Source organism: Fictibacillus nanhaiensis (genome assembly GCF_036213205.1).
In the GTDB taxonomy this organism is placed as follows: Bacteria; Bacillota; Bacilli; order Bacillales; family Fictibacillaceae; genus Fictibacillus; species Fictibacillus nanhaiensis_E.
In genome coordinates, this window is record NZ_JARMFC010000014.1 from 115,343 (window position 1) to 173,013 (window position 57,671).

The 57,671-nt window shown below is 41.1% G+C and carries 56 protein-coding genes (1 of these 56 cut by a window edge); 49 read left to right on the forward strand and 7 right to left on the reverse strand.

Annotated elements, in window-relative coordinates; all coding sequences use genetic code 11:
* Positions 1 to 122: 122 nt before the first annotated feature.
* From P4V41_RS14645 to P4V41_RS14685, 9 genes are all read left to right on the forward strand, one after another.
* Positions 123 to 2,351, forward strand: a complete 2,229-nt coding sequence (locus P4V41_RS14645; RefSeq protein WP_328085799.1) for a PBP1A family penicillin-binding protein — start codon at positions 123 to 125, stop codon at positions 2,349 to 2,351.
* A gap of 466 nt (positions 2,352 to 2,817) precedes the next feature.
* Positions 2,818 to 3,846 (forward strand): uroporphyrinogen decarboxylase, encoded by a 1,029-nt coding sequence (gene hemE, locus P4V41_RS14650; protein ID WP_137790805.1) that lies wholly within the window; start codon positions 2,818 to 2,820, stop codon positions 3,844 to 3,846.
* 6 nt (positions 3,847 to 3,852) lie between these two features.
* Positions 3,853 to 4,794 (forward strand): ferrochelatase, encoded by a 942-nt coding sequence (gene hemH / locus P4V41_RS14655; RefSeq protein ID WP_328085800.1) that lies wholly within the window; start codon positions 3,853 to 3,855, stop codon positions 4,792 to 4,794.
* Between the two features lie 5 nt (positions 4,795 to 4,799).
* Entirely contained in the window at positions 4,800 to 6,200 is a 1,401-nt protein-coding gene (hemY, locus tag P4V41_RS14660) for a protoporphyrinogen oxidase (RefSeq protein WP_328085801.1), read from the forward strand.
* Between the two features lie 710 nt (positions 6,201 to 6,910).
* On the forward strand, positions 6,911 to 8,188 hold the full coding sequence (locus P4V41_RS14665) for an ATP-binding protein (RefSeq protein WP_328085803.1): 1,278 nt from the start codon (positions 6,911 to 6,913) through the stop codon (positions 8,186 to 8,188).
* A complete protein-coding gene (locus P4V41_RS14670) occupies positions 8,185 to 8,757 on the forward strand; it encodes a TetR/AcrR family transcriptional regulator (RefSeq protein WP_328085805.1) in 573 nt (190 codons plus the stop codon). The genes P4V41_RS14665 and P4V41_RS14670 overlap by 4 nt, the downstream gene beginning before the upstream one ends.
* 154 nt (positions 8,758 to 8,911) lie before the next feature.
* A complete protein-coding gene (locus P4V41_RS14675) occupies positions 8,912 to 11,050 on the forward strand; it encodes a YhgE/Pip domain-containing protein (RefSeq protein WP_328085806.1) in 2,139 nt (712 codons plus the stop codon).
* A gap of 190 nt (positions 11,051 to 11,240) precedes the next feature.
* Complete coding sequence (locus tag P4V41_RS14680) at positions 11,241 to 12,395, forward strand: ABC transporter ATP-binding protein (protein WP_328085807.1); 1,155 nt, start codon at positions 11,241 to 11,243, stop codon at positions 12,393 to 12,395.
* Positions 12,379 to 13,941 (forward strand): glycine betaine ABC transporter substrate-binding protein, encoded by a 1,563-nt coding sequence (locus tag P4V41_RS14685; protein ID WP_419181321.1) that lies wholly within the window; start codon positions 12,379 to 12,381, stop codon positions 13,939 to 13,941. Before P4V41_RS14680 ends, P4V41_RS14685 begins: the two co-directional genes overlap by 17 nt.
* Positions 13,942 to 14,195: 254 nt before the next feature.
* Here the strand turns inward: P4V41_RS14685 and P4V41_RS14690 are convergent, their stop codons facing one another.
* Positions 14,196 to 14,918 carry an amino acid ABC transporter ATP-binding protein gene (locus tag P4V41_RS14690; RefSeq protein ID WP_328085809.1) on the reverse strand — a complete coding sequence of 241 codons (723 nt, stop codon included), beginning with the start codon at positions 14,916 to 14,918 and terminating at the stop codon, positions 14,196 to 14,198.
* A gap of 212 nt (positions 14,919 to 15,130) precedes the next feature.
* Here P4V41_RS14690 and P4V41_RS14695 point away from each other — a divergent pair, with 212 nt between their 5' ends.
* From P4V41_RS14695 to paaX, 22 genes are all read left to right on the forward strand, one after another.
* On the forward strand, positions 15,131 to 16,117 hold the full coding sequence (locus P4V41_RS14695) for a LacI family DNA-binding transcriptional regulator (protein ID WP_328085810.1): 987 nt from the start codon (positions 15,131 to 15,133) through the stop codon (positions 16,115 to 16,117).
* Positions 16,118 to 16,172: 55 nt separating this feature from the next.
* Complete coding sequence (locus P4V41_RS14700) at positions 16,173 to 17,480, forward strand: ABC transporter substrate-binding protein (protein ID WP_328085811.1); 1,308 nt, start codon at positions 16,173 to 16,175, stop codon at positions 17,478 to 17,480.
* Between the two features lie 159 nt (positions 17,481 to 17,639).
* Complete coding sequence (locus P4V41_RS14705) at positions 17,640 to 18,968, forward strand: ABC transporter permease subunit (protein WP_328085914.1); 1,329 nt, start codon at positions 17,640 to 17,642, stop codon at positions 18,966 to 18,968.
* A gap of 30 nt (positions 18,969 to 18,998) precedes the next feature.
* Positions 18,999 to 19,826, forward strand: coding sequence for a carbohydrate ABC transporter permease (locus P4V41_RS14710; protein WP_066391426.1), 828 nt, complete (start codon positions 18,999 to 19,001; stop codon positions 19,824 to 19,826).
* A 186-nt stretch (positions 19,827 to 20,012) separates the two neighbouring features.
* Complete coding sequence (locus P4V41_RS14715) at positions 20,013 to 20,675, forward strand: type 1 glutamine amidotransferase domain-containing protein (protein ID WP_328085812.1); 663 nt, start codon at positions 20,013 to 20,015, stop codon at positions 20,673 to 20,675.
* A gap of 138 nt (positions 20,676 to 20,813) precedes the next feature.
* Positions 20,814 to 21,104 carry a putative quinol monooxygenase gene (locus tag P4V41_RS14720; RefSeq protein ID WP_328085813.1) on the forward strand — a complete coding sequence of 97 codons (291 nt, stop codon included), beginning with the start codon at positions 20,814 to 20,816 and terminating at the stop codon, positions 21,102 to 21,104.
* Positions 21,105 to 21,178: 74 nt separating this feature from the next.
* A complete protein-coding gene (locus tag P4V41_RS14725) occupies positions 21,179 to 22,054 on the forward strand; it encodes a LysR family transcriptional regulator (RefSeq protein ID WP_328085814.1) in 876 nt (291 codons plus the stop codon).
* Positions 22,055 to 22,109: 55 nt separating this feature from the next.
* Positions 22,110 to 22,844, forward strand: coding sequence for an MBL fold metallo-hydrolase (locus P4V41_RS14730; RefSeq protein WP_328085816.1), 735 nt, complete (start codon positions 22,110 to 22,112; stop codon positions 22,842 to 22,844).
* Between the two features lie 27 nt (positions 22,845 to 22,871).
* Positions 22,872 to 23,861, forward strand: a complete 990-nt coding sequence (locus P4V41_RS14735; protein WP_328085817.1) for a lipoate--protein ligase — start codon at positions 22,872 to 22,874, stop codon at positions 23,859 to 23,861.
* Between the two features lie 629 nt (positions 23,862 to 24,490).
* The gene (locus P4V41_RS14740; RefSeq protein ID WP_328085818.1) at positions 24,491 to 25,819 is read left to right on the forward strand and encodes a phenylacetate--CoA ligase family protein; all 1,329 of its coding nucleotides are present in this window, start codon (positions 24,491 to 24,493) and stop codon (positions 25,817 to 25,819) included.
* Between the two features lie 71 nt (positions 25,820 to 25,890).
* Entirely contained in the window at positions 25,891 to 26,856 is a 966-nt protein-coding gene (gene paaA / locus P4V41_RS14745; protein WP_328085819.1) for a 1,2-phenylacetyl-CoA epoxidase subunit PaaA, read from the forward strand.
* Positions 26,857 to 26,879: 23 nt separating this feature from the next.
* Positions 26,880 to 27,227: a 1,2-phenylacetyl-CoA epoxidase subunit PaaB gene (paaB, locus tag P4V41_RS14750; RefSeq protein ID WP_198766247.1), complete on the forward strand. Its 348-nt coding sequence runs from the start codon at positions 26,880 to 26,882 to the stop codon at positions 27,225 to 27,227.
* A complete protein-coding gene (gene paaC / locus P4V41_RS14755; protein ID WP_328085822.1) occupies positions 27,224 to 28,030 on the forward strand; it encodes a 1,2-phenylacetyl-CoA epoxidase subunit PaaC in 807 nt (268 codons plus the stop codon). Before paaB ends, paaC begins: the two co-directional genes overlap by 4 nt.
* 26 nt (positions 28,031 to 28,056) lie before the next feature.
* Positions 28,057 to 28,557 carry a 1,2-phenylacetyl-CoA epoxidase subunit PaaD gene (gene paaD, locus P4V41_RS14760; protein WP_419181322.1) on the forward strand — a complete coding sequence of 167 codons (501 nt, stop codon included), beginning with the start codon at positions 28,057 to 28,059 and terminating at the stop codon, positions 28,555 to 28,557.
* 37 nt (positions 28,558 to 28,594) lie between these two features.
* Complete coding sequence (locus P4V41_RS14765; RefSeq protein ID WP_137790505.1) at positions 28,595 to 28,900, forward strand: EthD family reductase; 306 nt, start codon at positions 28,595 to 28,597, stop codon at positions 28,898 to 28,900.
* Positions 28,893 to 29,669 (forward strand): enoyl-CoA hydratase/isomerase family protein, encoded by a 777-nt coding sequence (locus tag P4V41_RS14770; RefSeq protein WP_197222055.1) that lies wholly within the window; start codon positions 28,893 to 28,895, stop codon positions 29,667 to 29,669. The genes P4V41_RS14765 and P4V41_RS14770 overlap by 8 nt, the downstream gene beginning before the upstream one ends.
* A 10-nt stretch (positions 29,670 to 29,679) precedes the next feature.
* Positions 29,680 to 30,453, forward strand: a complete 774-nt coding sequence (locus P4V41_RS14775) for an enoyl-CoA hydratase-related protein (RefSeq protein ID WP_066391448.1) — start codon at positions 29,680 to 29,682, stop codon at positions 30,451 to 30,453.
* Positions 30,454 to 30,480: 27 nt separating this feature from the next.
* Positions 30,481 to 31,986, forward strand: a complete 1,506-nt coding sequence (locus P4V41_RS14780; RefSeq protein ID WP_328085824.1) for an aldehyde dehydrogenase family protein — start codon at positions 30,481 to 30,483, stop codon at positions 31,984 to 31,986.
* 376 nt (positions 31,987 to 32,362) lie between these two features.
* Positions 32,363 to 33,235 carry a 3-hydroxyacyl-CoA dehydrogenase gene (locus P4V41_RS14785; RefSeq protein WP_328085825.1) on the forward strand — a complete coding sequence of 291 codons (873 nt, stop codon included), beginning with the start codon at positions 32,363 to 32,365 and terminating at the stop codon, positions 33,233 to 33,235.
* Positions 33,235 to 34,440 carry an acetyl-CoA C-acyltransferase gene (locus P4V41_RS14790; RefSeq protein WP_328085826.1) on the forward strand — a complete coding sequence of 402 codons (1,206 nt, stop codon included), beginning with the start codon at positions 33,235 to 33,237 and terminating at the stop codon, positions 34,438 to 34,440. Before P4V41_RS14785 ends, P4V41_RS14790 begins: the two co-directional genes overlap by 1 nt.
* A gap of 14 nt (positions 34,441 to 34,454) precedes the next feature.
* Complete coding sequence (locus P4V41_RS14795) at positions 34,455 to 35,231, forward strand: enoyl-CoA hydratase-related protein (RefSeq protein ID WP_328085827.1); 777 nt, start codon at positions 34,455 to 34,457, stop codon at positions 35,229 to 35,231.
* A gap of 188 nt (positions 35,232 to 35,419) precedes the next feature.
* The gene (gene paaX, locus P4V41_RS14800) at positions 35,420 to 36,313 is read left to right on the forward strand and encodes a phenylacetic acid degradation operon negative regulatory protein PaaX (RefSeq protein WP_328085828.1); all 894 of its coding nucleotides are present in this window, start codon (positions 35,420 to 35,422) and stop codon (positions 36,311 to 36,313) included.
* A 69-nt stretch (positions 36,314 to 36,382) separates the two neighbouring features.
* Here paaX and P4V41_RS14805 read toward each other — a convergent pair whose 3' ends face one another.
* Positions 36,383 to 36,898 (reverse strand): gamma carbonic anhydrase family protein, encoded by a 516-nt coding sequence (locus P4V41_RS14805; RefSeq protein ID WP_328085829.1) that lies wholly within the window; start codon positions 36,896 to 36,898, stop codon positions 36,383 to 36,385.
* 66 nt (positions 36,899 to 36,964) lie between these two features.
* On the opposite strand from P4V41_RS14805, the gene P4V41_RS14810 reads away from it, so the two are divergent.
* From P4V41_RS14810 to P4V41_RS14825, 4 genes are all read left to right on the forward strand, one after another.
* The gene (locus P4V41_RS14810) at positions 36,965 to 37,915 is read left to right on the forward strand and encodes an NAD(P)H-dependent flavin oxidoreductase (protein ID WP_328085830.1); all 951 of its coding nucleotides are present in this window, start codon (positions 36,965 to 36,967) and stop codon (positions 37,913 to 37,915) included.
* A 36-nt stretch (positions 37,916 to 37,951) separates the two neighbouring features.
* Positions 37,952 to 39,286: a sodium-dependent transporter gene (locus P4V41_RS14815; protein ID WP_328085831.1), complete on the forward strand. Its 1,335-nt coding sequence runs from the start codon at positions 37,952 to 37,954 to the stop codon at positions 39,284 to 39,286.
* 311 nt (positions 39,287 to 39,597) lie between these two features.
* The gene (locus P4V41_RS14820) at positions 39,598 to 40,317 is read left to right on the forward strand and encodes an SDR family oxidoreductase (RefSeq protein ID WP_328085832.1); all 720 of its coding nucleotides are present in this window, start codon (positions 39,598 to 39,600) and stop codon (positions 40,315 to 40,317) included.
* A 156-nt stretch (positions 40,318 to 40,473) separates the two neighbouring features.
* A complete protein-coding gene (locus tag P4V41_RS14825; protein WP_328085834.1) occupies positions 40,474 to 40,893 on the forward strand; it encodes an AhpC/TSA family protein in 420 nt (139 codons plus the stop codon).
* A 121-nt stretch (positions 40,894 to 41,014) separates the two neighbouring features.
* Here the strand turns inward: P4V41_RS14825 and P4V41_RS14830 are convergent, their stop codons facing one another.
* The gene (locus P4V41_RS14830; protein WP_328085835.1) at positions 41,015 to 41,422 is read right to left on the reverse strand and encodes an HIT family protein; all 408 of its coding nucleotides are present in this window, start codon (positions 41,420 to 41,422) and stop codon (positions 41,015 to 41,017) included.
* A 154-nt stretch (positions 41,423 to 41,576) separates the two neighbouring features.
* On the opposite strand from P4V41_RS14830, the gene P4V41_RS14835 reads away from it, so the two are divergent.
* The 12 genes from P4V41_RS14835 (at position 41,577) to P4V41_RS14890 (ending at position 52,824) form a co-directional block, all read left to right on the forward strand.
* Positions 41,577 to 41,972: a thioesterase family protein gene (locus P4V41_RS14835; protein WP_328085837.1), complete on the forward strand. Its 396-nt coding sequence runs from the start codon at positions 41,577 to 41,579 to the stop codon at positions 41,970 to 41,972.
* A gap of 93 nt (positions 41,973 to 42,065) precedes the next feature.
* Positions 42,066 to 43,166, forward strand: coding sequence for a Glu/Leu/Phe/Val dehydrogenase (locus P4V41_RS14840; protein WP_328085839.1), 1,101 nt, complete (start codon positions 42,066 to 42,068; stop codon positions 43,164 to 43,166).
* Between the two features lie 15 nt (positions 43,167 to 43,181).
* Positions 43,182 to 44,246, forward strand: coding sequence for a pyruvate dehydrogenase (acetyl-transferring) E1 component subunit alpha (gene pdhA / locus P4V41_RS14845; protein ID WP_328085840.1), 1,065 nt, complete (start codon positions 43,182 to 43,184; stop codon positions 44,244 to 44,246).
* Complete coding sequence (locus P4V41_RS14850) at positions 44,246 to 45,241, forward strand: alpha-ketoacid dehydrogenase subunit beta (RefSeq protein WP_328085841.1); 996 nt, start codon at positions 44,246 to 44,248, stop codon at positions 45,239 to 45,241. Before pdhA ends, P4V41_RS14850 begins: the two co-directional genes overlap by 1 nt.
* Positions 45,242 to 45,254: 13 nt before the next feature.
* Positions 45,255 to 46,523 carry a dihydrolipoamide acetyltransferase family protein gene (locus tag P4V41_RS14855; protein WP_328085843.1) on the forward strand — a complete coding sequence of 423 codons (1,269 nt, stop codon included), beginning with the start codon at positions 45,255 to 45,257 and terminating at the stop codon, positions 46,521 to 46,523.
* Entirely contained in the window at positions 46,524 to 47,957 is a 1,434-nt protein-coding gene (lpdA, locus tag P4V41_RS14860; RefSeq protein ID WP_328085844.1) for a dihydrolipoyl dehydrogenase, read from the forward strand.
* 470 nt (positions 47,958 to 48,427) lie between these two features.
* Complete coding sequence (locus P4V41_RS14865; RefSeq protein ID WP_328085846.1) at positions 48,428 to 49,492, forward strand: undecaprenyldiphospho-muramoylpentapeptide beta-N-acetylglucosaminyltransferase; 1,065 nt, start codon at positions 48,428 to 48,430, stop codon at positions 49,490 to 49,492.
* Positions 49,493 to 49,576: 84 nt separating this feature from the next.
* Complete coding sequence (locus P4V41_RS14870) at positions 49,577 to 50,299, forward strand: AzlC family ABC transporter permease (protein ID WP_328085916.1); 723 nt, start codon at positions 49,577 to 49,579, stop codon at positions 50,297 to 50,299.
* Positions 50,292 to 50,597 (forward strand): AzlD domain-containing protein, encoded by a 306-nt coding sequence (locus tag P4V41_RS14875; protein WP_328085847.1) that lies wholly within the window; start codon positions 50,292 to 50,294, stop codon positions 50,595 to 50,597. The genes P4V41_RS14870 and P4V41_RS14875 overlap by 8 nt, the downstream gene beginning before the upstream one ends.
* A gap of 96 nt (positions 50,598 to 50,693) precedes the next feature.
* Positions 50,694 to 50,825, forward strand: coding sequence for a hypothetical protein (locus P4V41_RS14880; RefSeq protein ID WP_255520061.1), 132 nt, complete (start codon positions 50,694 to 50,696; stop codon positions 50,823 to 50,825).
* 128 nt (positions 50,826 to 50,953) lie between these two features.
* Positions 50,954 to 51,814: a Cof-type HAD-IIB family hydrolase gene (locus tag P4V41_RS14885; protein ID WP_328085848.1), complete on the forward strand. Its 861-nt coding sequence runs from the start codon at positions 50,954 to 50,956 to the stop codon at positions 51,812 to 51,814.
* A gap of 206 nt (positions 51,815 to 52,020) precedes the next feature.
* A complete protein-coding gene (locus P4V41_RS14890) occupies positions 52,021 to 52,824 on the forward strand; it encodes a glycerophosphodiester phosphodiesterase (RefSeq protein ID WP_328085917.1) in 804 nt (267 codons plus the stop codon).
* 27 nt (positions 52,825 to 52,851) lie between these two features.
* Here P4V41_RS14890 and P4V41_RS14895 read toward each other — a convergent pair whose 3' ends face one another.
* From P4V41_RS14895 to P4V41_RS14910, 4 genes are all read right to left on the reverse strand, one after another.
* On the reverse strand, positions 52,852 to 53,544 hold the full coding sequence (locus P4V41_RS14895) for a DUF421 domain-containing protein (protein WP_328085849.1): 693 nt from the start codon (positions 53,542 to 53,544) through the stop codon (positions 52,852 to 52,854).
* A 91-nt stretch (positions 53,545 to 53,635) separates the two neighbouring features.
* Positions 53,636 to 54,685: an ABC transporter permease subunit gene (locus tag P4V41_RS14900; protein WP_328085850.1), complete on the reverse strand. Its 1,050-nt coding sequence runs from the start codon at positions 54,683 to 54,685 to the stop codon at positions 53,636 to 53,638.
* Entirely contained in the window at positions 54,675 to 55,559 is an 885-nt protein-coding gene (locus tag P4V41_RS14905) for an ABC transporter ATP-binding protein (RefSeq protein ID WP_328085852.1), read from the reverse strand. Before P4V41_RS14905 ends, P4V41_RS14900 begins: the two co-directional genes overlap by 11 nt.
* Positions 55,543 to 55,947 (reverse strand): GntR family transcriptional regulator, encoded by a 405-nt coding sequence (locus P4V41_RS14910; protein ID WP_328085853.1) that lies wholly within the window; start codon positions 55,945 to 55,947, stop codon positions 55,543 to 55,545. The genes P4V41_RS14905 and P4V41_RS14910 overlap by 17 nt, the downstream gene beginning before the upstream one ends.
* Before the next feature lie 145 nt (positions 55,948 to 56,092).
* Between P4V41_RS14910 and P4V41_RS14915 the strand changes: the two genes are divergently transcribed.
* On the forward strand, positions 56,093 to 56,920 hold the full coding sequence (locus P4V41_RS14915) for an HAD family hydrolase (RefSeq protein ID WP_328085855.1): 828 nt from the start codon (positions 56,093 to 56,095) through the stop codon (positions 56,918 to 56,920).
* A gap of 88 nt (positions 56,921 to 57,008) precedes the next feature.
* On the forward strand, positions 57,009 to 57,671 hold the 5' portion of the coding sequence (locus P4V41_RS14920) for a M48 family metallopeptidase (protein WP_328085856.1). The gene runs 603 nt beyond the window's last position; only the first 663 of its 1,266 coding nucleotides appear in the window; it begins with the start codon at positions 57,009 to 57,011; its stop codon lies off the right edge, out of view.

Sequence of the window (57,671 nt, forward strand, 5' to 3'; positions counted from 1 at the left end):
TTTTACCCAACCATTCAGCACATTAAACAGTGTAAGAAGTTGGGTAGTTGTAATATACTTTCCAACTAAGGGAAAATTATATAAAATGTACTTTTCGACCTTGAATGAAATGAGGGTTGGTTATGGTAAAAAGAAGTCTCGTCGCACTCAGTATATTAGTGGGTTCACTTATAATAGGTTTTTTTGCCTATCTTTTTATAATTTTAGCTGGAGATTATGTAATCGATGAAAAGGATCTAGTTATGGATTCAGCTACTGTCCTTGTTGCCGAGAACGGGGATAAAATTACAAAAATCTATGATGAAAATAGAGAGATCGTCGACATTGAGGACATTCCGAAACATGTGCAGGAAGCGTTTGTAGCTGTTGAAGACAGCCGTTTCTATAAACACAATGGAATTGATGTAAAAGCGATCTCACGTGCAATCTATAAGGACATTCTTGCTGGAGGTAAAGTCGAAGGCGGCAGTACGATCACTCAGCAGTTAGCAAAGAATGTTTTTTTGTCTCATGAGAAGTCGTGGCTAAGAAAAACAAAAGAAGCTGTCATTGCTATCAACCTAGAAAGAAGATACCCAAAAGATAAAATTTTGGAGATGTATTTGAATCAAATCTACTTCGGACATGGTGCGTACGGCATTCAGCTTGCTGCTAAAACATATTTTAATAAAGATGTCAGTGATTTAACGGTAGCAGAGGGTGCGGTGCTTGCCGGACTTCCGAAGGCACCTAACTATTATTCTCCACTAAAAAATTCAAAGGAAGCAAAAGAGCGGCGTGATCTCGTTCTTACACTTATGGAGAAGCAAGATTATCTGACACCTTCTGAAACGGTCAGGGCACAAGGAAAAACGATCGCTCTAGATTTTCAGCAAGAGAAACGAAACCCGGCTTATACAACATACATTGATATGGTGATAAAAGAAGCGAAAGAAAAGTATCAACTTTCAAGGGAAGAATTGCGACAAGGCGGTTATAAAATCGTTGTACCTATGAATTTAGCAGCACAAGATTCTGTATATAAAAGCTTTCAGGACGGTCGTTATTTTGTAGGTACGGGTCAGGAAAAACCTGAGGGCGCAATGGTTTTAATGGATGGGAAAACAGGTGGTTTGCTCGCTGTTCAAGGGGGGCGGAACTATGTGACAGAGGGACTTAATCGGGTAGAGGTCAATCGTCAGCCTGGTTCAACGTTCAAGCCTTTATCCGTGTATGGTCCCGCTCTTGAATCCGAAAAATACAAACCTTATTCTATGCTGCGTGATGAAGAACTAAGCTATGACGGTTATGAACCAAAGAATTATAACGGCAGATACGAAGGTAAAGTGTCCATGGTAGACGCCATTTCTCACTCTGTAAATTCATCTGCAGTATGGCTGTTGAACAAGAACGGAATATCTGATTCGAAAGGTTACCTTGAACAACTTGGTATGCCGATTGAGGACAAAGGACTCGGAATCGCACTTGGCGGCATCGATCAAGGGGTAACACCATTGCAGATGGTAAAAGGATATCGCAGTTTCCTACATGAGGGTAAGACGATAGAGCCTTTTGTGATCAGTAAGATCTATAACAATGAAGGAGATCTGATCGGTAAGGCAAAAGCAGAAGAAAAGAAAGTTTGGAAAAAACAGAACGCATGGTATATGACTCGTATGCTTCAACAAGTCGTGAAGAACGGAACGGGATCTGATGGAAGAGAGAATATGGAGATCGCAGGAAAGACAGGTACCACAAACTATCCGAACGTAGATAAAGGAAACAAAGATACATGGTTTGTCGGGTATACACCAGAAGTAGTCGGTGCTGTATGGGTCGGTTATGATCGAACAACAAAAGAATCGTATTTAAACAGCGGCAGTTCTTTACCTACTCTCCTATTTAAACAAGTGATTAACGAAATGCCTTCACAACAAGGTCTTTCGTTCAAAAAACCTGATGGAGTAAAAGATTTAGCACCGCCAATTGAGCTTATCGAGTTAAATGATCTGCGTGCTTCATTTGGTATGGGGGACTATGGGATTCCTTCAGTTAAATTGAACTGGACTCCGTCAAAAGACGAGCGTCTTCAATATAAGGTTTATGCCGTGAATGAAGGAGAAACAACTCTTTTAGATACGATAAAAGGTAAGGGTGAGTATGGTGCGCCAGGCAAGAATCTCTTTACATTGCCAGACTTTTATATAGTTCCTTACAACCCTCTTACAAAACAAGAAGGTGAGCCATCAAATGTTGTGTCGATCTCTCTCTTCCCAAGTTTTGGTGATGACGATGAGAAAGATGTTAGAGACAAGATTAGGAAAGATCGTGAAAAAGAGAAGAAAAAGAAAAAGAAGAAAAAAGATGACTGAGTAGTGGTAGAAGATGGCTTAGGTGGCCGTCTTCTTTTTTTGATGAGAGTTTGGAAGATTGAAGTAGAGTGAGGGAGTCGAACTGTGTCGGAAAGCCTATATTTTTCATTTTAGACTTAATTGGGGCGTGTTTGCGCTTAATAGTTGGTTGTTTTGACTTAATGGATGCTCATTTCGACTTAATTGAGGCCACTTTTGACTTAATTGATACGCAGCTAGACTCAATCCTATCATTTACTCATCTCATACGGGTTTGGCAGCATGCACCTGTAAAGGCTTTCAACATCCATAGAACATCCATTTTGCCAAAATCATGACAATTAAGCTTATCTTCTATACATTTATTATGAATTCCCTTACAATGTGTATGGATATTGACGTTAAAGGTTTTAAGTTTCAGCAGCTAGGAGATAACAATAGTGCTGCAGCTTTTGGTCTTGTATAGAAAGGTGTGTACGTTTTGACTATGAATGAAGAGTTTTTGAAAGCGTGTCGTAAGGAGAAAAATTCACATATTCCTGTATGGTACATGAGACAGGCGGGCCGTTCCCAGCCAGAGTACCGTAAATTGAAAGAGAAGTATTCACTATTTGAAATCACACATAGACCAGAGATGTGCGCTGGCGTTACGAAGCTCCCTGTAGATCAACACGGAGTGGATGCTGCGATTCTTTATAAAGACATTATGTCTCCTGTACCAGCGATTGGAGTAGATGTAGAGATTAAATCAGGAATCGGACCCGTGATCGATAAGCCTGTAAGAACGCGCGAAGATGTAGAGCGTTTAGGGACGATCAATCCTGAGAAAGACGTACCGTATGTTCTGGATACAATCAAAATTTTAAGACAACAGTTAGAAGTTCCGCTAATCACGTTTGCAGGTGCACCATTTACACTTGCGAGCTATATGGTTGAAGGTGGGCCATCTCGTGATTATCATAAAACTAAGCAGCTGATGTACTCTGATCCTGAAAGCTGGTTCATGCTGATGGACAAGCTAGGCGATATGACGATCGCTTATGCAAAGGCACAGATTGCTGCTGGCGCACAAGCGTTTCAAATTTTTGATTCATGGGTCGGCGCATTAAATGCAGCTGATTACAGAAAATACATTCAGCCTGTCATGTACAAGATCTTCTCATCACTAAGAGAAGAAAATGTTCCGTTGATTCTATACGGAACAGGTGCAAGACACTTAATCATGGAGTGGAACGAGCTTCCGATCGATGTGATCGGACTTGATTGGAGATTATCTCCGAGAGAAGCGCGTCAGATGGGTGTGACAAAGGCGCTGCAAGGAAACTTGGATCCTTCCATTCTATTGGCGCCATGGGAAGTAATTGAAGCACGAACAAAAGAAATTTTGGATGAAGGTATGGAAGAACCAGGCTTTATCTTCAATGTCGGAAAAGGCATTTTCCCTGAAGTAAACATTGCAACATTAAAGCAGTTGACCACCTTTGTTCATGAATATACGTCTAAAAAACTAGGGTGATAAAGAGTGAGTAACAAGAAAACAGGTCTGTTGATCATGGCGTACGGTACGCCAAGAAGTCTAGATGAAGTAGAAAGCTATTACACACACATTAGAAGAGGACGTAAGCCTTCTCCTGAACAGCTGCAAGAACTTACGGAACGCTACGAACAGATCGGTGGAATCTCACCACTTGCTAAGATTACAGAAGAGCAAGCGCAAAAAATTGAAGCTGAGATGAATGAGCGTTACCCCGATCGTGAGTTTAAAAGCTATCTTGGACTAAAGCATATTGATCCTTTCATTGAAGATGCTGTGCTGAAGATGAAGGAAGATGGTATCGAAGAAGCAGTAACACTTGTTCTTGCTCCTCACTACTCAACGTTCAGTGTAAAGTCATATAACGGACGCGCTGTAGAAGAGTCTGCAAAAATTGGTGGACCATCCTTTACGACGATTGATAGCTGGTATAATGAGCCGAAGTATGTACAATTTTGGGCGGATGGAATTAAACAAACGTTTAATTCCATCCCTGAGAATGAGCATGACAAAACCGTTGTGATCTTCTCCGCACACAGTCTGCCAGAAAAGATTCTCCAAATGGGTGATCCGTATCCGACGCAGCTTCAGGAAACAGCTGATCTTATTGCGAAGAAAGCGAATGTCCCTCATTATACGATTGGGTGGCAGAGTGCTGGTAATACACCTGAACCGTGGATCGGACCAGACGTTCAGGATCTAACTAGAGATCTTTATAACGATCATGGCTATACACATTTTATCTATTGTCCTGTTGGTTTTGTGGCAGATCATCTGGAAGTTCTTTATGACAACGATTATGAGTGTAAAGTAGTCACAGATGAGTTGGGTGTTAACTATTATCGTCCTGAGATGCCTAACGCAAAGCCAGAATTTATTGATTGTTTAGCAACGGTCATTGAAAATGCACTAGCAAAAGAAAGAATGTGAATGAGATGAACGAGCGAAAGCACGTTATTATATTGGGCGGCGGCATAACAGGTTTAGCCGCTGCCTTTTATGTTCAAAAATATGCAAAGGAAACAGGGGACCCGATAACATTTACAGTGGTCGAAGGAAGCAACCGTCTTGGTGGCAAGATCGATACGATTAAAGAAGATGGTTTTGTGCTAGAGCGAGGTCCAGATTCCTATCTTGCTAGAAAAACAGTAATGACAGAACTTGTTAATGACGTTGGTCTAGGCGATGATTTGGTTTCTAATGAAACGGGTCAAGCTTATATATTGCATAATATGCAGCTTCATCCAATTCCTGAAGGTGCTGTGATGGGAATACCGACAAAAGTGATGCCGTTTGCGACCACGCCTTTATTCTCTGTCGCTGGTAAAGCAAGAGCGGGGTTAGACCTTGTCCTTCCTAAACGGAAAAATGCGCAACAAGATGTTTCGGTTGGCCATTTTTTTAGAAGACGTCTTGGTGATGAAGTGGTTGATCGGCTGATTGAACCTTTGTTATCTGGGATTTATGCAGGAAGAATCGATCGACTTAGCCTGCAATCCACGTTTCCACAATTTGTAGAAACGGAAAAGAAATATCGAAGTTTAATCTTAGGCATGAAAAAGACGCAGCCTAAGCAAGAGAAGACACCGATTCAGAAAAAGAAAAAAGGTGCTTTTTTAACACTAAAAGGCGGATTATCCTCTTTCATTGAAGCTCTTTCAAAAGCAGTACCTGAAGAAAGCATTAAGACAAGTGTTCACGTTAAAGCTGTCGAGCGTTTAGAAGACGGAACCTATTCAGTGGTGATGGAAGATGGTTCGGTAATGAAAGGTGATCATGTAATTGTCACAACACCTTATCATGTTACGAAAAAACTTCTTGGTGAATCTCTGTTTCCTGCTGGTTTTCACGACACGAAGCCAACTTCAGTAGCAACGGTTGCGATGAGTTTTAATGAAGAAGACGTGAACTTTAGTCTTGATGGAACAGGTTTTGTTATTGCTAAAAGTGAAGATACATCTATAACGGCGTGTACGTGGACGAGCAGAAAATGGCCGCATACGACTCCAGAAGGTAAAGTGGTTCTTCGTTGTTATGTAGGGCGTGCAGAAGATCAAGACATCGTTCAACAACCAGATGAAGTTATTTTGGAAAAAGTATTAGATGATTTAAAGAGGATCATGGGAGTTGATAGTCGTCCGGAATTCTACCATGTTTCTCGTATGATTGATTCGATGCCGCAATATGAAGTTGGGCATAAAGAGTATGTAGAAAAGCTCAGAACTACCTTTCAAAATGAGTTGCCCGGCGTGAAACTAGCCGGAGCTCCATATGATGGTGTGGGATTGCCAGATTGCGTGAATTCAGCGAAAATGGCAGTGGAATCTCTTTTTTAGCGTTAGGGTAAATTGCTCTTTTGAAGTGGTTGATTTCCGTTCCAGACTGCTCGCTTTCCGCGGGGCTGTCGGTGAGCCACTTCAAGGGCTTTTTTTGTGTATCGTGGTATTTCAGGGAAGTTCGGAAGTGCTAAATTTGTCGAGGATTGTAGACTCGTGGATAAAGGGCAAAAACTTTTGGATTGAGAGCCAAATCTCGTGGATAAACAGCCCGAATTTCTGGATTGTGTGCTGAATTTTCAGGATTAAATGAGTTGAATACCCAGACAGGTATATGTAACGACCCGTCTGGGGGGACAGAAACTACACCTTCTTTAACCTTAATAGACTAAAATTAGCCTCTTCCGTAAAGATTAAAATGCTTTTACTGCTAAATTCTTAATAAAAGGTTGATATCGTAAACTTTCTTGTCTTAAAAATGGTTAAATTTAACCCCAGTATGCTCACTGACCGCAGGCTAGTGTTGAGCCCCTTTGAAAGTTTGACTTTCAAGGAAGCATACATGCTCCTGAGTCTACAAGTAACTGCTGCTGAAGCGTCCTTCCTCGTTTTATGCTTGCTAGTAGTCTTTGTGAACTTTATGGTTGTACTTTGAAGACTAAAACAAATGAAGAATTAAACGACAAATGGATATGTTTGTCGTTTTTTATATTTTCTTGTAGAATGTTTCTGCTATACTGTAGGGAGAAAAAAAGGAAGGGGGAAGCGCTTTGCAAGCATTTATTGAGCCGTTATTTGTAAATATTGCAATCATATTTTCATTTACACATCTTTTGAACATGTTCTTTCCCCTTCATCCTGGTGTTATTCCGAGTTATAAGAATCAAGTCGTCTTTGGCTTGATCAGTGGTGCGGGTGCACTGGTTTGTATGCTGTTTCCGATCGAAACATTGAAGGATTCTTTTTTTGATCTTCGAAATGTCCCGATTATGATCGTAACGCTGTATGTGGGCTGGCTTCCTGGTGCTATCTGCTCGTTGATTGTTGCCATCGCTAGAATAGCAGTAGGTGGAGAGTTAGCTTGGCTTGGTATTGTTTTAATCTTATTAGCTTATGTGGTTTGCGTGATCTATCATGGATTTTTTGATGAAGATAAGCGCAGATGGATTTCTGCCATTTATATTGCTCTTGTTTATACATTATTTTACATGTTGTTCATTCATACATATCTTGATTTTCTAACGATTGATTTTTATCTCGTCTATTTCTCGAGCTTTTTGATCGCTTTCTTTTCATGTATCTTCTTAATTGAAAGACTTGTTAAGATTAATATGCAGCTGAAGGAAACCGTTTACTTAGATAAGCTGGCAGTTGCAGGACAGATGGCAGCAGCAATCGCGCATGAAGTTAGAAATCCGATGACGACAATTCGTGGAATGATTCAGTTTCTTGGCAGCACGACAACTGATGCTAAGCTAAAGGAACATTCACCACTCTTAATCGAAGAACTAGATCGAACGAACAAGATCATCACAGATTATTTGTCCATGGTGAAGCCAGATGTACCAAAGCTTGAGACCGTACCACTTGAAAAAGTGTTAAGAGATGTTATTGCGCTTACAGCCCCATATGGAGCGATTAATAATGTCGAGGTCACCGCTAGTCCATTAGGCTCTTACAATGTGTGCATTGATGAACCAAAACTTAAGCAAGGTTTAATAAATATTATCAAAAACGGGATAGAAGCGATAGAAACGGGTGGCACAATCCATCTGTATCGCTATAAAGTTACAAAAAGTAGGATTACGATAGCGATCGAAGACAATGGTAAGGGTATGACAGAAGAAGAACTTGAACAGATTGGATTGCCTTTTTATACAACGAAAGCAAAAGGTACGGGTTTGGGTATGATGGTAACGTATAAACTGATTCAAGATATGGACGGAAAACTTCGGTATGAGAGCATACTTAATGAAGGCACCAGAGTTCTTTTAACCTTGCAGTTATCCACGAAACGAAATATTGTTAATGGTGAGGAGGTGGGATGATGGACCGCAGAAAAAGTATTCTAGACGCAGCAGAGCGTTCTTTTTCTATGTTTGGCTATAAGGCGAGTACAGTGGATCAAATCGCTAAGATTGCAAACGTTGGAAAGGGAACAATCTATACTTTTTTCGCAAACAAAGAAGAATTATTTTCGGAAATTATCACAAACTTAGTAGCAGAGACGAAGTTAGCGGCATCTTCTGCAATAAAAGAAGATCGCCCTTTTTATGAGAACCTGCATAATGCTTTGTATGAAGTCGTTGAACTTCGTAAAACGCATAAGTTAGCGGTTAAACTTTCTCAGGAAGTGAAAGAGTTAAATACTTCACCTGTAACTGAGGCTCTGCAAAGGATCGAAAAAGCGGTATTGAATTTTGTTCAAAAAGAGTTGGATAAAGCAGTCGAAAAAGGCGAGATCAAAGAATGTCATACAGATATTGTGGCGTTTATGATGGTCAAGGTATATATCGCACTTATTTTTGATTGGGAACGTGATCATGAAGCTCTTCAGAAGGAAAAAATGCTTGAAGTGCTGGAGATGTTTGTAATGGATGGTTTAAGGAAACCATAGTATTGCAGAAGCAAGAAAAACGTGTTACATTAAGTTGTGACCAAATTTCTATTTCGGTCATTTTCGAAAAAGCGGACTGTAAGAGTCTCTTTTTTTACCGTAAAATGACCAAGTGACTAAATTAGTCATTTAGTATTAGGAGGAGTGAACAACTGTGCTAAAAAGTATCGGAGCTCAATTTAAAGCAGTTTTTTCAAACAAAAAAATTGCTGTACCGGTCTTAGCAGTTCTATTTATACCTGTGTTATACAGCGGAATGTTTCTATGGGCGTTCTGGGATCCGTATGACAAGATGGAAGATCTGCCGGTGGCCGTAGTCAATCAAGACGAAGGGTATGAATATAACGGTGAGAACTTAACCGTTGGAGATGAGTTCGTAAAAAAACTCAAAGAAAATCCACAGTTTCAGTGGAAATTCGTTAGCGAAGAAAAAGCAAAGCAAGGTTTGGAACATAACGATTATTATATGATGATCGAGATTCCGGAGAACTTTTCTGAAGAAGCAACTGCTTTATCAGGAAACTCCAAAAAAAAGCCTGAGATTATTTATACACCGAACGCTGGCTTTAACTTTCTAGCAGCACAAATTGGCGGAACAGCCGTTGATAAAATGAAAGAAAGTTTGTCGAATGAACTTACAAAAACTTATGCTGAAGTCATGTTCGATCAAGTTGAACAGTTGGCTGGAGGGTTGGAGAAAGCAGCAGATGGCTCTAATCAAGTAACGGATGGATTAAAAAAAGCAGCATCTGGTAGTGGTGAGCTAGCTTCTGGAATGGAAGCAAAAACACCACAGATTAATGAGTTAAAAGATGGAGCTATGCTTTTTAATTCAAAAATGACCGAGTTTGATAATGGAATCGATAAATTGCTTGCTGCTCATAAACAACTAGCAGATGGGCAAGGTCGACTGAGTAACGGTGCACAAGCTATAAAAGGTGGACTGAGCCAAGCGACAGCAGGTTCTGAAAAAATTAAGAATGGAAGCTTAGCTCTTCAAGGCGGTGCATCTAAATTATCGACTGGTGCAACAACGCTCACAGGTTCAGTTAATGAATGGAACGCAGGTGCTCAAAAAGCAGCAGCAGGTTCAAAACAACTAGAACAACAAATTAATGCACTGATTCAAAACCAAGGAAACATGTCAGATGAGCAGATGGCAGCATCCTTAAAACAGCTTGCAGCAGCAAGTAATGGTATTAATAACGGCTTAGATAGCTTAACAGCAGCAACAGGTAAAATCGCTGGAGGAGCGAATGAACTTTCTGCAGGAGCAAAGAAGCTAAGTGATTCACAAACGGCAGTTGCAAAAGGAGCAGAAGATCTTCATAACGGTCAGCTTAAACTAGTTGACGGAGTCGATCAGCTTGCAAGTGGCCAGGCAAAATTAAATGAAGGTACGCAAACGTTCCAATCTAAATTAGGCGAAGCGGCTAACGGTAGTCAACAACTGTTAGGTGCGAGTGGAAAGTTAGCTGATGGAACTAACACTGTTGCAACAGGCTGGCAAGAAGTTACGGGTCATGTGAAGGAGATTCATAACGGTGAACAAAAGCTGCTTGATGGAAGCGGAAAACTATCTTCTTCATTAAGTGATGCAGCGGACAAAACTGGTGAGCTTGATCCAGACAGTGACATGTTCGAACGAATCGCGAACCCTGTTTCTGTTAAAACAAAAAGCTTTTCTGATGTTCCGAACTACGGAACAGGCTTTGCTCCTTACTTCTTATCATTAGGTCTTTTCGTAGGAGCATTGTTAATGTCAATTGTATTCCCATTACGTGATAAAGCTGGACACCCACGTTCAGGATTCAGCTGGTTTGCTGGTAAGTTTACTTTCTTAGCAGTGGTTGGTGTCATTCAAGCACTGATTGCGGATGCTGTATTGATATATGGTCTAGGAATTGAAGTAAGTAACTTAGGAGCGTTCCTTGGACTAAGTATCATCACGAGTCTTACTTTCTTAGCACTCGTACAATTACTTGTTACGGTGCTTGGAGATCCAGGCCGTTTTGTAGCGATTATCATCTTAATCCTGCAACTCACAACGAGTGCAGGAACATTCCCGTTAGAGCTTATTCCAAACGGCCTACAAGGATTTAATGCTTGGCTTCCAATGACATATTCCGTTTCAGGCTTTAAAGCGGTAATCTCAAGCGGAGATATGGACAGCTTTACCTTTAATCTATGGATTCTCGTAGGCTTCATGGCGATCTGTATGATTGGTACATGGGCTTACTTTGCAAGTCAGTTTAGAAAAAAGAATAACGCAGATGAAGGTTCAGTAGCATAAATTAGTTAAACACCTGAGAGGATATTATCCTTTTAGGTGTTTTTTTTTGAATAGCGCAACAATCGCTATCAGATATAACAAAAAACTTATAAAAAAGAAGTTTTCAAGCAAGCAAGCAAGGGAAACATAAATTATGGACATTCTAATGGATGCAGCTTATTTTATGTAAACGTAAAGGAGAGAACCCAACTTGATAACTTTCAAAAACGTAGGGAAAACGTACCCTGACGGTTTTGAGGCCTTGAAAAATATTGACTTTCAAATTAATGAAGGGGAGTTAGTAGCATTAATTGGGCCTAGTGGTTGTGGGAAGACAACGACCATGAGAATGATAAACCGTTTGATCGAGCCTTCTAAAGGAACGATTCTCATTGATGGAGAAGATATTGCAAATAGAAACCCCGTTGAGCTGAGAAGGAATATTGGATATGTTATCCAGCAAATTGGTCTTTTGCCTCACATGACGATAGAAGACAACATTTCACTCGTACCTCGTTTAAAAGGGTGGGAAAAAGAAAAATATGACGGCAAAGTTGATGAATTACTAGATTTAGTTGGATTAGATCCTAAAACATTCAGAACAAGATATCCTTCTGAGCTAAGCGGTGGTCAACAGCAGCGTATTGGTGTTATTCGAGCACTTGCTGCAGAACCCCCTATCATTTTAATGGACGAACCATTCTCCGCACTTGATCCGATCAGCCGTGAACAGCTGCAAGATGAACTCGTTAAGTTGCAAGATACGATCAAGAAAACAATCGTATTTGTTACACATGATATGGATGAAGCTATTAAGATTGCTGACAAGATCGCGATTTTAAATAAAGGAGAAATCATTCAGTTTGATACACCGGAACGAATTTTGCGTCACCCGGCTAACGATTTTGTTAAAGGGTTTATTGGAGAAAACAGATTGTCTGCTGATGAATCGTCCATGCCAGAAGCCGTAGATCTTATGAGACCAAATCCAATTACGGCGAAAGTAACGAGAGGTCTTGCAGAATCATTAAAAATGATGAAGAGATATGGAGTAGACAGTCTCTTGATCACCGATCAGCAAAACAAGCTTCTTGGAATTACTACACTTGATAAAATTGAACAGCATTATCGTGAAGAAGAAAAGACAATTGGTGATCTAATGGAAAAAGAGATCATTACGGTCGATGTTTCCACTACTTACACAGATGTTGCAGAAATCTTTGCGACCAATGGTGTTCACATGATTCCTGTGCTTGATAATGGAAAATTAGTTGGTCTAATCACACGTGCTTCCATGATGCGCGGTTTAGCAGGATTAAATATTTCCGCACAAAAACCTATTGAGGGAGGTGCGGGCATTGAATAATTTTTTGATAACTATGAAAGATACTTTTGTTAACAGATGGCCAGAAATTCTTACTGGTCTTCAGCAACACTTATTTTTATCACTTGTTTCAATCTTGATCGCTGCAGTGATCGCGGTTCCTCTAGGAATCTTTATTTCTAGAAGAAAAACGGTTGCTGAACCTGTTATAGGGGTTACAGCCATTTTCCAAACGATACCGAGTTTAGCATTGTTCGGGTTTTTACTGCCTGTATTCGGAATCGGTAGTACAACTGCTATCATTGCACTTACTGTTTATGCACTCTTGCCTATCCTACGCAACACCTACACTGGAATTACGGGTGTAGATAAATCAGCTGTTGAAGCTGGTAAAGGTATGGGTATGACTAATACTCAAATTTTACGAATGATCGAACTGCCGTTAGCTCTACCGATCATCATGGCTGGTCTGCGTACAGCAACCGTGTTAACCATTGGAGTAGCAACACTTGCTGCATTTATCGGTGCAGGTGGATTAGGTGATCTGATCTATCGTGGATTATCAACAACACGAAATGAGCTCGTTCTAGCAGGTGCGATTCCAGCTGCATTGCTTGCGATCGTGTTTGATTTTATCCTAAGACGAATTGAGTTAGCTACTGAGCCTAAAGCATCAAAAAAACGTGGCTCGTGGAAACTGCCTGTGCTTATTGGGGTACCAGTAGCAGCTGTTGTATTATTCTTTGCACTTCGTGGTGGTGGTGAAGAGGATGCAATCGTAATCACAGGTAAGAAGTGGACAGAGCAATATATCCTTCCATATGTGATATCTGAATATATAAAAGACAAAACGGATTACCCTGTTCTCGTGAAAGAAGCGATTGGTGAGACTCCTATTCTTACGGAAGCAATCAAAAAGGGTGACATCGATCTTTATGTAGAATATACAGGTACAGGTTACTTAACGATTCTTAAAGAAAAATACGACCCAAGCATGAAGCCTGAAGAGATTTATGACGCTGTAAAAGAAGGATATTCAAAAGAGTATGATCTGAAGTGGACGAAGCCGCTCGGTTTTGAAAACACGTATGCGCTAGCGTTAAATCCTGATACTGCGAAACAAGTTAATGTAAAGTCGATTTCTGAACTAGCACCGAAGTCGAACCAGCTTACATTCGGAGGTCCTACAGAGTTCTTTGAACGTGAGGATGGTTACACCCCATTTGTGGATACGTATAACCTAAACTTTAAGGATAAGAAGAGTTTGGATCCGAACTTAATGTACTCTGCTGTAAAAGAAGGTAAAGTTGATGCGATTCCTGCATATACAACAGATGGAAGAATCGTTCGTTTTAACTTAAAGACGTTGGAAGATGATAAGAAATTCTTCCCTCCGTATTACGCGGTACCTGTTGTAAGGGAAGATACGTTGAAGAAGTATCCGAAGCTTGAAGGTGTTCTCAATGAGCTTGAAGGGAAGATCTCAGAAGAAGATATGGCAGAAATGAACGCAAAAGTGGATCTTGATAAAGAAGATCCGCGTGAAGTAGCGCAAGAATTTCTGAAAAGTAAAGGATTGATCAAATAAGATAGAAAAATGGACTCCTTCGGGGGTCCATTTTTTGTTATGTTGGTTGGTTTGAAAGGGGGGAGCAGGTTCGATTAAGTCTTAAAGTTAACTAATTAAGTCAAAACAGCATCCAATTAAGTCGAAACTGCAACCAATTAAGCCGAAAACCAGACCAATTAAGTCTTAAATTAAAAATAAAGGCCATTCGACAATCTCGCATCCCGTAGAAATCAAAAAAAGCCGGTCCCTCAAAATCAGGAACCGGCATCATCTTATAAAACCTTACTCAAAAACGACTTCGTGCGTTCATGCTGTGTGTTGCCAAACAATTCAGATGGTACGTTCTCTTCCACGATATAACCACCATCCATGAAGATCACGCGGTCACCTACTTCGCGTGCAAAGCCCATCTCGTGTGTGACTACGACCATTGTCATTCCTTCACGGGCTAGGTCTTTCATTACTTCTAAAACTTCACCGACCATCTCTGGATCGAGTGCGGAGGTTGGTTCATCAAAGAGCATGATCTTCGGGTCCATTGCAAGGGCGCGTGCGATTGCAACACGCTGCTTCTGACCACCGCTAAGCTGAGAAGGATAAGCATTTGCTTTATCTTGCAAGCCTACTTTTGCGAGTAGTTTTAACGCTTTGTCACGGGTTTTCTCTTTATCGGCGCTTTTTACTTTAAGAGGAGCAAGTGTCACGTTTTCTAAGACTGTTTTATGAGGAAAGAGGTTGAATTGTTGAAAAACCATACCAACATCTTCCCGAATTTTATTAATATTCGTTTTTGAATCAGTGATATCCGTTCCGTTCACGATGACTTGTCCACCTGTGATGTCTTCAAGTTTATTGATACAGCGGAGAAATGTACTTTTTCCTGAGCCAGAAGGGCCGATCACACAAACAACTTCTTGTGCTTTTATTTCTGCATTAATATCCTTCAATACCTCAAGATCACCAAAGGACTTTTTTAAATTTTTTACTTTAATCATGGTCTGGCTCCTTTCAAAGATCAAAACAAAATCGTGTATGTATTTTATCATAATTTCGGTTGAATCGTTGTAATTCCTGCTTCCAGTGAAATCTTTAATTACAAAACTTTCTGAAAAAAAGGATTGACCTGTGAATATTCAGTGAACTATACTCTGATTATGAAAACGATTTCATGAATTCGATTCCACAAATGTTTTAAGAGGAGAATCTGATGGCAACCATTCAAGATGTGGCGAAGAAAGCAGGATTATCCCGCACAACTGTCTCTAGGGTGATCAATGAACATCCTTATGTGACTGAAGAGAAGAAACGTCTCGTAACACAGGCGATGCAAGAACTGAATTATGTACCTAATTCATCAGCAAGACGATTGAGGCGACAGCAGACAGAAACAATCGCTGTTTATGTGCCTCGGATCACGAACCCATTTTTTAGTCATCTAGTTGAAGTGATGGAGAAGGAAGCTGCAAAAAAAGGCTATCAGCTGATTTTGTGCCAGACCCGTTATAAGAAAGAGCAAGAGCGGAATTTCTTAGAGCTTTTAAAAACAAAGCAAGTAGATGGTCTGATCTTAACATCCATAGAAAACGATTGGAGTGAGTTTGAACCATACTTATCGTTCGGCCCTATTGTCGTTTGTAACGAATATTCAGACTCTGCTCAAGTACCTTCCGTCTACTTAAACCAGATAGAAGGAAGCTATCTAGGAACGAAGCACTTGATCGATCAAGGATACACGAAGATCGGGTATTGCACCGGTAACCACAAAAGCTCCAGAGTTTCCAAAGACAGAAAGATCGGATTCTTACAAGCGCTAGATGAAGCGGGAATCATGATGAAGGAAGAGTGGTTCTTTTACAACGCCTATAGTGTGCAGGACGGCTTTGCTTCATTTAAAAAATTGAGTGAGCTGGATGATCGGCCACAAGCGGTTTTTACAGGAAGTGATGAAGTAGCAGCAGGTATTGCGAAAGCGGCGTTTGACGCTGGATGGAAAGTACCGGAGGACCTCGCCATCATCGGCTTTGATAATCAACCTCTGGCAGCATTAATGGACTTGACGACGGTCGAACAGCCGATCGACACCATCGCTAAGCAAGCCATGAATTTGATGGTAGAAGCGATTCAGGCAAAGAAGCCATTGAGTCGAAAAGAAGTAATTCTGCCATTTCAGCTAGTCAAACGATCCTCGACTTAACATTTTTACAGGTAAATGAAATCGTTTACAAAACAGGAGATTAGGGGGAAACACAATGAAGAAGCTTAAGAAAATCTCAAAAGTGATTTCTACTTCACTAGCGTTGTCACTTGTACTTGCAGCTTGTTCGGACAAAGAAGAAGGAAGCAGCAGCAGTAACAAATCTGGCGGTGATAAAGACGAAAAAGTAACGATCGTCTATGCACGTGGTAAAGATGATACACAAGGTACAACAGCAATGGTGGAAGCTTTTGAAAAGAAATACCCTAACATTGATGTGGAATTTAAGGAGATGCCTGCTGATACAGGTAAGCAGCATGATGCATATGTAACTGCATTTAATGCTAATTCAGATGAGATCGACGTTATTGATCTTGATGTAATCTGGCCGGCTGAATTTGCGCAAGCAGGATTCTTAATGCCGCTAGACCGCTTTATGGAAAAAGACGGAATCAACCCAGATGATTATAACCAAGGAGCTATTTCAGCTGCTAAATTTAAAGGTAAGCAATGGGCGCTTCCTAAGTTCATCGATGCGGGAATGCTTTTCTATCGCACAGACTTAGTTGACGAAGGTTCTGTTCCAAAAACGTGGGATGAGCTGTTAGCAAAAGCGAAAGAAACGAAGGGACAAGGCGGAACACAATTCGGCTACTTGATGCAAGCGAAGCAATATGAAGGTCTTGTGTGTAACGCGGTTGAATTTATCGCTTCATATGGCGGAGAAATCATCGACGAAAACGGTGAAGTTAAAGTTGACTCTCCAGAAGCAATCAAAGGGATCGCTAAACTTGTTGAAGTTGTAAACTCTGATGTTGTTCCCCAAAACGTAACAACGTTTGCAGAGCCTGAGTCACATACTGCATTCATCAATGGTCAAGCTGGTTTGATTCGTAACTGGCCGTACCAATTTGCACTAGCTAACGATGAAAAGCAATCTAAGATCGTAGGTAAAGTAGGGGTAGCTCCACTTCCGGCTGGTGATGCAGGATCTGCAGCTGCGCTTGGCGGCTGGATGGCTGGTATCAACAAAAACACGAAGCACCCTGAAGAAGCTTGGAAGTTCTTAAGCTTTATGGCTGGTAAAGAAGGACAAAAGATCGACGCGATTAAAGGTGGGCACGCACCAACAATCCTTTCTCTTTATGAAGACCAAGAAATTTTAGATGCGAATCCTTACTACAAAGATGAAGGATTTGTAAAAGCGCTTGAAGCAGCTGTATCTCGTCCGGTAGCACCAAACTATCCAGAGATCTCTGACATCATTCAAGTTCAAGTCTCCCAAGCTGTAGCTAAAAAAATCACACCTGAACAAGCAGCTAAGAACATGCAAAAAGAAATCTCTGAGAAACTTGTAAAGTAAGATAGTAAATGGATAAGGGGCACGTCTTTCTGTTAGAGAGGCTCCCCTTACTTTTATAACTGGTATCGATTCCACAGAGTGAAATGGATGGACGTAACAGCGCCCGTCCGTCGATTGCATTCGAATAGTAAGGAGCTGACACGTTTGAAACCTGATTTAATGCCTAACAACCAAAAGCCTATAGCAGCAAAAACGAAACAAAAGGCAAAGAAAAAACGCTCAGACCGTTCTCTAGGCTACATGCTGATCGCCCCGTCGATGATCTTGATTTTAGTAATCGCAATTTGGCCGGTTTTTCAATCTTTCTATTACAGCATGTTTGATCTACGACTGAACAATCCAGCGAAATCGGAAGCGTATGTTTCGTATAAAGTGAATCTGCAAACCTATTTAGATAATTATCCATTCCTGATCAGTTCATTAGAAGATGAAGTAGAGGAAGCAACAGGAAAAACAAAAACAGAGCTTGAAGCGATTAAAACAAATCTTGAAAAAGTAGATGCAGAATTAAAAGCTGATGGAGAACTAAGTAGCAAATATGATGAAGTAGATGAGAAGCTGACTGTGATGGAGCCGATCAGTGAAGAGCTCGCTGTATCTGATTTGGACAAAGAGGTAGCGCTCGATCTTGAGAAAGCAGTTACAGACTCTTCCGAACGAATAAGAGAGTTAAAGAGTGAACTACAAAACCCGGAAGACGTGATCGGACTTTCTGCATCATTAAAAGATTCAGTCATCACGCCCAACTTTATCGGACTTAAGCATTATAAAGAAAATCTAACAGATAGCCGTATGTGGAAGGCGATTCAAAACACGACTGTCTTTACAATAATCTCTGTATTTGCAGAGCTCGTTATCGGACTCGCGATAGCATTGCTTATAAATAAAGCTTTCTTTGGTAGAGGACTTGTCAGAGCAACCATCCTCATTCCATGGGCGATTCCAACCGCTGTTTCAGCATTCATGTGGAAATATCTATATGATGGACAAAATGGAATCGTAGCCAAAGCTTTTGCAGAGATCGGATTGTTTGACCAGATGACGGATATGCTGACAACAAGCACGGGCGCTATGTTTGCGGTCATTTTCGCAGACGTATGGAAAACAACGCCTTATATGGCACTCTTGTTATTAGCAGGGCTTCAAACGATTCCAAGTTCATTGTATGAAGCAGCAGCGATTGACGGAGCAAGCAAGTGGAAGCAATTCTTAAAGATTACGCTGCCTTTGTTAAAGTCTAGCATTCTCGTTGCTTTGTTGTTCCGTACTCTAGATGCGTTCCGTGTGTTTGACTTAATCTACGTACTTACAGGTGGAGGTCCAGCAAACTCCACGGAAACGATATCGATTCTGGCTTACAAAGTCATGTTTGCACAGACCAATTTCGGTGAAGGTTCGGCGCTGTCGGTTATCGTCTTCATCTGTGTAGCGATCATTTCTATGATCTACATCAAGTTTCTTGGACGAGACCTTTTAAATGACAAATAAAAACGGAACAGCTAAAGGAGTGAATAGGAAATGAACAAAAAAGCAGGCCCAATGTTTTACGTATTCTTAACATTGTTTGTCTTCCTTGTCATGTTTCCGTTTTTATGGGTACTGGCAAGCTCGATCAAACCGGTTGCGGAACTGTTTGGCGACCGTGCGTTCATACCGTTTACAAACAACATGACAGGTGAAAACTATGAATCTGTATTTGTTAACTATCCATTTTTAAAATATTTATGGAATAGCTTAGTCGTGTCAACGATCACTACTGTGTACGCAGTGCTTGTTGCGAGCTTTGCAGCTTATGCCATCGCACGATTAAACTTTAAAGGGAAAACAGTCATCCTTGGATTGGTGCTGTCTGTATCGATGTTTCCGCAGATCGCAACGATTTCACCAATCTATATCGTATTGAAAAACTTAGGTTTAACGAACAGCTACCTTGGTTTGATCATTCCGTATACGACGTTCACGTTGCCGTTATCCATCTGGCTTCTTGTCACGTTTTTCCGTAAGATCCCGTTTGATCTTGAAGAAGCTGCAAAAATGGACGGGGCATCACCGATGCAAACGTATTGGCGTGTGATCTTGCCGTTAGCGATACCAGGAATCTTCACAACAGCGATTCTTGTATTTATATCGGCGTGGAACGAGTTCCTGTTCGCGTTAACGATCAATACGGATGATGAGTTCAAAACCGTTCCGGTCGGGATTGCAATGTTTGAAGGACAGTTCACGATTCCATGGGGAGAAGTAACAGCCGCAACGGTTATCGTAACGGTGCCGCTTGTAATTATGGTTCTGCTTTTCCAACGCCGAATCGTATCAGGATTAACTTCAGGTGCGGTAAAAGAGTAGTTTGGTATGTAAACCCTTGCTAAAAAGCGGGGGTTTTTCTGTGTCATCGTTTCAAGATGTTCATTCTTTAATAATAAATATATTTATAGATAGGGATATATTTTCTAATTTGTATTATGGCTTATGGAGATCTACAATAGGTATTGTTAGAGAAATAACTTACTTTTTGTTAGGAGGAATTAGACAATGTCTAAACATATATTAATGGTCGTTACAACGGCTGATAACATGAACAACGAACATTCCACTGGATTATGGCTTTCTGAATTTGGTGAAGCGTATGTGGAATTCGCCAAAGCAGGCCATACCATTACGGTTGCTAGTCCTAAAGGTGGAAAAGCGCCTGTAGATGACCGTAGCTTAGAAGGTGAAGTGCCTCAAGAGATTCTAGACACAGCTAAATATCTTGAGAACACATTAAAACTAGAAGAGATCAATGAGCTGAATGGTTTTGATGCGATCTTCTTGCCAGGAGGTCATGGAACCATGTTTGACCTTCCAGAAAACTTAAAACTGCAAGAGGTCATCCGCGACCTTTATGAGCAGAATAAAGTAGTAGCAGCGGTATGTCATGGTCCTGCAGGTCTAGTTGGTGTGAAACTTTCTGACGGCACACCATTAGTATCAGGAAAAAAAGTGACTTCATTTACAGATGCTGAAGAAGTGGCAACAACTCTTGATCAATATATGCCATTCTTGTTAGAAACACGCATGCGTGAACTAGGTGCTCATTTTGTCGCTGCTGAAAATTGGTCAGATCATGTACAAAGAGATGGACAACTCATTACCGGTCAAAATCCACAATCTACAATTTCTGTGGCTAAAGAAGTTTTGAAGCAGTTAGCATAAATAAGGATAAACCTGCAGACCTTTATTATAAAAGGTTTGCAGGCTTTATTTTTTGTGAACATTGAGAATCTTGAAAAGCTTTCAGAGAGACATGTTAAAGGCAAGATTGTTTGTAAGCTTGTTTAAGGAGATGATTTTTTGTCAATTACAATTAACGCTATACTCGAAGCAAAACCAGGTAAAGAGGATGCTTTGCGCGAAGAATTAATTAAGGTTGTACAAGCATCACGTAAAGAAGAAGGATGTATCAGCTATACCCTGCACGAATCTACTGAGAACCCTGAGACTTTCGTGTTTTATGAAAATTGGCTTGATGAGGATGTGCTCACAAGGCATATCGAATCCGATCATTATAAAAACTATCGAACTAACATTGAAATGCTTGTTCAAAAAAGAGAAGTATACCGCTTAAGCATCATTGATCTATAGAACAAAATTCTGCATCGTTTCTCATTCAGATCGGTGCAGTTTTTTTGATGATTTTTTGAAGGGAGGTAATTTTTATGATTGATTTTGAATGGTACAGAAGTTTCATTAGCATCTACAAACACCGTTCTGTTTCTGCTGCTGCAAAAGCTAGAATCTTAACACAGCCTGCTATGAGCCAGCATCTAGCAGCATTAGAAGCAGAAATAGGAGAGCCTCTATTTATTCGTGCTCCCCGCAAGATGATACCGACTGACAAAGGAAAAGAGCTGTATACAAAGATCGTTCCACTGATCGAGAATTTAGAAAATACGACACTTCAAATGCTTCATAGCTCTTCTGGCAATGGGCGTTCACCAGTAATCCGAATCGGTTCGCCTGCAGAATATTTTACGATACGAACTCTTCCTAAAATAAGAGATTTGAATATTCGTTTTTTATCTCGATTTGGAGTAGCAGGTACGTTACTTGAAAAGTTAGAAAAGGATGAAGTGGATCTCATTCTGACGACTCAAAAAACGCAGCAGCAAGGAATTGAATATCAAAAACTTGAAGATGAAGTGTTTGTTGCTGTGGTACCACCAATCTATGAAACGGATATAGGAAATGCCGCTGAAATAGAGCAATGGCTAAACAATCAGAACTGGCTGAGTTATGGATTGGAACTTCCTATTATAAGAAGATATTGGCGTGATCATTTTAAAAAGCGGCCAGATTTTCAACCTTACCACGTTATACCCGATTTAAGATCGATTTTAGCGGGCATCGAAAATGGATTGGGAATGAGCATACTTCCCACGTATCTATTCGAAAAATCATTGCTAGAAAATCGTGTGAAGGTATTATTTCCTGAGCTAACAACAGAAAATACCATTTATGCCGCATATAAAGTAGAACATAAAAACAACCCTATATTAGTAGAAGTACTAGAGGCACTTAAACGCAAAAACTAGTGTAAAGAGTGGGGCATTGTGTAAACTAGTAAATAAAAAGCGGAGGATTAGGGTTATGAAACTAACGGTCATCGGATATTGGGGTGGTTATCCTGCAACGGGTGAAGCCACATCGGGATACCTTCTTCAGAGCGGAGGATTCAATCTGCTCATCGATTGTGGAAGCGGCGTGCTCTCACAACTGCAAAAGTATATACAGCCAGAAAAACTAGATGCAGTTGTTTTATCACATTACCATGCAGATCATGTGGCTGATGTTGGAGTTCTTCAATACAGTCGTCTCATTCAGTCATTTTTACAAAAAGGAATACAGACACTTCCGATCTATGGTCATGATAAGGATCAAGACGGTTTTCGTTCTCTCACGCACGGGACTAGCACAAAGGGAATTTCATATGATCCAGATGCAGTGTTGAAGGTCGGCCCTTTTACGATTACGTTTCAGCTGACTAAGCATGCAGCTGTTTGCTATGCGATGCGTATTACAGATGGAAAGCATACGATCGTATACACGGCAGATACAGCGCTCACTCCTGAACTTGTTCCGTTTTGCCAATATGCAGACTTGTTAATCGCAGAATGTAACTTTTATAAAGGGATGGATGGAAGCGGTCCTGGCCACATGACATCAGAAGATTGCGGCAAGCTAGCACAGGAGTCTGAGGCTCGTGAACTGCTTCTCACACACCTTCCTCATTTTGGTCAGTTATCACAGCTTGTCACAGAGGCAAAAGAGGTGTATAACAATAAAGTGGAGCTTGCCTCTTCCGGCTGGACGTGGGGAGCTTAAAGATAGGGACTGAAAGAGGAGAGAAATATGCTTTTTATTGATAATGAAAATATTACAGACCCAAGAGTGAATCTAGCTATAGAAGAGTTCGCTTTAAAACATTTAGACATCAATGAAACGTATTTGCTTTTTTATATAAATGAACCATCGATCATCATCGGTAAGAACCAGAATACCGTTGAAGAGATTAACGCGGACTATGTTCGTGACGAAGGAATTCATGTGGTTCGTCGTTTGTCAGGTGGCGGTGCTGTGTATCATGACCTCGGAAACTTAAACTTCAGCTTTATTACGAAAGATGACGGTAATTCGTTTCATGATTTCAAGAAGTTTACTGATCCTGTTGTAAAAGCACTGAAAAAACTTGGTGTGAACGCTGAATTAAGCGGACGAAACGACATTTTGGCAGACGGTAAGAAAATTTCCGGCAACGCACAGTTTTCTACGAAAGGCCGTATGTTTAGCCACGGAACATTACTTTTTGATTCTGAAATCGAGAATGTAGTATCTGCCCTAAACGTACGTATGGACAAAATCGAGTCAAAAGGAATCAAGTCCATCCGCAGCCGTGTAACAAATATCCGTGAGCACTTGGATAAAGATATGACGATGGAAGAGTTCAAACAGACACTTCTTGCGTATTTATTCGAAGAGTTAGATTCTGTTCCAAAATACGAGCTGACGGAAAAAGACTGGGAAGAAATCCGTAAAATTTCAAGAGAACGTTACGCAAACTGGGAATGGAACTACGGCAAGTCACCGAAGTTCAATGTGGAACTTTCAAATCGATTTGCAGCAGGCTCAGTTGATATCCGCCTTCACATCGTCAAAGGAATCATTCAAGAAAGTAAGATTTTTGGAGATTTCTTCGGTGTAGGTGACGTATCAGATATCGAAAACAAGCTGAACGGTGTGCGTTATGATCGTGAGGCGATTGAGGAAGTGCTTGAAGACCTTGATCTGAGCCATTACTTCGGGAATGTAACGCGTCAGGAGTTCCTTGATCTATTATATTAGGAAGAAAACCGCCTTTTTATGGGCGGTTTTTGTTGTTTATATCGTTTATAAGTCCTCTGTTTCATTTTATTAGTCTTCAAAAAAATTTATAAGTCTTCAAATTTTTTTCTAAGTCCTCAGGGACAATTTATAAGTCTTCATCATTTCATCTGCAGTCGCGTGTCTAAACGGCTGTTTCAGCACTCAAAATCAGTCCAGCTTCAATGACCAGCCCCTCGAGGTCACATTCTTTCCTGACCAGGATACAAAAAACGTATCCCATTCAGGAAATGTTGTGCTTTTACCACAGGCACAAGTGCAACATCCGATTGTAAACTACACAAACGGTGTTTTCTATGTCGGGGCTTATCAGTCATTTCAGCTTTGTATTTTATCCGGCTTCAACAGCCAGACACTCGAGGTCACTTTCCACTTTTCTTGTGACACAAAGAGCGTGTCTTCAGAAAAGAGTAAAGTGCTGGTCGTGTCTGATCGGCTGTTTCAGCACTCAAAATCATTTGACAGAAAATTATTATAAATGATAAGCTGAAACCAAATACATCACACAATAATTAGATAACGGTACAAAAACGTCATATTTTTTTAATCTCAATTGTAATCGCTTACATATTATAAAGGGAGATGAAAGAATGATCCTCCATCCACAAGTGGAATGTATGAGTCGTGATGAAAAAGAAGAGTTGCAGCTTCATCGGTTAAAGCAGACGGTACACAATGTTTACGAGAATGTACCTTTTTATAAAAATGCATTTGACGATAAAGAAATCCGCCCTTCGATGATTGAATCGTTAGAAGATCTTCAAAGACTTCCTTTTACCGTAAAAAAAGATCTTCGAGATCATTATCCCTTTGGACTTTTTGCAGTTCCTCAAGATCACCTTGTCCGACTGCATGCATCATCTGGCACGAGCGGTAAGCCGACAGTAGTTGGCTATACAGAAGGGGACATTGACAGGTGGAGTAACATGGTAGCGCGTTCTATAGCAATCGCAGGTGGAGAGCCCGGGCATGTGCTTCACAACGCCTATGGCTACGGGCTTTTTACAGGAGGACTCGGACTTCATAACGGTTCAGAGCGACTAGGCATGATTACGGTTCCTGTATCGGGTGGTAATACAGAACGCCAGATACTATTAATTGAAGACTTCAAACCACAGGTGATCTGCGGTACACCTTCTTATATACTAACGATTGCTGAAAAGATGGAGGAGCTAGGAAAAGATCCGAAAGCGACTTCGATAGAATACGGGATATTTGGTGCAGAGCCTTGGTCTGAAGAGATGCGTGCGACTCTTGAAGCGAAGCTTGGCATTAAAGCGATGGACATTTATGGATTGAGCGAAGTGATGGGGCCAGGTGTTGCGATGGAATGCCATGAGGCACAGGATGGCCTTCATATTATGGATGATCATTTTTTAGCTGAAATCATTAATCCTGATACGCTTGAACCTATGCTTGACGGTCAGTATGGCGAACTTGTGTTTACGAGTTTAACCAAGGAAGCTTTCCCAATTATCCGATATCGTACAGGAGATATTGCTTCTATTAACCGTGTTCCTTGCAGCTGCGGAAGGACTTCCATACGAATGAGTCGTGTTAAAGGCAGGATTGATGACATGATCATCGTTCGTGGAGTTAACGTGTTTCCGTCTGAAATTGAGAACTGTCTTCTTTCAATAGAGGATATCGTTCCACACTATCAAGTTCACATTCTAACAGAAGGTTTAAAAGAGCATATCGAACTTCATGTTGAGATGACTGAACAACTTTATGCTGTAACAAATGGAGACGAAGATCATGAGGCGACTCATCTGTTAAAAAAGACGATCACAAAGAAAATTAAAGATACCTGTCTCGTATCCATGAATATTAAAATGTATCCACCAAAAGGGATTCCTCGTTCTGAGGGGAAGGCGATTCGAGTCGTCAGGAAAACACAGAAAAAAATGGGCGTATAATGTCTTTTCAATCGTATGACGATAATTTATAATTACGGTAAATAAACGTAATATAATAGGAGGAGAACAACATGACAGTTGGTATGAGTTTTAATCAGCTTAGTGAAGAAGAGAAAATGACACATTTTCTTGATCGGATCAACGCCGGTGAAAAGATCGAACCGGATGACTGGATGCCGGAAGATTACCGTTTGCAGCTGATTCGTTTGATTTCGATGCATGGCATTTCGGAAATTATGGGAGCGCTTCCAGAGAAGGAGTGGGTACCTAAAGCACCTTCTCTTCACCGCAAACTCGCGATTATGGCTAAAGTTCAGGATGAGATGGGGCACGGACAGCTCTTGCTTCGTGTGGCAGAAGATTTGATGGCACCTCTTGGCAAGAACCGCCACGACATTATGGAAGATCTTTTTTCAGGCAAATTAAAGTTTCATAACGTGTTTCATATGGATGCACCAACTTGGGGAGATGCCGGAATCATCGCTTGGCTTGTGGACGGTGCGGCAATTATCTCTCAGAGCATGATGCTTGACTCTTCTTATGGTCCATACGCTAGAGCGTTGAAGCGTATTTGTGCAGAAGAAGTTTTTCACGCACAGCATGGTGAGAGCATCATTTTAGCGATGGCAGAAGGAACACCGGAACAGCGTGAAATGTTACAGGATTCATTAAACCGCTGGTGGGAATCACTGATCATGTTCTTCGGACCAAAGTCAGCAAAAGAAACCGGAAATTCAAATGCTGATAAGAACATCATGTACAAAATTCGTACAAAAACAAACGAGGATCTCCGACAAGAGTTCTTCACCAAATACATTCCGCGTATTTGGTCGCTTGGGCTTACCATTCCTGACGATACGATCCGTTTTGATGAAGACAGTCAAATGTGGATCTATAAGGATGCTGACTGGAGCAAGTTCAAACAGATTGTTTCAGGTAACGGCCCACAATCACAGAATCGTTTAGATCTTCGCCGTCGCTCATACAAAAATAACGAATGGGTACGCGCGGCACTCGCTGCTAAAAAGGCGATCTAACAGCGGAAAGGAGAGAAACAAAGGTGAATGAATCAACAAGTGAGTTTTACAACGTGTATGAAGTATTCAGCAAAAAAACAGATAAATCTCCGTTTCAGCATAGCTTCAGTCTTTTAGCACCAAATGCGGATATGGCGCTCATCATGGCAAAAGAGAATTTTTTCAGAAGAGAAACGGTTGCTGACATCTGGGTTGTGAAAAGAGAGAACATCAGGGGTCTTAACCAAGACGAGAGAGAAATGCTGAAACGTCTTGATAAACAATATAGAGAGACAAAGGGTTATGGTTATCTGAAGAAAAAATGGCGTGATTACAATCAGGAGCAGTTTACCGAACAGCACATCCTTGGCGGGAGGGGAGACAATTCATGACACAGGAAACGTTAAAACCACAAGAGAAGAAAGCGTTGATCGAGCTTCTCTATCAGCTTGCAGACGATGATTTTCTTCTTGCGTTTCGCGGATCGGAGTGGCTTGGTCTAGCGCCGCATATTGAAGAGGATGTTGCGTTCTCTTCCATCTCACAAGACATGATGGGTCATGCAAACCTGTATTATAACTTGCTCGAAGACCTTGGAGAAGGAGAAGCAGACAGAATTGCTCATCTCCGATCACCTGATCAGTTTCGAAATGCGATCATTTTAGAAGAAGTGAACGGACCAGGAACGTACTTAAAAGAACCAGATTACGACTGGGCGTTTACCGTTGTAAGAAACTACTTTTACGCTGTACACAAACATATACGTCTAGATTCACTGCGCCACTCTTCCTATGAACCATTGGCAGAAGCAGCACGCAAAATCATGACAGAGCAATACTATCACCTGATGCATTGGGAGATTTGGTTCAAGCAGCTAATGACGAGTACAGATGAAGCGATCCTGCGAATGACAGTAGCCATCCAAAAGGTTTGGCGGGATTTTGGCGGAGTTCTTACGCTAGGACCGTACTATGAAGATATCGTAAAAGCAAACTTTATTGATGATGAGAACGTTATGAAAAAGAGATGGAACAACAAGATTGAAGCTGTCCTAAAAGAAGTAGGTGCTTCTTATCCAGGTGAACCCCGTATGGAACGTGGCAACGGCCGAAACGGCGTGCACACTGAAGACTTGAAGCAAGCTACTGCAACACTTTCAGAAGTTTATGCAACAAATCCTGCAACTGGCTGGTAAGACGATTTAGAAAGGAGATGAACCACGTGTCCGAATTAAAAAGCAGCATGACTGATAGTGTGATGGACGCGCTTGGGGATGTAAAAGATCCTGAAATCGCCTCTGTCAGTATATTGGATCTCGGGATGGTGCATGAAGTTGACGTTACAGGGGATAAGGTAAAAGTTTCTGTTCTACCTACGTTCTCTGGCTGTCCAGCTCTGCACATCATCGAAGGAGATATAAAAAAAGCGATTGAAAATGTAGAAGGAATTACTTCAGCAGAAGTGAAATTTGTATTTACACCATCGTGGACAACAGATCGCATTACACCAGAGGGACGAGAGAGATTAAAAGAGTTCGGTATTTCACCTCCACCAGCAAACCATGTGATGGGTGAGCCTTGGGAAATCGATTGTCCGTATTGTGGATCAACTTATGTAACGATGGAAAACATCTTTGGACCAACAGCCTGCAGAAGTATCCTATATTGCAAGTCGTGCAAGAACCCGTTTGAAGCGATGAAACCTGTTGCTGACATGGGGTAAGACAAATCATGAGTTTAAAAATAGGGAGGAAACACACATGGTAAAACTAATCGCACTTTATAAAACACCTGAAAACTTGGAGCAGTTCGACGATCACTATTTTGGACATCATACTGAGATCACGAAGAAGATTCCTGGACTTCGTAAAATGGAAGTAACAAAAATTGTAGGCTCGCCTATGGGTAAAAGCGACTATCACATTCTCTGTGAAATGTATTATGACGATCATGATGCGTTGAAAGCGGCTATGAAGTCTGATGAAGGTAAAGCTTCTGGAAAAGACTTAATGAGCTTTGCGGCTGAACTTGTAACGCTTATGATCGGTGAGGAGATCAATGAGTAATTACGAAACGATTCTAACCTCTATTGAAGATGGGATCGCCTCCATTCAATTAAACAGGCCGCGCGTGTTAAACGCAATCAACAGGCCGATGGTTACGGAACTATTAGATGCTTTTGAAAGTTTTGACCGTAATGATGAGGTAAAAGCAATTGTTTTAACAGGCAGCGAGCGTGCATTTGCCGCAGGTGCTGACATTGATGAGATGAAAGAAGATACAGCGGTCTCTCTCGAACTATTAAACCAGTTTAAAGAATGGGATCGTCTCGCAACGATAAAAAAACCAATCATCGGTGCCGTCAACGGTTACTGCTTTGGTGGGGGCTTTGAACTGGCATTATGCGCAGACATCCTCTTCGCAGCAGAGAATGCACAGTTTGGATTTCCTGAGATCAAGCTTGGTGTGATGCCAGGTGCTGGTGGAACGGTAAAACTTACAAAACTTATGGGACAAAAGAAAGCGCTTGAGTGGCTATGGCTTGGTGATCCGATGACAGCTGATGAAGCTCTTCAATACGGGGTGATCAACCGTGTCATCGCACCAGAGCTTGTCGTGGACGAGGCGAAAAAGTATGCGAAGATTGTCGCGTCCAGAGCACCTTTATCTACTCGTTTAATAAAAGAGACTGTTTATAAATCTATTGATTATTCCACACACGAAGGCATGCAGTTTGAACGTAAAAACTTTTATTTATTATTCTCGTCACAGGACCAAAAAGAAGGCATGAAAGCTTTCGTTGAAAAACGTCCTGCCGAATTTAAAGGAAAGTAGGGGGATAACCATGTTTGAAACGATCAGCTACGAAACAAGAGGAAAGACGGCTTGGATTACACTTAACCGTCCGGATAAACTAAATGCTTTTACTTCACTTATGCATAAAGAAATGGTTTCTGCGATAAAAGAAGCCAACAAAGACAGCAATGTGAGAGCCGTTGTTATCACTGGCGCTGGACGTGCGTTCTGTTCCGGTCAAGACTTAACAGGTTCACCAGAGGGCGCTGATTATGGCGATGTTCTTCGTAAAGGATACAATCCTATGGTGCAAGCATTAGTTGCCATGGAGAAGCCTGTAATCGCAGCCGTGAACGGTGTTGCCGCTGGTGCAGGAATGAGTCTTGCTCTGGCATGTGATTTCCGTATCGCAAGTGAGAAAGCGAGTTTCATAGAAGCTTTCATTCATGTTGGTCTCGTACCTGACTCTGGAAATCTATATTTCTTGCCGCGTTTAGTTGGCCACGCAAAAGCGATGGAGCTAGCTGTGTTAGGGGAAAAGATAACAGCTCAACAAGCCAAAGAGTTTGGACTTGTAACAAAAACGGTAAGTGAAGAAGAATTCATGCTTGAAGTGGAAACGTTCGCTGAGAAACTAGCAAACATGCCAACCAAAGCAATCGGCCTCATCAAACGCTATATGAATAAAAGCTGGGAAAGCGATCTGAACGAAGTGCTTGAATATGAAGCACAAGCGCAAAAAATTGCTGGAGAGTCAGCAGATCATCAAGAAGGTCTGCATGCATTTATAGAAAAGAGAAAACCAGCATTCACAGGAAAATAGACATCTAGACTAAAAGGAGTGGAGAACATGAGTACAAAGACAGACGTTAAAGCGGTAAAACGTGATGTATACGAAATGGTAATCGGCGGACAAAGTGTTGGTGGATCAGAGGGAGAATATTTCGTTACATATAACCCAGCCACAGGTGAACCGTTAGCGAAAGTAGCAAAAGCAACAAAGGCTGATGTTGATTCTGCTGTTGAGGCTGCAAGAACAGCTTTTGAAACGGGGAAATGGAAGCGCTCTCCTGTAAATAAACGTTCTCGCACGATGAACAAGATCGCTAGCATCATGCGTTCTCGTTTCAACGAGCTAGTAGAGCTTGAGATTCTGAACAGCGGAAAATCACTAAGCGCGGCACAAGGTCAAGTCATGCAAGCGATCGAAGACTTTGAGTTCTATGCAGGTGCAATCGTCAGCCACCGCGGTGCTGTGAATCCTATGCCAGGACCATTCATGAACTATACGTTAAAAGAGCCTCTAGGTGTTTGCGCACAAATCATCCCTTGGAACTACCCGATGATGATGGCAGCGTGGAAGATCGCACCTGCAATTGCAACAGGTTGCTCTGTTATCTTAAAGCCTGCTAGCTTAACTCCGCTAACAGCTATCGTAATGACGGAGATCTGCCATGAAGCAGGTGTTCCTGAAGGTGTTGTAAACATCATTACAGGTGATGGAGCAACAGTAGGTTCGTACCTTGCTGAACACGAAGGTGTTGATAAAGTCGCGTTCACAGGTGAAACAGGAACAGGAAAAGACATCATGGCAAAGGCATCTCAAACCCTAAAACGTGTAACGCTTGAACTTGGCGGAAAATCTCCTAACTTAGTTTTTGCTGATACAGATATTGATGCGGCAGTCGACGGCTCATTATTCGGTATATTCTATAACACAGGTCAATCTTGCGAGGCACGTTCTCGTCTTTATATTGAGGAAAGTGTGTATGACGCTTTCATGGAAAAGTTCGTTGAAAAAGCGAAAAAACTTGTACTTGGTAATCCGCTCGATCAAGGTACACATGTTGGAGCGATCATTTCAGAGCGTCAGCTTGAAGTAATCGACGGCTACGTGAAATCTGCTGAAGAAGAAGAAGCAACCATTCTTCTAGGCGGAGGGCGTGCGAAAGTGGACGGATATGAAAACGGCCACTGGTATCTTCCGACAATCATTACTGACGTAAATGAAGACATGAAAGTGGTTAAAGAAGAAATCTTCGGACCGGTTGTCGTGGTATCTACATTTAAGGATGAAAAAGAAGCTGTGAAACTAGCAAACAACACAGACTTCGGTCTTGCGGCAGCGATCTGGACGAAGGATCATGCAAAGGCAACGCGTGTAGCAGGTATGATTCAAGCTGGAACGATTATGATCAACTCACCGTTCTCTGCATTTCCAGGAACACCGTTCGGCGGCTACAAGCAATCAGGTTTTGGCCGAGAGCTATGTATCGAGACACTTGATCTTTATTCAGAAACAAAGAGCGTCGTGTCCTACACAGGATCACGTCCGTTGAATCCTTTTAATCTGTAATAAAGCTCCGTTGCTCTTGGAAGTAGTTGATTTCCGTTACAGGTGCTCCCTTTCCGCGGGGCGACCGGTGAGCCACATTCGTACGTTTCACTCTTAAGTGTCTCACCTGACCGCTCGTCCCGCAGGAGTCTCGCACCTTTCACTCCAATCAACTTGTCAATGTAGCAACAATCTTTACAAGCTTCTAAAAAAGACACACAAATGTAAAAGCGGGCCCTAGTGCTCGCTTTTTATACAAGAATTTGCTGCTAAGCTACTTCTTTGAATAGTTAATTGGAGCGGAAAGCGAGCCTTGCAGCGGAAATTAACCTCCTTCAAAAGCATCATTGCATACAAAACGTTAAACACTTGTTTAAAAGAAAGGCAGGAGAGACTATTGTTACAAAATGCTGTAGTCATCGGATCTGGTGTGATGGGAAGAGGAATCGCCTATGTGAGTGCAGTTGGCGGTTTTGATGTTCAACTCGTTGATGTAAAAGAAGAACAACTTGAAAATGCAAAAAAAGAGATTGATTCTATTTTTTCAAAAGCAGTATCTCGCGGAAAGCTGTCACAAAGTTTGGCTGAAGAAGCGCAAACAAGACTTTCGTATGCTACAAATCTCTCAGCAGCTGTTAGCGGTGCAGACCTTGTGATTGAAGCTGTTCCTGAAAACATAGAGATCAAGCGTGCTGTTTTTGAAGAACTAGACCGTTCTGCACCTGAACATTGTGTGCTCGCGACAAACACTTCAACGATGAGTCCGACAGAAATTGGTTCATTTACGAAACGACCTGAAAAAGTAATTGCCATGCATTTCTTTAACCCAGTTCATAGAATGCCGCTCGTTGAGATCGTTCGAGGGCATGAAACAAATGATAAAACGGTTGAGCTCGCTAAGGAAGCTGCTGTGAAAATGGGGAAAGAAACAGTAACCGTTAACGAGTTCCCAGGATTCGTTACAAGTCGAATCTCGGCTATGATTGGGAATGAAGCATTCTATATGCTGCAAGAAGGCGTAGGAACTCCAGAAGACATCGACAAAGCCATCAAACTTGGTTTGAATTTTCCGATGGGACCGTTTGAGCTTGGCGATTTAGTAGGTCTTGATACACGACTAAATAATTTGAACTACCTTCATAAAACGTTAGGGGAAAAATATCGTCCTGCACCACTTTTAGTGAAGTATGTTAAAGCAGGGAGACTTGGCCGAAAGTCAGGTAAAGGGGTATACGACTACACCACGGAAGATAGCGAGGTAAAAAAGTAATGAGAGAGGTCGTAATCGTTGATGCTGTCCGTACGCCTATAGGACGATACAAAGGTGGACTGAAAACTGTTCGTCCCGATGATCTTGGTGCAGTCGTGATCAAAGCGCTTGTGGAAAGAAACCCTAAACTTCCTGTCCACGAGATTGAAGAAGTAATATTCGGAAACGCAAACGGAGCAGGAGAAGATAATCGTAACGTGGCAAGAATGTCTGCTTTACTCGCTGGACTTCCTGTTGAAGTAGGTGGAACGACGATCAACCGTTTATGCGGATCTGGTATGGATGCGGTCATCTACGGTGCCAGAGCCATTTTGGCGGGAGAAGGAGATATCTTCATCGCCGGTGGAACGGAGAGTATGACACGCGCACCGCTCGTAATGGGAAAACCTGAAGTAGAATACCCTCGTGGTGATATGAAAATGTTTGATACGACGATCGGATGGCGCTTTGTTAATCCGGTTATGCATGAAAAATTTGGTACAGATTCTATGCCTGAAACAGCAGAGAATGTAGCGAAGAAATTTGGAATTACAAGAGAAGAACAAGATCAATTCGCTTATAATTCTCAACAGAAAGCAAAAGAAGCTATTGGACAGAACAGATTTAAAGAAGAAATCGTTCCTGTAAGATTAGTAGACCGAAAAGGAAACGAATCGTGGGTGACAGAAGACGAACACCCTCGTCCTGAAACGTCGCTTGAAAAGCTTGGTACACTTAAACCGTTGTTTAAAAACGGGAGTGTCACAGCAGGAAATGCGTCTGGGGTTAACGATGGAGCTTCTGCATTACTGTTGATGAGCCGTGAAAAAGCGGATCAGTTAGGGTTAAAACCTTTAGCTCGATATATCTCTTCCGGAGTTGCAGGTCTTGAACCAGCTATAATGGGTGTAGGTCCGATCGAAGCTTCCATAAAAGCAATGAAGCGGGCAGGTCTCTCTATAGCTGACCTAGATTTAGTGGAGTTAAATGAAGCTTTTGCATCACAATCACTGGCATGTATGAGGGAACTGGAACTAGATCACAGCAAAGTTAACGTGAACGGCGGTGCGATTGCGTTTGGCCATCCACTTGGAGCTAGTGGTGCACGCATCTTAACAACACTTATTCACGAAATGAAAAAGCAAGGATCTCGCTACGGTCTCGCGACAATGTGTATTGGAGTTGGTCAAGGTATTGCTTCCATCGTGGAAGCGATTAATGAATAGGAGGGTGAACTAAAATGAGTGCTATTTTATACGTAGTAAAAGATAATGTTGCCTATGTAACCTTAAACCGTCCGGAAGTATTGAACTGTTTTAATTTTTCAACGTTAAAAGAGCTCGAAGAAGTAGTAGAAGATATTCATCACAACAATGATGTTCGTGTTGTTATCTTTACAGGTGCAGGAGAGAAAGCATTCTCTGCAGGAGCTGATCTAAAAGAGCGCTGTACGCTTAGTGAATCAGAAGTAAGAAGAAATGTGCGCAAGATTCGCGATGTGTTCTCCGCTGTTGAAGCATTGCCGCAGCCTACGATCTGTGCGATCAATGGTCATGCTTTTGGAGGCGGCTTCGAGTTGGCCCTTGCTTGTGATCTTCGGGTTTCTGTAAGAGAAGCGTCGATGGGTCTGACAGAACTTAGTTGGGCGATTATTCCTGGTGCAGGAGGAACTCAGCGTCTTCCAAGACTGATCGGTCAAGCGAAAGCAATGGAACTGATCTTAACAGCGAAAAAGATGATGGCAGAAGAAGCTTTTTCATATGGCATCTTAAACCAAGTGACGTCAAGAGAAGAATTGATGGCTGTTTGTGAGAACTATGCTGGACTTATCATGAAGAACGGACCAGTAGCCGTTCAGCAAGCAAAGTATGCAATCAAGCATGGAATAGAAGTTGATCTTCAAACAGGACTCGCGATTGAAGCGAAAGCGTATGAAGTGACAATTCCTACAAAAGATCGAATGGAGGCACTTATCGCTTTTGGAGAAAAAAGACCGCCTGTATTTAAGGGAGAGTAACTTGTTTCTGTCTCTAGAAGTCCACTATCATAAAGTATAATTTGTTTGCACATTGATTTTCTACGAGGTTCAGATTTAAGTCGATCGTATAATTGCAACTAAGACTGACGTGAAAGACATGATGTCAGCCAAGTTTTCTTTATGGTAGGATTGTACAGACAATAACAGGTACAAATGAGGGTATTAACATGCAGAATAGTTTGAACACACGCTCCATGATTTTTACATTATACGGAGACTACATCCGGCATTACGGCAGTGAGATATGGATTGGCAGCTTGATTCGATTGTTAGAAGAGTTTGGTCACAACGAACAAGCCGTAAGAGCAGCGATTTCCAGGATGAATAAGCAGGGTTGGATCGCAGCTAGAAAACAAGGGAATAAAAGTTATTATTTTTTAACAGAGCGTGGAAAAAAGCGGATGGACGAAGCAGCAAAGAGAATTTTTAACGCGCAACAGGAACCGTGGAACGGGGAATGGATGATGTTCACCTATACGATTCCTGAAGAGAAAAGAAGCATTCGTGATGAGCTACGAAAAGAACTAGTCTGGAGCGGATTTGGTCTACTGGCTAACAGCTTCTGGATCTCACCGCACGCATATTCTGAGCAGATTCAATCTATGATTGATAAATATGAGATCAAAGACTATGTTCATTCGTTTACAGCGGTCTACAATGGGCCGAATGAGAATGAAAAGCTAGTTTCTGAGTGCTGGGATTTGAATGACATTAACGAGAAATACAACGAGTTTATCGTAACGTATTCACAAAAATATGTGATTGATAAAAATAAGATTGAAAAAGGTGAAATGACAGACGGTGAGTGTTTCGTAGAGCGTACAAAGCTTGTTCACGAATATCGTAAGTTTCTTTTCATCGATCCAGGTCTTCCTAAGGAGCTTCTTCATGCAGAATGGCTAGGTGATCATGCAGCTTCGCTCTTTAGTGATTATTATCGTGCACTAGCTGGGCCTGCAAGTCGTTTTTTTGAAAGCATCTATTCGGATGGAAACGATCTAAAGAAAGATTCAGAGTTTGATGCTCTTAATCACCCTCTTATTCAAGAGAACCGGTCATAAAACAATCTGGCTAGATTGGACAATTTAAAAAAGCACTTTCGCAAGCTATTGTACGAAAGTGCTTTTCTACTATTCTTTTATTTCATCACGGAACTGTTTCCCTTTTTCATAATACGTGTCGATCGTTAGCTGGATGAGCTTTAGATCCTCGTCGTTTAGCTCGCGTATAATTTTACCCGGTGAACCCATGACCATGACACGCGGCGGTATTTTTTTGCCGGGAGGAATCAGTGTATTCGCACCAATGAAGGCTTGTTCACCAATTTCTACTCCATCAAGAATGGTAGAACCCATGCCAACAAGTGCACCTTTTTTAATCGTACATCCGTGCAGGATAACGTTGTGACCAATGGACACCTCATCTTCTAAAATGAGGGGATATCCTTCATAAAGGTGAAGTGTACAATTATCTTGAACGTTAGTCTTTTTACCGATGGAGATGGGTCCTTCATCACCTCGAAGAACGGAGTTAAACCAGATGCTAGCTCCTTCATCAACTGTAACGTCACCAATTAAATGAACCCCCGGCGCGATAAAAGCGCTTTCATGAACATCTGGTGTTTTGCCATTAAACGTGTATTTCATAATGAGCCTCCCTCGAAACAGGTTATAGGTTCAGTATAACAAAGGTTAGAATGGGAAGTGGAGAAATTGAATCGCATCTGTGAATTGTTAAACGTTCAGTATCCGATTGTTCAAGGCGGAATGGGAAATGTTAGTAATGCAGAACTAGCTTCTGCTATATCAAATGCAGGTGGGTTAGGCACAATCGGTGCTGGTACGATGTCACCAGAAGAGGTAGAAAATTTGATAATTGCAACAAAGGGGATGACAGACAGGCCATTTGCTGTTAATGTACCTTTAACCGTTGCATCAAATGTAAAAGAAATTCTTAAACTTCTGATCAAACATAAAGTGGAAGTTGTTTCCTTATCTGCAGGCAATCCAGCACCTTACATACCGAAACTAAAAGAACACGGATTGAAGGTTATCTGCGTTGTAGCTTCTGTCTATCATGCAAAAAAAGCAGAAGCAGCAGGAGCAGATCTGCTAGTAGCTGAAGGCTATGAAGCTGCGGGACTTAACTCACCTTATGAGACGACGACAATGGTTCTATTGCCTCAGGTCTCCAAGAGTGTCTCTATTCCAGTCATCGCCGCTGGAGGTATAGCAGATGGGAGCGGTATGGCAGCTGCCTTTGCTCTAGGTGCACAAGGTGTTCAAATGGGAACTCGTTTCATCGCAACAAAGGAAGCGCCATTTCATGAGAGATACAAAACTTCCTTAGTAGAGGCAGATGATACAAAAACGTTAATCGTTGGCCGCTCAACAGGAAAGATCAGAAGGATTTATGATACACCTTATGCTCAAAAGTTGATCCAACTTGAAAAAAATGGCGTCTCACCTGAAGAGTTTATTACACACACCTCAGAAGATCATCATATTTTAGGAGCTGTAAAAGGGGACTTGGAGAACGGTTTTATTAATAGCGGTCAGATCGCAGGTGTGATTTCAGATGTACCGAGCGTGAAAGAACTGCTAGAAACCATGATGAAAGAAGCAAGAGAAGCAGTAAGTATGTTAAACAATCGTTTCATCTAATTCAGTAGTAATAGTAACAGGAGGGTGTATGTAATTATGAATCAGCAAGACCAGTGGACGTCGAAATTAGCTTTTATTCTAGCTGCAGCAGGGTCAGCGATCGGACTCGGTGCGATTTGGAAATTTCCTTATGTCGCCGGTACTAGTGGTGGGGGAGCCTTCTTTCTTCTCTTTTTATTGTTTACGTTTTTAATCGGTTTTCCGCTTTTAATGGCTGAGTTTGTAATCGGTAGAGGAGCACAAAAAGAGGCGGTTTCCGCTTATCGAAAGATTGCCCCAGGTTCTGCTTGGCCATGGCTAGGCAGAATGGGTGTAGCGACTGCATTTATCTTATTATCTTTTTACAGTGTAATCGGAGGATGGATCATTCTCTACCTCGGAAAAAGTTTTTCTGGAGACTTCTTTAACCATGACTTTAGTCAAATGTTCGGAGAGTCAATCTCAAGTACATGGCCGGTCTTGATCTCTCAGTTCATCTTTATGATGATCACGATTTTCGTTGTAAGTCGCGGAATTAAGAACGGTATCGAAAAAGCAAACCAAATTATGATGCCAGCTCTTTTTGTTTTGTTTGCAGTATTGATCATTCGTTCATTAACACTTGATAATGCGATGGAAGGTGTAAAGTTCTTCTTGTTCCCTGACTTTTCTAAGATCGGTGGAGACGATATCTTATTTGCATTAGGTCAGTCTTTCTTCTCATTAAGTGTTGGTATCTCTGTAATGGTAACGTACAGCTCTTATTTGAGTAAAAAAGAAAGTCTAACAAAATCAGCTACAACGATTGTATTGCTGAACGTACTGATTTCTTTATTAGCAGGGTTAGCAATCTTCCCAGGGGTATTCTCATTAGGTCTAGAACCAACTGAAGGACCTGGATTGTTGTTCGTTGTTCTTCCTGCTGTATTTGATCAGATCGTTTTTGGACAGCTATTCTTTATCGTGTTCTTAGCGCTGTTCTTGTTTGCTACACTTACTTCAGCATTCTCGATGTTAGAAATCATCGTCGCTTCAATAACGAAGGGTGAACTAGAGAACCGTGCAAAATGGTCATGGATCATCGGTATCCTTATCTTTGCATTCGGAGTACCATCTACTTTGTCTTATGGCGTATGGTCAGATTTCACGTTGTTTGACAAGATTATCTTTGATCAACTCGACTATTTAGTGAGTAACATCCTGCTTCCGTTAGGAGCCTTGTTCATCGCGTTATTTGTTGGTTATCGCTACCCTAGAGAAATGCTTCTTCAAGAGTTTAGAGCAGGTTCCTCTGTTTCGGTAAAAGGCTTTGCGCTTTGGCTCATGCTGATCCGTTATGTCGTTCCTGTAGTGATCATCATCGTATTTGTTAACATGCTGGGACTTTTTTAAAATATAATTTTTGCTAACTATAAAAATAGCTTCTTGTCTCAGAGATTGTGACTTTTGGGTATTTCCAAAGGCATCATTGACAAGTTGATTGGAGTGGAAGATGGGAGACTCATGGGGGCTCATCGCACGCCCCCCGGAAAGCGAGCGTCTGAAACGGAAATCAACTACTTTCAAAGCAAATAAGTTTATGCGAAATGATTTAAAGAAGAGCTAAGAAATAATAAAAAGGCGCGGACCATAATTGGTTTTAGCGCCTTTTTTGTGTTAATAATAGAATTTGTGAAATACAGAAGTGAAGGGAAGAATTAAACATGCTAAAAGATAAAATAGCAGTAGTTACAGGAGCAACTCGTGGGTGTGGGAAAGCTATAGCAGAAAAGTTAGGAACACTAGGAGCAAAACTAGCGATCATCGGTTCGTCTGATGGCATCTTCAAAACGGGAGAAGAGTTAAAAGCTAAGGGATTCGATGTTCTTGCCATAAAAGCAGATGTGACGAAAGAAAGAGACGTAGCAGAACTGTTTAAACAAACGTTTGAAGCGTTTGGAAACATTGATATTCTAGTAAATAATGCTGGTATCGGTCAGTTTAAATTAGCAGAAGAACATTCATTAGTAGACTTTCAAAAAATGTTTGAAGTCAACGTTCAAGGTGTATTCTTATGTAGTACAGCGGTTGTTCCACATATGAAAGAGCGAAAAGAGGGAACGATCATCACGATCTCATCAGATGTTGGTCGCAGAACGATTGCTAACGGCTCTGTCTATACAGCTACAAAGTATGCGGTTCAAGGATTTTCGGGTTCTCTTGCGCAAGAACTTAGAGAATTTGGTGTTCGTGTAGGTACTGTGAATCCAGGAGCGATCGATACGTATTTTGCTGATTCTGAACAAGGTCTTGATTTTAAAGAAGATTGGCTAAAAGTAAACGATATCGCAGAAGCTGTAGCATATATGGCGAGCGCACCAAAGCATATGGTCGTTGATGAGATCATGCTTCACCCTCTTTCTCAGGAATATCCGAACGTATAAGACGAGGAGGCAATCTGGATGAAACTAGATCAAGAAGTGGTATCCATGAAAGATTCAAAATATGTAAGACTAGATGAGTTGTTTGGTGAAGATAAAACATTCGTTGTATTAGTCAGGCACCTTGGCTGACCTTACTACCAAGAGTTCCTTGCGCAGTTGCGCGAGTCATTTGAGAAGTTTGAACGCTTAGATGTTAAGGTTGTTGTCGTATCCCCAGCAAATCGTGAGCAGATTCAAGAATTTATGAATGTACATGGACCATTTCCGTTTGAAATCTATGGTGATCCGGAGCTTGAGCTATATGAGGTGATGGGAAACCAGCACATGACGACTGTGAAAAGCATGCTGTCTGTAGGTGCGGATCTTTTAAAAGGTGAAGTGAAGATAAGCGACATTGTGCCTAAAGATAAGAAGGAAAGAAAGCATTTTTTAAGCGCAGTGAAAACTCAAGATGTGAACATTCAAGGAAGTTCATGGCTGTTTGATCGATATGGAGAGGTTTTGTGGAAACACGTTGATGACACTCCTGAAGATCATGCGAAAGTCGACGAAGTATTGAAGCAGTTGCGGAAATGATAAGAGAAAGCTGATATGGCATGTGCTGTATCAGCTTTTTCATGCGGTACGGAGCTTCCGCTAAGCTAAATCACATAAAAAACATCGTTCATCACATAAAAAAAGCAGATATTAGCTCTTATTAAACCTTACTTACTCTGCTCGATCTGCGGTTATCCTCAGACTTAATCCACGAACGAATTCCACGGCCTGCAAACGGCTCGTCATTAAATCGAGGGATGATATGAAAATGAGCGTGTGGAATGCTCTGTCCTCCTACTGGGTTTACATTCCACCCTGTGCTGTAGCCATCAGGTGTAAACTCTGAATCTAGCAAACTTTTTGCTTTTTGCATCAAATCATATGTATCTCTCCACTCTATTTCACTTAAATCAAAAACAGTCTGTTTATGAGCTTTTGGAATGATTAAGCCTGCACCTTCTAAAATATCTTGAGCTTTCGGACTTTGTAGAAAGTAGCAGCTATCATTTTCAAACACAATTTTTTGCTCCGGAAAACTCATCGGATTACAAAATATACAATTTTTCATCAGTTAAAACACCTCCAATTACATTTTTGCATATTTTTCATATTTCTTACAAATCAAACAATTCTGGTGATTCGTTGACCAAATATCACACAAAATGTTATGATTGCGTTAAGAAAACGTTATATAAATTAGATGAAAGATATGAGGTGTGTGCATGAAATCAGGCATGAATGTTGGCCAAAGTGCGACCATCAAAGCTACCGTTACACCAGATATGTTTGCTCAATTTGAAGGGAAGCTGGTTCATCCAGCATATTCAACTGTTAGCATGGTCTATCATATGGAATGGGCAGCGAGACAGATCATATTACCATATCTTGAAGAGCATGAAGAAGGAATCGGCGGTGGAGTTGCAGCTAAACATATGGCTCCGACACCAGAAGGCGCAGAGCTTACTGTAACGGCAACGTTAAGAGAAGTAAAAGGAAAAGCAATCATATGCGATGTGACCGTCTATAACGGTAAAGCAATAGCAGGTGAAGGAGAAGTAACACAATATATCCTGCCGAGAGAAGCGATCTCACAAAAGATTAAAGAGATGAAGATTTAAATTTTTTTGCGCAATTATGAAAGCGCTTACACTTTAAAGTGGCAAAGTGAAAAAGAAATAGAGTAATGAGAGACATACTAGGGGGATTTACACATGTTTGAAAAAATATCACAGCATGAGCAAGTTGTTTTTTGTAACGATCCATCAACAGGTCTCAAGGCAATTATCGCTATACATAATACAACACTTGGTCCAGCACTCGGAGGATGCAGAATGAGACCGTATGGATCGGTTGATGAGGCACTTGAGGACGTTCTGAGACTGTCAAAAGGCATGACATATAAATGTGCAGGTGCGGATGTTGACTTCGGTGGAGGTAAATCGGTCATTATTGGAGATCCGACGTCAGATCGTACACCAGAGTTGTTCCGAGCATTCGGACAGTTTGTAGATTCATTAAACGGTCGCTTTTATACGGGCACTGATATGGGAACGACGCCAGAAGATTTTGTCCACGCGTTAAAAGAAACAAATTGTATCGTCGGAGTACCTGAGGAATATGGTGGGAGCGGCGATTCTTCTGTTCCAACCGCACAAGGTGTTATATATGGTCTTCAAGCTACCATTCAGACGCTTGAAGGAACAGATGAATTAGCAGGCAAGTCTTACTCCATTCAAGGACTTGGAAAAGTGGGCTTTAAGGTCGCAGAGCAACTACTTGCTGCTGGTGCACAGATCTATGTTACTGATATTAACGAAAATGCATTAAAGATGATTCAAGAACGAGCAGAACTTCTACCCGGTAATGTGGAAGTAGTCGAGGGAAGCGACATCTACGGGGTAGATGCGGACATCTTCATTCCTTGTGCACTCGGTGGAATCATTCACGACGAGACGATTGAACAGTTGAAAGTTAAAGCGATCGTAGGTAGTGCTAACAATCAGCTTTTAGAAGATAAACATGGGCTTTATCTGCAACAAAAAGGAATTCTATACGGCCCAGATTATATTGTGAACGCAGGAGGGCTTATCCAGGTAGCTGATGAGCTTTATGGACCGAACAAAGCTCGGGTATTAACGAAAACAAGAGCGATCTATGACAGCTTGATACAGATTTATAGTGAGAGCACGAAGAACCAGATATCTACGATGGAAGCAGCAAATCTTTTCTGTGAGGAAAAGCTTCAGGCTCGATCAAAACGAAACAGCTTTTTTGCTCACAACCGAAGACCAAAATGGCAAGTACGAAACTAAGGAGGGAATCAATCCATGGAAAAGTTATTTCCAAAAATGCAGATCATTAATGAGAACGGCGAGTGGAATGATGAAACATACCGCGGTGAGATTACAGAGGATCTGACTAAAGAGCTTTACACGAAGATGCTTCGTTCGAGGCTTTTTGATCGTAAGGGAGTAAACCTGCAGCGTCAAGGACGAATCGGGACGTACGTTCCATTTGAAGGACAAGAAGCATCACAGATTGGAAGCGCGATGGCGATGGGTGAAGGCGATTGGATGTTCCCGACTTATCGTGATCATGCGGCAACGATGACATTTGGTCATTCTCTAAAAACGCTTTTTCTCTATTGGAAAGGCCGCCAAGAAGGTTGTATTCCTCCAGAAGGAAAGAATATTTTTCCTCCAGCCGTACCGATCGCATCACAGCTTCTTCATGCAACAGGCGCAGCTTGGGCTGAAAAGTTAAAAGGTACAGATCGTGCTTCTATCGTTTATTTTGGAGACGGGGCAACATCAGAAGGTGATTTTCACGAAGGCTTAAACTTTGCTAGCGTGTTCAACGCCCCTGTTGTTTTCTTTAATCAAAACAATGGATTTGCCATATCTGTACCGATGGAAAAGCAGATGAAAAGTAAAACAATCGCTCAAAAAGCTGTAGCGTATGAAATAGAAGGCATCCGATTAGATGGTAATGATGTGTTCGCAGTATATTTCCACACACGTACAGCGGTCGAGCGTGCAAGAAAAGGAGAAGGACCAACGTTGATTGAAGCAGTAACGTGGCGTTACGGGGCACATACAACAGCTGATGATCCTTCAAAATATAGAAACCAGGAAGAGTCTGTTAATCGCCGTGAAACGACGGATCCGATTCTTAGACTAGAGCGATTTATGAAGAACGAAAACATGTGGGATGAGAAATGGGAAGCCGATCTTCAAGAATCACTAACCCTTGAAATCGAAGCAGCAGTTAAAGAGATGGAAGAAGCACAAGCACCGCATTATAACGATGTGTTTGATCATGTGTTTGCGGAAAATCCTTGGCCGATCGAAAGCCAAAAAGAAGCATACGCTCATTCAAGAGGTGATAGCTAATGACAACGGCAGTAGATACGAAAAAACTAACGATGGTTCAAGCTGTAACAGACGGTATGAGAGTGATGATGAAAGAGCATGAGAACGTTATCGTGCTTGGTGAAGATGTTGGACAGAACGGCGGGGTGTTCCGGGCAACAGATGGTCTAGTTGCTGAATTCGGAGAGAACCGAGTGATTGATACACCGCTTGCTGAATCAGGCATTATCGGTACGTCGATCGGGCTTGCGATGAACGGTTTTAAACCGATCGCAGAGATGCAATTTCTTGGTTTTATCTATCCCGCCTTCAACCAAATCATGACTCATGCGTCTCGAATCCGTGCGAGAACACTTGGACATTTTACAGTGCCAATGGTCATTCGTGCCCCATTTGGAGCAGGAGTGCGCGCGCCGGAAATCCATTCTGATTCTGTTGAGGCATTGTTTACAGGAATGCCAGGAATGAAGGTAGTGGTTCCATCTAATCCTTATGACGCAAAAGGAATGCTTGTTTCAGCGATTGAAGATCCTGATCCGGTTTTATTCTTAGAGCCGATGCGCTGTTACAGAAGTACAAAGATGGATGTACCTGAAGGAAAGTATAATGTTCCACTTGGAAAAGCTGCTCGCCTTCAAGAAGGAAGCGATGTAACAATTTTTGCTTATGGCGCCATGATCGATGTCGTTATGAAAGCTGCAAAGACAGCAGAAGAAAAAGGGATTATGTGTGACGTGATCGACCTCCGTTCACTCTATCCGTTAGATAAAGAAATGATCGCTGAAAGTGTACAAAAAACGGGCCGTGCAGTCATTGTTCACGAAGCACCGGGAACGGGAGGACTTGGAGAAACGATTATGTCGTTGATCAATGATACATCTTTCCTGTATATGAAAGCTCCAATCGAGCGCGTAACAGGTTTTGATACTCCAGTTCCAATGTTTGCACTGGAAGATCACTACTTGCCTAGCGCAGATCGTGTTGTTCAAGCTATTGAAAAAGTAACGCAATTTTAGGAGGTGATTGTGAGTGGTAGAAGTTAAATTGCATGATATTGGTGAAGGAATGCATGAAGGAGAAGTTATACACTTTTTCGTAAAAGCAGGAGACTCCGTTAAAGTTGATCAGCCTTTAGTAGAGGTTCAAACGGATAAAGTAACGGCCGAGCTTCCTTCACCAGCAGCCGGAACGATAAAAGACATCAAGGTAAAAGAGGGAGATGTCGTAACTGTAGGATCTGTCATCTTAACAATTGATGCTTTAGCGCCGTCTTCTACAAAAGAAGAATCTATTGAAAGTAAAGATCAGCCGGTCGTTGAAAAAATCGTTAAAGCACCAAGCAACACTGCCTTTGTTGGCGCTATCGCAACACTGAATAAACGTGTTCTAGCTGCTCCATATACGAGAAAAATTGCTCGTGAAAACAGTGTGGATATCGAACAGATCAATGGCACTGGACCTGGGGGACGAGTGACAGATCAAGACGTTTATAACTTTATGGATCAGCCTTCAGCAACAGAAACAGAGGAAACACCAGTTGGTTCTCTGCAAGAAAAAGCGACTTCATCGACTCAAGTGTTTTCTACAAGTGACCCAGAAGAGATTCCGTTTAAAGGTCGAAGGAAACAGATCGCGAAGAAAATGGTTCAATCTCTTGCGACGATTCCGCATGTTACTCACTTTGAAGAGATCGATGTTACAGCTGTCATGGATCTGAAGAAACAGCTTAAAGCGATGGACCCTGATAACAAGCGTGGCATGAACGTGTCAGTTGCAGCTTTTTTCGTAAAAGCGATCCAGATTGCATTGAAAGATTTCCCAATTTTCAACGCGAAGCTGGATGAAGAAAAGGAAGTCATTCGTCTTGAGAAAAATGTGAATATCGGCATCGCCACTGACTCGGATGAAGGCTTGATCGTACCAGTGATCCAGAAAGTCGAACAGAGAAATATAAGAGATATTGCTGTTGACATGAAAGACAAGATCAACCGTGCTAAAACGAACAAGCTGAAAGGTTCTGATCTAACAGGGAGCACGTTTACGATATCAAACGTTGGTCCGCTTGGATCGATCGCAGCAACTCCAATCATCAATCACCCTGAAGTAGCACTTATGGCTTTTCATAAAACAAAGAAAACACCAGTTGTTGTGGGCAACGAAATCGTGATTCGTTCCATGATGAACGTATCGATGTCGTTTGACCACCGCGTTGCAGACGGTGCAACGGCTGTCATGTTCACGAACCGCGTAAAAGAACTCATCGAGAATCCTTACTTCATGACACTGGAGCTGATATAGATGGTTGTAGGTGATTTTGCAACAAAACGACAACTTGTTATTATCGGAGGCGGACCTGGCGGATACCATGCTGCAATCCGTGCGGCACAGCTTGGAATGGAAGTTACGCTTATTGAAAAAGAGAAGTTGGGCGGCGTTTGCCTTCATAAAGGATGTATTCCTTCAAAGAGTCTTACAGAGTCTGCGGCTAACTTTTCGAGCCTTTCTCAATTTAAGAATATGGGGATTTCGGTTCCAGAGGCACGATTTGAGTATGACACGTTCACAAACTACTACTCTTCGGTCGTAACTGGACTTCAAAAGGGAGTAGAAGGTCTGATCAAAGCTAACAAGATCGAGCATTTAACAGGTACAGCATCATTTATGTCCAGTGAGAGAATAGGAATTGACTCTGGTCATCATTTTGAGATGTACGAATTTGAGCACGCACTTATCGCTACAGGAAGCTCACCGTTATTGCCAGAACTGGCCACGTTATCTAATAGGCTGATGACACCTCACACATTGTGGGAGTTGAGTGAGCTTCCTGGAAGTCTATTCATCTATGGTGATGATTACTTCGCGCTTGAAGCTGCCATGGCCTATAAGCAGCTTGGAAGTGATGTTACGTTAGCCATACCAGGTGATGGATTTGGTTTGGACGCGAACATCGAAAAAGAACTGCAGCGTGTTTTAAAGAAAAATAAGATAAAAGTGTTTAAGAATCATATATGGGAAGGCTCAGAGGAGATATCTAATTCAGTAACCGTAACGCTGAAAAAAGACGGTGATGAAAAAGTTTCGGTCGAGACTTCACATGTATTGTATGCCGCTGGCTATTCTCCTAATGTGGAAGGTCTTGGACTTGAAGCGATCTCGATCGAACGTGACGATAACGGTTTTATTATTGTAAACGAACATAGTCAAAGTTCTGTTTCTAACATTTATGCAGCGGGTGACTGCACGATTGGGATGAAGTTAGCGTCAAAAGCGATCAAGCAAGGAAAGACAGCAGCAGAACATATGACTGGATTGCAGTCAGCGTTCAATTTAAGCCTAGTTCCCTATGTAGTTCACACGAATCCGCCGATTGCTTCAGTAGGTCTGACTGAAGATCAAGCCCGAGCTGAGGGCTATGAAGTGAAGACGGGACAGTTTTCTATGAGCGGCAATGGCTTTGCTTCTATTCTTGGTCAAAAAGAAGGACTGTCTAAGATGGTAATAGACGCGAAGAGTGATGTAGTGCTTGGCGTTCATATGATGGGAGCTAGAGCTATCGAAATGATACAAGCCGGAACGTTCGCACTAGAGATGGTAGCGCGTGAAGAAGATCTGTCATATCCGGTTTACGCGCACCCAGCTTTGAACGAAGCATGGCTTGAAGCGATCGAAAACGCGAGCGGGAAAGCGATTCATGTACCGCCAGCTCGTAAAAAAGAAAAAAGCTCTGTATGAGTGATGATGATGATGATGATGATGATGTGAAAAAAACGGTCTGGTTGGCCGTTTTTTTTTGTTAGGGGTGAGGGTATATGGCTGTCTGTAGTTTGTCGAGTTTATGTCATCTCGCCGATATATGTTCAAAACTCGCCGGATTATTGCAGAAACTCGCTGAATTAAGTCCAAAATTTCTAGAAGTAGTTTCTGAATTTCTAGTATTAGATGTGCTTATACCCCATTGGTATCAGCAAAAACTTCTTTCTATGAACGAAAGGGCATCTAATTAGCCTATTAAAAAGAATCTCACTAAACAAACTCGCCGAAACTTACAAACTAAGCATCCAAAATGTGAATTCAATCAGAATAAACAAACAATTATCACTCACATGCCATTTTCTTTTTTGGGCTACATATATTAAAATGGCGATAAGATAACATCCGCTATAGAAAAGCACGGCGGATATAAAAGAAGTGAGGAATGCTGTTTGAAGAAGTTAGTTTTAACTGGCGGTGGTTCAGCTGGACACGTAACTCCGCATCTTGCCTTAATACCTAAACTAGAGAAGATGGGATGGGACCTGAATTATATCGGGTCTGTTGATGGCATAGAAAAAAGTTTGATTCAAGATGGAACGAACGTACCCTATCATGGGATATCTAGCGGTAAACTGCGTCGTTATTTTGACTTGAAAAATATGAAAGATCCTTTTAAAGTGGCAGCTGGCGTTGCACAGGCTTATTTTAAACTCGGTAAAATAAAGCCAGATGCTGTTTTCTCAAAAGGAGGTTTTGTGGCTGTTCCCGTGGTTATCGCTGCTTGGATGCGTAAGATTCCTGTCTACATCCATGAGTCTGACATCACACCAGGCCTTGCTAACAAAATCTCTTCTAAGTTTGCTTCAAAGATCTTTGTTACGTTCGATGAAGCGAAGAAACATTTTGCAGCAGGGCAAGCGATTGTAACGGGTTCACCGATTCGTGATGAACTGCTTCAAGGGTCAAAAGAGAAAGGTTTGTCTTTCCTAGGTTTCCGAAGTCATCTACCTGTACTAACAATCATGGGTGGAAGTTTAGGAGCGCGGAAGATCAATGAAGCTCTTCGTGAAGCTCTGCCTGAATTGTTACGTTCTTATCAGGTCGTACACATTTGCGGAAAAGGCAACTTGGATGAAAGTTTGAAAGACACAGAAGGCTACAGACAGTTCGAGTATATTCAAAGTGAACTTCCAGATGTCGTTGCGGCAACAGACTTTGTGATTTCTCGTGCTGGATCGAACAGTATCTTTGAGTGGTTGACGCTCAAGATTCCAATGCTGCTTATTCCGCTTTCAAGAGCGGCGAGCAGAGGTGACCAGATTCTTAATGCTCAATCCTTTGAAAAGCAAGGCTATTGCCACGTTCTTTATGAAGAAGAACTAACAAAAGTAACTTTAATTACTTCACTAAAAGATCTGAAAGCTGATCAAGAGCAGATAAAGAAAAGCATGGAAACTTTTAAAGCTTCTGATAGCGTAGATCTTATTCTACGCACTATTACAGGACAGAAGTAACGATAAGGGGTCTGTCCCGGGGACAGACCCCTTACAATTTATTAAGCATTCACATCTTACAAAAACGGAGATGAAAAAGAGATGATGCCAAGCCCTGCCGTACATAAAGAAGAAACACCTGCATACTGGAAAAAGGGTGTTCAAGCTGGATTGCCGATCGCCATTGGATATATGCCAGTTGCGTTTACATTTGGTCTGCTCGCTAAAGCGGCAGAGCTAAGTCTATTTGAAACGATAGGTATGAGTGTAATTGTGTTTGCTGGTGCTTCGCAATATATCGCATTATCGATGATTGTTGCACTAAGTGGTGCGGCCGAATTAATATTAACCACTTTCATCATGAACATCAGGCATCTTCTTATGAGTGCTTCTCTTAAAGAACGTGCAGAAGATGAACCTAAGTGGTTGCGAGCCATCTACGCTTTTTTTATTACGGATGAGACTTTTTCTGTGGCTGCGACCTCACCCGAAAAAAAAATCACGGGAAGCTACTTGCTTGGTTTGGGAATCGTGGCATACAGTTGCTGGGTGATCTTTTCAGGAGTAGGATATCTAATGGGATCGGGACTTCCACAATCCCTACAGGATAGTATGGGTATCGCGCTTTATGCGATGTTTATTGCCCTGCTTGTACCTGCAGCAAAAAAAAGCAAGAAGGTAATGGCACTTGCGGCAAGTGCAGCCGTATTAAATTCTATATTCTCTTTGGTACCTATTTTAAAAGGCGGATGGGGAATCATCCTATCTACTTTAATTGCAGCCGTTACAATTGAGTTTCTTATAAAGGGGAATGAGAGAGATGAGTGATCAATTAATATGGGTAATTGTTGGAATGGGAATCGTCACCTATATTCCTAGGATGTTGCCGCTCGTTCTCTTTCATACGAATCATCTACATCCAAGAATACAAGGAATATTGAAGAACGTTCCTTTTGCTATATTAGGGGCTCTCATTTTTCCAGGTGTTTTAACGATTAATCCAGAAAGTTATCTATACGGGGGAATAGGGGCAGCTACAGCATTCATTGCAGCTTGGTTGAATTTAAATGTTATCGTTGTCGTGCTATCTTCTATCTTCGTTTTGTACGGTTATACGTTTTTGTAGGAAATTGTCATAATTTACTTTGTAAATAATACACCTTATTAATTGATTTGTGAAAAAGGTGGGCGTATAATCACAATTAAAAGGAGGAGATACAAGATGCCTCATTTAGTTCGTTTTGTACTAATTGGTTTGTTTTCCGTTTCAGCTTTATCTGTACTCTCTTTTCAAGCCGTTGAGATTTTCCATGCTGTAACGGACGTTGTACAATCTTTTATCTATAAAGATTAATAACTTGTAAAATCGGAGAGCTATCTATAGCTCTTTTTTTTGTTACCTGATAAGCTTCAAATAATGATTAACAAGCTTTCACTTATGGGTACACTTACTAATGGACTAAGCAATAAAGGATGATTTAGATGAAATTAATCGCAATTGATATGGATGGAACTTTAGTAAATAGACAGTTAAAAGTCACAAAAGAGAACAGTGAAACGATTAAAGAAGCTGTAAACGATGGACATCATGTTGTGATCGCAACAGGTCGCTCTTATGATGAAGCTAAACACACGCTAGAAGATGCTGATCTTCACCTACCGCTCATTTGCGTAAATGGTGCTGAGATTCGATCAGAAGGGTGGGAGATCCTTTCTTCGATTCCGCTAAAGTTTGAGCAGTACGAGGATATTAAAAAGATTCTAGATGAAGAAGATATTTATTATGAGCTTTACACGAGCAGGGGCACATTTACAGATAATCGTGAAAAAGCTTACGAAGTTATGAAAGATATTGTATTAACTTCCAATCCAGAAGCTACAGATGATGACGTTCAAAAAGCAGCTCTTCGACGTTTCCGACTAGGATTAGTAAGTGTTGTAGGGGATTTTGATAAACTTTTGAGTGAGAATGGAATTGAGGTTTATAAGTTCCTTGCTTTTTCTGCTGATGCTGCCAAACTCCAACGTGCTTTTCAGCATTTAAAAGGTGTTGATTCTCTAGCTGTCAGTGCTTCTGCAGATAACAACTTGGAGATTACGAATAGTGAGGCACAAAAAGGTGTCGCGGTAAAAAGATACGCTGAACTAAAAGGGATTTCTTTAGAAGATACGATGGCGATCGGTGACAATTATAATGATGTTTCCATGTTAGAAATAGCTGGTTTTCCAGTAGCCATGGGAAATGCTGTTGATGAAGTGAAAGAGATGGCTGCGTTTGTCACGAAGGAAAATGACGAGAGCGGTGTCTCGTATGCGATAAAAAAATTCTTAGAACAAGAATAATAAGATTTACAAAAGCTGGTTCGAACATTTCGGACGAGCTTTTTTGTATACACAAACTTCACATGAGATTTACAGAAATGAAAAAGCAGTTTCACATTCCCTTGTTACAGTGACAAAGTAGTTCACTTACAACAAAGGGAGAGTGTAGCATCATGAAGAATATATTTAAAATGGGTGTAGGAGCTTTAGCGTTAAGTCTGACAGTTATGGGGGCTGATTTTTCTGTGGTTGATGCAAAAGAAAAGCATAAAGACATTTTAAATGTTGCGCATAGAGGAGCTTCTGGTTATGCTCCAGAACACACGATCACTTCATATAAGATGGGTGAAAAAATGCATGGAGACTATATCGAAGTCGATCTTCAGATGACTAAAGACGGTGAGTTAATCGCTATGCATGATGAAACACTGGACCGTACAACGAACGGAACAGGGCAAGTAAAAGATTATACTCTTGAAGAGATCAAACAGCTTGATGCAGGAAGCTGGTTTAATGAGAAATATCCAGAGCAAGCAAAAGCAAAATACGAAGGACTTCAAGTGCCAACTTTGGAAGAAGTCTTTCAAACTTTTGGAAAGAATGCGAACTATTATATTGAAACAAAATCACCTGAAGTTTATCCAGGTATGGAACAAAAGCTTCTTGATGTAGTAAATGATTATGGAATTAACAAAGATAAGCTGTTGGTTCAATCATTCAGCTCCGAAAGCTTATTAAAGATGAACGAGATTGATCCATCTGTAAAACTAGTTCAGCTTTTAGAGTATACAACTCCCGCAGAGTTAACGGATGCAGAAGTGCAATCCATCAAACATTATGCGATGGGAATCGGGCCGAATAGTGATATGATTGACCGCGAATATGTACAAAAAGCCGTTCATAACGGACTTGAGATCCATCCGTACACTGTAAATGAAAAAGAAGAGATGCAGAAACTAATCGACTGGGGTGTAACGGGAATGTTTACGAACTTTCCAGACCTTCTGCATGAAGTGAAAAAAGGTAAATAATGAAGGAAAGTAGCTGATACAAACGTGTCAGCTGCTTTTTTCTTTTTTGACAAAAAAGACTTCTCCATCGTCCTGAAGCTGGGCAAAGAAGACTTCTTTAATATTTTGATAGCCTGCACGCTTAAGCTGCTGATTCAGCCAATCGTCTGACAGGTTATATTCCTTAAATGGTTGATCGATTTTCTCTCCGTTCGCGATCAGCATGGTCGGCAGATATTGTGGAGCTTCTGGCGGAATATTTAGATCTTCTTTTGTAACAGAATCTTTGAGCGGCTTCTTTAACACACTTAGTTGTCCGTTAGGCTCCATAACCGCATACTCTACTTCAGTAATATCAAAGACCGCACTGATCCTTAGCAGCATCAATAAGTCATCCATAGACATCTGCATCCGCTTCAGCTCTTTTTGCATAATCTGCCCTTTTTTTATAACGATCGTCGGCTGACTTTTTGTTAGTTTTGTGAGTAGGGGTGAGTGTCTATTAAGAAATTCTATACCGAACACGGCTAACGCCCAAAAGCTAAGAGACGCCAAACTTTCCCAAACCGTGATCTCTTTGTGGACAACCATATCTCCGATGATATTACCCATTGCAATACCAGTAGCATAGTTAAAAAAAGTTAGCTCACCAAGCTGTTTTTTTCCGAGTAACCTCATGAGCATTAACAAAAAGGCAAAGCCTAGAACTGTTCGGTAGATTGTAATTAAGATTCCATCCATCTTCATCCCTCATTTATATAAGCTGTTATCAGGATGCCCAAAGTAAAATAAGACAAACAAAAAAGAGCGAACACGTTGTCCGCTCCCTTCATTACTTGCCAAACTGCATTCGAAAATGAATCAACTTTTTTAACATGAAGAATGCTAAAACGCCACCTATTGCTGCAGATAGGTAATAGCCAATAAGTGATCTTGAATCATAGTCACCGAATATACCGCCGCCTAACATACCGAATGTTAGAGCAAAGCACAATACAACGCCAAAGGTGAAGAATCCTCTTCCTTTTTCAAACACAAGTAATCTACCGTTGTTCTCGTTCTTAGTTCTGCTAAAGAACCATGTTCCAAAAGCTACGGATAGAATCGTGTAAGCTAGCGGAATCAGTAACATGACAAATGGTATATGCGAGAAATCAGTAAAAGAATTTTCCGAAAGATCTACATAATAACGAAAGTCAATGATCGGTATAGGCAGTGTAAAGCTATTGATCAGATCATTAAATACTTGAGTGGTATGTGCACCACGATTAATAGTAATGCCGTGGTACTCTAAAAATGACACGACTAGAGACGAGAAACCAATCGGGAAAAGTAGAAAGATTCCACTTAAAACTAATTGAGAGATTAAGCTGCCTGCGATCGTTCCAATAAAAAGACTAAAAGAAAATATAGCGATAGAAAAAGGAATGACAATTACCATAAATTTAAATAAAAATGCCGCATCAGTTACCTCTGAAAGAATAGTAAACTTTACGATTAGCATACACAATAGCAAATTAAGTAACAGACCTGTTGTTATATGACCTACACCAAAGACCCATTTTGAAAGAAAGATATCTTTACGTTTAAATGGAAGTGAGAACGTTAAGTCAGTAGAATGAGATGTACGTTCGCTCCCCACTAATAGAGCAGCTAATCCTACGATTAAAAATAAGAAAAAAACGATATCTGCACCAGTAAAATGAAAGTTCATGTAATAGTTTTCAGGTGCATCGGCATATGGATTGTTTTTTTCTGTTAGCATACTTTGAGCTTTTCCAAATAAAGAGTAAGGAAGAAACAGAAACAAGGAGATATAGATTCCCCATACGGCAGGACTTCCTAGTTTTTCATTCCTCATCCATAATGCTTTATGAAACATGCGATTCACCTCCAAGTGATGAAATAAAAATATCTTCGAGTGTCATAGGTAGTTCTTCTAACAATAGCGGATTTTCGGCGTTCATCTTCTCAAGAGTCGCGTCAATGTTTCCTTTGATCATCAATGTATAGACACGCCCTGTTTGATTTAGAATGTTCACGTTGTTCAAGTGCTCAATTCTTTCAGGCAGAGAGTGTTTGTAAACAACCTGAACTTTGCGGAACGATGATTTAGCATCCTCGATAGACGTTGTGGATTCAATCCGTCCTTCTTTAATCATGATGAGCACATCTGCCATCTTCTCTACTTCTTCTAGATGGTGAGTGGAGATGAGAACACATAACTGTCGCTCGCTCACTTCTTCAATAATAAATTGCAAGATGTTTCTTTTTACGATAGGATCAAGTCCGTTTGTAGGTTCATCTAGTATGATAAGTTCCGATTTCGTTGAAAAAGAAAGAATCATCAAGAACAGCGCCTTCATACCTTTTGAATATGTTCTGATTTTTTTATTTTTTGGAAGCTTAAAGCGGTCTAGAAGAGAGTAAAAGTATACAACATCAAAATCTTCATAAATCGCATCATAGAGCTTAACGATCTCTTTAACGCTATAGCTCTTTAAAATCTCAGTTGAGTCTGGAACATAAGTAATTTTTTGTTTGATCTCAGGGTTCTGATGAATATCGGTATCATTAAAGAATACTTCACCTTCATCTGGATCTAATATGCCTGCAATTACCCTAAGCAATGTAGACTTTCCAACACCGTTTCTTCCGACCAAACCTGCAATCATACCTGGCTCAAGTGTTATGTTAACTTTGTCTAATACTTGAGAACCTTCTATCGTTTTACTAATATTATTCACTTTCAGCATGACTATTTTTACCCCCAAGCTCTTCTGAAAAGTTTTCCAACCACTTAGATAACGTTTTGTGATCGATACCAAGATAGGAAGCATCAATAATTAGCTGCTTCAGCTGTTTTTTGAGTTCTGTAGTCTTCTGATCATCTGCTTTAGGAATGATAGAAGCGGATACAAATGTACCTTTACCTCGAAGTGTTTCAATGATACCTTGGCGTTCTAATTCTTGATAAGCTTTACTCACTGTATTTGGATTGATTAGCAATGTTCCTGATAGTTCGCGTACCGAAGGCAATTTTTCTTCTGGTAACAAAATCTCCCGCAAGATCAGTTCCTTGATCTGATGAACAACTTGTTCCCATATCGGTATATTGCTTCGGGGATCTAAATTCAATATCATGTTATCCCACCTTTATATATACTATATGTGTGTATTACTGTGTATAGTACACTTATAACATACAAGATTAGTAAATTTATGTCAACGTACTTTTCTTTACTTTTTTTGAGTAGGATTACTACAATGAAAGAAGGAGGGATAAGACGTGAAATCGATTATTGACGATGCTAAGCTACTTATATTTGATCTAGACGGAACGCTATATGAAGATACAGACCATTTTGATTATTATTGCCGATTGTTACAAAAAAGAGTGTCTGATGACAAACAACAAGCTTTTTGGGATACATATGAAAGTATGAAGAAGGGGACACACCCTGTTGCGATCGGTAAAGTGTATGATATAAAAAATGAAACAAGTGTTACGGTTGATCCTATGACACTGCAAATAACAAAAGTAACATCCTTTGATGGAATGGAGTGGTCAGAGGAAAGAGTGAAAAAAGAATTCTCAGGCGAACTTGTATATGACTTTGAACGATTAATCGCGATCGGCGATGGCTGGTGGCTACCTTATGCTACTGCTATGCATTTTGGCTTGAAACAAGCAGATACATGGGAATGTTATAACGCGACAAAAGAGTACATGGTAACCGATCAGTTCCAGCTATCGAAAACACCAGGTCTTAAACAAGCACTGCAACGTTTAAAGGTTAAGAAAAAAGTGGTGCTTTTAACAAACAGTGAAAGAGAAGATGTAAAACGTTTATTAAATGAGTTAGAGCTAGATGGTATGTTCCATGCTCTCTATACTGAGAGTGAAAAACCATTAAAGACAAAAGAAAAGCTTCAGACGATATTAGGTGAATATGGAATAAAGCCTCATGAGGCGGTATCAATCGGTGATAATTTTATTAATGAAATTGCACCGGCACTTCTTATGGGACTAAAAGCGGTTTACATTCAGCCGAACTCTATAGAAGTCGATCATGAAAATCTTCATATTGTCCCGACCCTTGCAAATGCTCTTTAAGATTTTACAAAGTATTTTATGAAAGCTTGTTCTAATTTGGACAAATCGCCCTACACTTTATAGTAGGTAATAAAGGGGGGCGCATGCTTTGAAAAAATCGTTACTTTTTGTAATCGGCTTTGCTATATACGCGGGTTTGATGTGGTTCTATTTGTTCCAAGGAGCAGACGCAAACTTGCCTGTACATCTTAAGGGCTCTGCTGCTGATCCAGCAGTCTTTATGACAGACCGTGAACTCGAACTTAGCACTGATTTTTCAAGAATAAAGGATTTTATCTACTTCATTTCTGTGCCGCTTGAGTGGCTGATCTATCTGTTTGTTCTAGGATTCGGATTATCAAGATGGTTCCGAAAAGCTTCTAGCGGGTTAACAAGGTTCTCTATTGTACACACTGGTCTCTACGTACTTTTACTGTCGTTTGCTAGTTGGGTGTTAACATTCCCACTTCGCTACTACAGTTTTACCGTTTCAAAAAGTTACAATATATCTGTTCAATCTTTCCACAGCTGGATGAGAGATGGATTAGTTGATTTCTGGATCAATTGGGTGTTAACAACGGTGATGGTTGCTGTAATGTATTGGCTGATCAAAAAATACGAAAAAAGATGGTGGCTTTATGCTTGGATGCTTTCTGTGCCATTTACTTTATTTCTCTACTTTATACAGCCTGTTGTAATCGATCCGTTGTACAACAAGTTCTATCCGCTGCAGGATGAAGTACTAAAGGGGAAAATACTAGATATTGCGGAA

Coding starts and splice junctions, on each gene's coding strand:
- P4V41_RS14645 (WP_328085799.1), top strand. CDS start 123: ATGGTAAAAAGAAGTCTCGTCGCACTCAGTATATTAGTGGGTTCACTT.
- hemE (WP_137790805.1), top strand. CDS start 2,818: ATGAATGAAGAGTTTTTGAAAGCGTGTCGTAAGGAGAAAAATTCACAT.
- hemY (WP_328085801.1), top strand. CDS start 4,800: ATGAACGAGCGAAAGCACGTTATTATATTGGGCGGCGGCATAACAGGT.
- P4V41_RS14670 (WP_328085805.1), top strand. CDS start 8,185: ATGATGGACCGCAGAAAAAGTATTCTAGACGCAGCAGAGCGTTCTTTT.
- P4V41_RS14690 (WP_328085809.1), bottom strand. CDS start 14,918: ATGATTAAAGTAAAAAATTTAAAAAAGTCCTTTGGTGATCTTGAGGTA.
- P4V41_RS14695 (WP_328085810.1), top strand. CDS start 15,131: ATGGCAACCATTCAAGATGTGGCGAAGAAAGCAGGATTATCCCGCACA.
- P4V41_RS14700 (WP_328085811.1), top strand. CDS start 16,173: ATGAAGAAGCTTAAGAAAATCTCAAAAGTGATTTCTACTTCACTAGCG.
- P4V41_RS14705 (WP_328085914.1), top strand. CDS start 17,640: ATGCCTAACAACCAAAAGCCTATAGCAGCAAAAACGAAACAAAAGGCA.
- P4V41_RS14710 (WP_066391426.1), top strand. CDS start 18,999: ATGAACAAAAAAGCAGGCCCAATGTTTTACGTATTCTTAACATTGTTT.
- P4V41_RS14715 (WP_328085812.1), top strand. CDS start 20,013: ATGTCTAAACATATATTAATGGTCGTTACAACGGCTGATAACATGAAC.
- P4V41_RS14725 (WP_328085814.1), top strand. CDS start 21,179: ATGATTGATTTTGAATGGTACAGAAGTTTCATTAGCATCTACAAACAC.
- P4V41_RS14730 (WP_328085816.1), top strand. CDS start 22,110: ATGAAACTAACGGTCATCGGATATTGGGGTGGTTATCCTGCAACGGGT.
- P4V41_RS14735 (WP_328085817.1), top strand. CDS start 22,872: ATGCTTTTTATTGATAATGAAAATATTACAGACCCAAGAGTGAATCTA.
- P4V41_RS14740 (WP_328085818.1), top strand. CDS start 24,491: ATGATCCTCCATCCACAAGTGGAATGTATGAGTCGTGATGAAAAAGAA.
- paaA (WP_328085819.1), top strand. CDS start 25,891: ATGACAGTTGGTATGAGTTTTAATCAGCTTAGTGAAGAAGAGAAAATG.
- paaC (WP_328085822.1), top strand. CDS start 27,224: ATGACACAGGAAACGTTAAAACCACAAGAGAAGAAAGCGTTGATCGAG.
- P4V41_RS14765 (WP_137790505.1), top strand. CDS start 28,595: ATGGTAAAACTAATCGCACTTTATAAAACACCTGAAAACTTGGAGCAG.
- P4V41_RS14770 (WP_197222055.1), top strand. CDS start 28,893: ATGAGTAATTACGAAACGATTCTAACCTCTATTGAAGATGGGATCGCC.
- P4V41_RS14775 (WP_066391448.1), top strand. CDS start 29,680: ATGTTTGAAACGATCAGCTACGAAACAAGAGGAAAGACGGCTTGGATT.
- P4V41_RS14780 (WP_328085824.1), top strand. CDS start 30,481: ATGAGTACAAAGACAGACGTTAAAGCGGTAAAACGTGATGTATACGAA.
- P4V41_RS14790 (WP_328085826.1), top strand. CDS start 33,235: ATGAGAGAGGTCGTAATCGTTGATGCTGTCCGTACGCCTATAGGACGA.
- P4V41_RS14795 (WP_328085827.1), top strand. CDS start 34,455: ATGAGTGCTATTTTATACGTAGTAAAAGATAATGTTGCCTATGTAACC.
- paaX (WP_328085828.1), top strand. CDS start 35,420: ATGCAGAATAGTTTGAACACACGCTCCATGATTTTTACATTATACGGA.
- P4V41_RS14805 (WP_328085829.1), bottom strand. CDS start 36,898: ATGAAATACACGTTTAATGGCAAAACACCAGATGTTCATGAAAGCGCT.
- P4V41_RS14815 (WP_328085831.1), top strand. CDS start 37,952: ATGAATCAGCAAGACCAGTGGACGTCGAAATTAGCTTTTATTCTAGCT.
- P4V41_RS14820 (WP_328085832.1), top strand. CDS start 39,598: ATGCTAAAAGATAAAATAGCAGTAGTTACAGGAGCAACTCGTGGGTGT.
- P4V41_RS14830 (WP_328085835.1), bottom strand. CDS start 41,422: ATGAAAAATTGTATATTTTGTAATCCGATGAGTTTTCCGGAGCAAAAA.
- P4V41_RS14835 (WP_328085837.1), top strand. CDS start 41,577: ATGAAATCAGGCATGAATGTTGGCCAAAGTGCGACCATCAAAGCTACC.
- P4V41_RS14840 (WP_328085839.1), top strand. CDS start 42,066: ATGTTTGAAAAAATATCACAGCATGAGCAAGTTGTTTTTTGTAACGAT.
- pdhA (WP_328085840.1), top strand. CDS start 43,182: ATGGAAAAGTTATTTCCAAAAATGCAGATCATTAATGAGAACGGCGAG.
- P4V41_RS14850 (WP_328085841.1), top strand. CDS start 44,246: ATGACAACGGCAGTAGATACGAAAAAACTAACGATGGTTCAAGCTGTA.
- lpdA (WP_328085844.1), top strand. CDS start 46,524: ATGGTTGTAGGTGATTTTGCAACAAAACGACAACTTGTTATTATCGGA.
- P4V41_RS14870 (WP_328085916.1), top strand. CDS start 49,577: ATGCCAAGCCCTGCCGTACATAAAGAAGAAACACCTGCATACTGGAAA.
- P4V41_RS14875 (WP_328085847.1), top strand. CDS start 50,292: ATGAGTGATCAATTAATATGGGTAATTGTTGGAATGGGAATCGTCACC.
- P4V41_RS14880 (WP_255520061.1), top strand. CDS start 50,694: ATGCCTCATTTAGTTCGTTTTGTACTAATTGGTTTGTTTTCCGTTTCA.
- P4V41_RS14885 (WP_328085848.1), top strand. CDS start 50,954: ATGAAATTAATCGCAATTGATATGGATGGAACTTTAGTAAATAGACAG.
- P4V41_RS14890 (WP_328085917.1), top strand. CDS start 52,021: ATGGGGGCTGATTTTTCTGTGGTTGATGCAAAAGAAAAGCATAAAGAC.
- P4V41_RS14895 (WP_328085849.1), bottom strand. CDS start 53,544: ATGGATGGAATCTTAATTACAATCTACCGAACAGTTCTAGGCTTTGCC.
- P4V41_RS14900 (WP_328085850.1), bottom strand. CDS start 54,685: ATGTTTCATAAAGCATTATGGATGAGGAATGAAAAACTAGGAAGTCCT.
- P4V41_RS14905 (WP_328085852.1), bottom strand. CDS start 55,559: ATGCTGAAAGTGAATAATATTAGTAAAACGATAGAAGGTTCTCAAGTA.
- P4V41_RS14910 (WP_328085853.1), bottom strand. CDS start 55,947: ATGATATTGAATTTAGATCCCCGAAGCAATATACCGATATGGGAACAA.